The following is a 57,671-nucleotide window of genomic DNA, read 5'->3' on the forward strand; positions in this document are numbered from 1 at the left end:
ATGAGGTGGATTTGAGAATATGTGTATAAATTGTATTAAGAAAAAAGATAGAGCTAGAGAACTCATAAAGAAAAATTCCAATTTATAAGAGATAAGAGATGTTGCCTAAATATGTAAATTTTTTAAAGAATACAACAAAGCTATTCTAAGTTATTGTATAATTATTGTAGTGGTTTAAAGATTTAGATAGTATTTTTAGTTATATGATAAATTGAAGCTAAGGAGTGTGTTAATAATGCGAAATTTTGAGTTTTATGCACCTACTAAAGTGGTTTTTGGAAAGAATGCAGAAGCAAAAATTGGCGCTCTTGTGAAGGCGCAGAACTGTAAAAAGGTATTAGTTCATTTTGGAGGAAGTAGTGCAAAAAAATCTGGTCTGCTAGATAGGATTTTTGATTCTTTAAAAAATGCAGAAGTTGATTATGTAAGTTTAGGAGGTGTAGTTCCAAATCCTAGACTTTCTAAGGTATATGAAGGTATTGAGTTATGTAAAAATGAAGGTGTTGATTTTATACTGGCAGTTGGCGGAGGTAGTGTTATTGATTCTGCTAAGGCAATTGGATACGGTATGGTGAACGATTGTGACGTATGGGACTTGTATGAAGGTAAGGTTAAGCCTATTGGATGTTTACCGATTGGAGCAATTCTCACTATTTCAGCTGCAGGAAGTGAGATGAGTAACTCATCTGTAATAACAAATGAAGAAGGCTGGTTAAAAAGAGCATGCAATACTGAATATGGGCGCTGCAAATTTGCGATTATGAATCCTGAGCTTACCTATACGCTTCCAAAGTATCAGACTGCAAGTGGCTGTACAGATATATTAATGCACACTATGGAACGATATTTTACCACAGTAGAAAGTATGCAGCTTACAGATAGTATTAGCGAAGGACTAATGAGAACTGTAATTTATAACACAAAAATATTAATGAAAGATCCTGAAAATTATAAGGCACGTGCTGAAATTATGTGGGCTGGAAGTCTTTCACACAATGATTTAACTGGATGTGGTTCTATCGGAGATTGGTCATGCCATCAATTAGAACATGAACTTGGTGGAATGTTTGATGTAGCTCATGGTGCAGGATTGGCTGCTGTATGGGGAAGCTGGGCTAGATATGTGTATAAGACAAATATTTCACGCTTTGTACAATTTGCAGTAAATGTAATGGGAATATCTAATGACTTCAGAAATCCCGAAAAAGTTGCAATAGATGGAATAGAAGCAATGGAAAACTTCTATCGTTTCATAGAGATGCCAACATCTATAAGCGAGCTTGGAGTTCAATTAACAGATAAACAAATTGATGAACTAGCTCATAAGTGCAGCTTTGGCAAGACGAGAACTATTGGAGCATTTCAAAAGCTTGATATGGAGGATATGAAAAACATTTATACTATGTCGAGATAACATCATAGTTTTATTTAGGTGATAAAGAATGACTTTTCACAATGTGTATCCGACAATTGTGAAAAGTCATTTTTATGTACAATAGAACTGCTTGACGCTAATTAATAGCTATAGGATTTGCATATCGATTATAAAAAATGATTTTTCTTACAAATAATGACCTACCATATCGTTAGCTTTCTTTTTTATGTTATCTACTATCTCTTTGGGTTCAATTACCTTTGCAAAAGTACCTAATTGAAAAAAGTAATTAGAGACAAATTCTATTTCACTTTCATCAATTAGTGTGTCAATATATCCATTTTCAGCATCAGCGACAACTATATGAGGCTGCAGCCAGGCTTTACTTTGGCACTCTCTAATTCCTTCTCTTGTTAATTCAACGTATAATCGTACAGGTGTTTTAAGTGTATTAAAACTATCGAACCAATCTGTTAAATTCATTTCAAAATCAATGATTCTATTGGAGATTTCTAAAGACAATATCCTATCAACTCTAAATAGCTTAATCTTATTATTTTCAGTATCTAAAGCGGGCATATACCAAAGTCCGTCATATGCATATGTTCCAATGGGCTTAACTTCTCGCGTTTTATCTTTCGATTTTGAACGGTATTTTATTATTAGGATATTATCTCCAATAGAGGCATCAATTATGTCTTTTAAAAATGGAGAAGCAACGGTTCTTTCTGGATTCCAAAAGGATAAAACAGATTCTAAACGTTTTATCTTATTGCTAGCATCCTCAGGAGCAATAGCAAGTAATTTTCTAGATGCAGAATTGATGTTTGCATCAAATGGCAGTGATTTGTAGTATTTTAGAGACTGAAAGGCAAAAAAAATTGCTAATGCTTCATTTTCATCAAATATAACTGGGGGAAGCATTCTATTTTTTAGTACACGATAACCGCCACTTCGCCCTTGCTCTGTATATAAGGGAACTCCTAATTCACTTAGCTCCATTAGATACCTATGTGCAGTTCTAACAGATATATTAAATTCATATGCAACATCTTGGGCAGTAAAATTCCTCTTAGTATTTACATACATAATTAAATCAAATATTTGTTTTGCCTTTGACATAAATCCTCCTAAATACTCGATACATGGAATTATTTTATATAAAAACATAGTTTTAAGTAAAACTGGACAATAATTGTCATGTTAAAAGTATATATTATCTATGATAGTTAGTCAAAGCAATCTCATCAAAGTTTGTAGCATAGAAAGGAGAGTTGTTATGAAGGAGCAAGGCTCACAAAATAATATACAAATCATTGGGGCTAGAGAAAAAAATCTAAAAGCTGTGAATGTGACAGTTCCCAAAGGAAAAATCACTGTTTTTACAGGTGTTTCAGGATCGGGGAAATCAGCACTTGTATTTGATACAATTGCAGCGGAATCCCAGCGTCAATTAAATGAAACTTACTCAAGCTTTATACGCCATCGCCTTCCGCACTATGGTAAACCTAGCGTAGATTCAATTGAAAACTTATCCGTGGCAATTATCATTAATCAAAAGAGAATTGGTGGTAATGCAAGATCAACAGTTGGAACCATTACTGATATATATTCATTGTTAAGGTTATTGTTTGCCCGCCTTGGAAAGCCCTTTGTTGGATATTCAGATATGTTTTCATTTAACAATCCAAAGGGCATGTGTCCCAAATGTGAAGGATTAGGAACAGCAAAAATATTTAATGTTGATAGGCTGATTGATAGGGAAAAGTCATTAAATGAGGGGGCAATTCAGTTCCCAACCTTTAGACCAGGAGAGTTCAGGTGGAAGCGTTATGTTTGTACTGGGCTGTTTGATAATGATAAAAAGTTAAAGGATTATACTGAGGATGAATGGGACACACTTCTTTATAAAACGGGTTTTAAACCTCCAAATCCCACTGAAGGATGGCCTACTACTTCAAAATATGAAGGGATCATTCCAAGAATTGAACGGTCTTTTTTGAGTAAAGAATGCAGGGATGCAGCATTATACAAAGAGGATATTGATTATGTAGTTACAATGGGACTTTGTCCATCATGTGAAGGTGCTAGACTTAATCAAAGGGTACTTGATTGCAAAATAAATGGGAAAAGTATTGGTGACTGTACAAAAATGCAAATTACAGAGCTCATTAACTTTATTCAATTAATCAAAGAACCTGCTTACTACACAGTAGTGGAAGGTATTCTTAGTCGATTAGAACATTTAACTTCCGTTGGATTAGGATACTTAAGTTTGAATCGAGAGACATCTACTCTTTCTGGAGGTGAATCTCAAAGAATAAAGATGGTTCGTCAGCTGGGGAGCAGCTTAACTGACATTACTTACATTTTCGATGAACCAAGCATTGGGCTTCATCCTCATGATGTAAATAAAATTAATAACCTTTTAAAGTTATTAAAAGAGAAGGGAAATACTGTTATAATCGTAGAACATGATCCAGATGTAATTAAAATTGCAGATCATATAATCGATATGGGTCCTAAATCTGGCATCAAAGGTGGAGAAGTAGTGTATGAAGGGAATTTAAATGGGTTATTAAAATCAGGTACATTGACAGGAACTTTGCTAAATCATAAAGTTTATTTAAAAAAAGAACTTAGAGAACCTAAAGGATGGTATTATATAGAGCATGCATCTTTATATAATTTAAAAGACGTCAATGTTAATATTCCTAAAAATGTTATGACTGTAGTTACAGGGGTGGCAGGTTCCGGAAAAAGCACTCTTATAAATAAGGTATTTAGAAAGTATTATCCTGAAGCAATTTTTATAGACCAAGGAGCTATTCAGACTTCTAGTAGATCTAATATTGCTACTTACATGGGAGTTTTTGATTCTATTAGAAATTTATTTGCAAAACAAAACGAAGTTGAAGCTTCTCTTTTTAGCTTTAATTCAAAGGGGGCTTGTCCTGAATGTAAGGGGTTAGGAATAATATATACAGACTTGGCATTTATGGATACAGTAGAAAGTGTTTGTGAAGTATGTGGTGGACAGAGATTTAATGAAGAAGTTATTAAGTTTAAACTACGAGGGAAAAATATTAGTGAAGTTTTACAAATGACTATTGAAGAGGCTTTAGAGTTTTTTTATGAAAAGGAAATAGTCGCTGCCCTAAAGAAATTAATAAATGTAGGGATAGGATATATTACTTTAGGTCAGTCTTTAAATACCTTATCAGGAGGGGAACTTCAAAGGGTTAAGCTTGCAGTGGAATTGGAAAATTCAGGTCAGATATATGTCTTAGATGAGCCTACTACAGGACTGCACATGTCTGACATAAAACAGCTGATAAAAATTATGAATTTTCTTGTGGATCAGGGCAGTACTTTAATTGTGATAGAACATAATCTTGATATAATGAGCCAAGCAGATTGGATTATAGACATTGGCCCTGGGGCAGGTGAAGATGGAGGGAGAATTATATTTGAAGGACAGCCTAGAGATTTGATTAAGCATAAGACTTCTATTACAGGAAAGTATTTAAATCAGTATATATTATCAAAACAATAATTAGGTAAAAAATTTAAATATTAGTTTGTCTATTCTGCAGCAACTTCAATTAAGGTCTAGTAAATTGAGAAATTACATGATAAAAAATAAGAAAGGAGAATCCTAAAATGAAAGGAATTCTCCTTATAAACTTAAATATAAATAAATTAAAAGGTTATTTTTCCATGCTTATCAATATCCAAAGTTACAGATGCTTCTTTAAAATGAATCTCATATACGTCTAACATATCGCCAGCCTGTGCTATTACTACTTCATAATTTGGAAGTTTTTTTATAAATGCTTCTTTTAAGTCGTATATTGTTAAATCACTCTTTTGAACTCTTCCATTGGTAACTCGAATTTGTTCACTGTTTTCAGTTGGAATTGTTGTAAATGCTACATTATTGTTTTGCAAAAACTCCAAAGTTTTAGTGTTTCCTCTAAAAGACGCAAGATAAACAATACCTTGATTTTCAGTATCATAATAAAAATTTACAACTCTAACATTAGGGATATTGTTCACAGAAGTGGCTAAAGCCAAGTTATCAGTAGTTTCCATTATTCTATTAAACTCTTGTAAAAAATCCATTTTCATTCTCCTTTTATAACTTATTTTCAATTATATTTAAACCTCTTCCTCAATACAGATTTATTCTATCACGGAATCTTGACAGCAGTATGTCATGGTTTTATGATAAAATAAATAAATTTAAAATCAAGGGGGTGCTGATAGTTGAAAATAGATAGGTTAATATCCATTATTATGATATTGATTGAACGTAAAAAGGTCAGTGCAACAAGGCTTGCTGAAATGTTTGAAGTGACACCTAGAACTATATATAGAGATATAGAAACAATAAACCAGGCAGGCATCCCAATTATTACTTATCCTGGGGTTAATGGTGGTATTGGAATTATGGAAGAGTATAAAGTAGATAAGAAACTTTTTACAACCTCTGATATTTCAACACTTTTAATGGGTCTTGGAAGCATTTCTACAACATTGTCAAGCGAAGAAATTGTTAATACCCTTGCAAAAGTAAAAGGTCTGATACCAAAGGAGCAAATTAGAGATATTGAATTAAAATCAAGCCAAATTACTATTGATCTTACCTCGTGGATGGGGAATAAAAACCTACAACCCAATCTTGAAAAAATTAAAAGAGGAATGAACGAGAAGAAGATTCTACATTTGAAGTATTCAGACCGCAGCAACAAACAAAGCATTAGAAAAGTTGAACCTTATCGATTGGTGCTAAAAGATACAAATTGGTATTTACAAGGTTACTGTATTTCCAAAGAAGATTTTCGTATTTTTAAATTATCTCGTATTTCAGAACTCGAAGTCCTAGAGGATACATTTATTCCTCGTGAATTCCAAGCAAAACCGTTAGGAGCATGGGATTACATAGAGAAAAATATTATAACGATAAAATTACTAGTTGATGAATCTCTCAGGGAGCAGATGTTAGAGCGTTGTGGAGAAGAGAATATTGAGAACTATGGAGATAATAAGTTAATTGTAAACTTTCCATTTATAGAAGATGAGTTTGGCTATAATATTTTACTTGGGTTTGGGGGCAAATGTGAATGTTTAGAGCCGGTGCATGTGAGAGAGGAAGTTATTCGCCGAATTAAAAATATGCTAAATGTTTATAAGTACTGATTTCATAATTATTATTAAGTAGCATCTTTGTGTTTTAAATAGGATAATTGTCATCAATAATAAAAAGTAATAGGAGGAATTTAATGAAAGTATTAATTCATGATTTGGAGGAGAATAAATTTCATAGCTTATTTCCAATAGTAAATGAAGAAATAAAAATAATATCTAAGAGAAATGAAATAAAAAAATGCATCGGTTGTTTCGGATGCTGGTTAAAGACTCCTGGAGAGTGTATTATCAAAGATGGCTATGGTAATACTGGTAAGCTGCTTTCGGAAAGTGAGGAGCTAATTATTATAAGCAGAATATGTTATGGAGGTTTTAGTCCATTCGTAAAAAATGTACTAGATCGTAATATAGGATATATCAGGCCGTTTTTTACAATTCGAAACAATGAGATGCATCATAAAAGCAGATATAGTAAAAGAATAAAGTTCACAGTCATAGCTTATGGGGAAGAGGCCACTCTCAAAGAGAAAGATACTTTATCAAAGCTTGTTATAGCAAATGGAATTAATTTTAATGTGGTTGAGTCTTCCTGCTGCTTTGTAGATAGCGTTGAAGATATCCCCAAATTAAGGGAGGTCCTTTAATGAAAATATGTATGATAAATGGAAGTCCTAAAACTAAAGATAGCTGCTCTGGTTATTTAATTGATGAAATGATAAAACTTTTAGATAATAAAGTTGAAGTGATGGCTTGTAATGCAAATGATAAAACAGATAATAGTGGATCATTTGAAGATATTTATAGTTGTGATAAAATTCTTTTTGTTTTTCCATTATATGTTGATGCCCTTCCATCACATTTGATTAAATTTTTAGAGTTATTTCAGAAATATATAAAACAGCAGCCGGCTAAAAATATCAGCGTTTATGCCATTTCCAATTGCGGTTTTTTTGAAGGGGAACAAAATAAATATGCTCTTAAGATAATAGAGAACTTTTGTGAACGTGCCGGGCTTAGCTGGGAATTTGGGATAGGAATTGGTGCTGGCCCTTTTATAGGTGAATCTCAGTCTATTCCTTGGCGAGCATTTATTAAAAAGCCTATTTATCATGCTCTCATCTCTTTAAAGAATGCTTTACAAACAGGTAATCATCCAAAGGAAAATATATTTATAACAGCAAAAATGCCAAGGTGCATGTATATCTTCGCAGCACATATGAGTTGGAAAGCCTTAGCTAGGAAAAATAATTTAAAGGCAAGAGATTTATAGAATAAATAAGAGCTTACTAAGTAGATGTACTGATTGACAAGTGCATATGCTTAGTATATAATCAAAATGAACAATGTTCAGGTGGTGATATGAAGACATGAAAAATCATAATGGAAACAATAAGGATAGTATTTTATCAGCAGCTAAGGATATTGCTGCAAGTCAAGGCATTACAAAGATGGATATACGATCTGTGGCAAAACAAAGTGGTATTGCTATAGGAACGGTATATAATTATTTTCCTTCAAAGGGAGATTTACTGGTAGCTGTTATCGAGGATTTTTGGGAGGGAGCCTTTTCAAATGTTGATTGGGAAAGCCTTGCCTATAATGATTTTTATAATAACTTAGAAATAATATATGATTTATTATATGTTTATCTTCATAAGTTCAAGGAAAATTGGTTAGATCAGCTTTCGCTTTTAAAAACACAAGAAAAATTGCTTGGAAAGCAAAGGCAAAATGAATACTTTAAAAAAATATACTCAAGAATTATAACCTTGATGGATATGGATAATAGCTTAAGGGATTACCCTTGGAATGACATTGTTTCAAAGGAAAGAACAGCACAGTTTATATTTGAAAATATGCTTATGATCCTTAGAAAAGATGAAAAGGACATGAAGTTTTTAACTATAATTTTAAAAAGAATATTATGTAATTAAAGGTCATACTTATGTATGATTTTTAATATAAATAAAAATGAACAATGTTCATATTTAAAATAGGAGGATTAATATGCAAGCAATTATGGAAACTTTATTTGATGTAGTTTATTTACTTAGTGTTATTACGCTAGGATTAAAAATGGCAAGAAACAGTGGTGATAATAAAGAGTATAAGCTTTTTGGATGGATGGCAATTTTACTAGGAGCAGGGGATGCGTTTCATTTGATACCTAGATCCTATGCACTGTTAACAACTGGACTTGAGGCAAATGCTGCTGCACTTGGATTTGGCAAATTAGTAACATCTATTACTATGACTATGTTTTATGTGATTTTGTATCACATATGGAGACAGCGTTATAATATTGAAGGATATAAAAAACTTACATTTTCAATTTATGCGTTAGGCGTTGTTAGAATAGCATTATGTTTATTTCCTCAAAATGACTGGCTAAACTATTACGCTCCAGTTTCATGGGGAATATATAGAAATATTCCGTTTGCTATAATGGGAATTATCATAATATGTATTTTTTATTCTGAAGCTAAAAAGCACAATGATAACAATTTTAAATTTATGTGGTTTGCAATTGTACTTTCTTTTGCATTTTATATCCCTGTTGTGATTTGGGCTACTGAAATCAGATGGATTGGAATATTGATGATACCAAAGACCCTGGCCTACGTTTGGATAGTAGTTATGGGTTATAAAAGTAAAAGTGCCACCCACATGGCAAGTGGCAAGTTTAATGTTTAAATATGAAATTCAATAGAAATAAATATGCCGGGCCAGGGGATTAAATAGCACCTGATCCGGCTTTTTCTAATAAATTAACTAACTTCTCCAAATGTGCCATAGAGCATTGTTTGTACCACGAGCAAATACATCGGTTCTGCTTGGGCCCCAAGATACTGCAGCTGGATCAGAAGTTATTCTTCCTCCAAGGTTGCTCCAATTGCTCCAGCGAGAACCATTCCAAGACATTGTCATCAATTGATTGTTTTGGCCTCTAGCAAATACTTCAAGTCTATTGGCTGCTCTTGAGGATACTGCAGGAGCTGAGGTTAAGTTTCCACCAAGGTCCTCCCAATTACTCCATCGGGAACCATCCCACCATTTATGATATAAGCGGTTACGTTCACCGCGGGCAAATACATCAATTCTATTATTTCCCCAGGAAACTGCGCTAGGTGCAGATGTTAATGTTCCGCCAAGGTTTTCCCAATCACTCCAGCGGGTGCCATCCCACCATTTGTGATATAAAGCATTATCTGTACCTCTTACAAAGGTATCAAGCCTGTTAGCTGCCCAAGAAGAAACAGTAGGAGCTGAAGTTAAACCTCCGCCAAGGTCTTCCCATTGACTCCAGCGAGAACCGTCCCACCATATATGCCACATTGCATTATTTGTACCAGCAGCAAATACATCGATTCTATTGTTTCCCCAGGAAACTGCAGCAGGGGCTGAGGTTAAAGTGCCACCAAGACGCTCCCAATCGCTCCAGCGTGAACCATTCCACCATTTATGATATAAAGAATTATCGGTTCCAGCTCCAAAAACATCAAGCCTGTTAGGTGCCCAGGAAGAAACTCCAGGACCGGAATTTAAAACTCCACCAAGATCCTCCCATTGACTCCATCTATCACCGGGAGCAGGTCCAGGGCCAGGCCCAGGTGAAGGAGGTCTGCTAATATTTCTTAAAACAAATTCTATTATATCTCTAATGGTTGAATTTATTATATTGTTAGGGATACCGGCTGAACGAAGATCAGAGAATATCGACTCATTATTTCTTCTGAAGTCATTAAATATAGCATTTCTTCTTGCATTTATGTTTCCGCTATGTCTTCCTGCATTATCTATTGTATAATTTATAACATTTCTAAAGTAATTATCGACTATAGGTTGAAAACTTTTATTAAGTTGAGGCTGCTGAGTATTAAGTAATGATAATATTCTAGTTACTTCCTGCTGAGGAGCTCTAAAGTTATCGAATTCATATTCTTCATAAAAGGAGGGAACGGTTTCAAGTTCATCTTCCTCATAGAAGGGTTCAAAGTTTTCAAATTCATCAAAGTCCTCAACACTTCGCATTTGATTATTTGAAAATGGGCAAATATCTTGATTTATACAATTAGGACAATAAAAAAAACGATTATACATTGGAAACCTCCTTGGATTTTACTAAGGGTTAAATCCTCATCAATTATATTGTATTCGGAAAGATAAAAAAGGTGCCACCCACATGGCAAGTGGCAAGTTTGTTTTAACAAAAAAATAGGAGATGATTAACAACTTTTATACTAAAACAGTTCTCTATCTAATGGAATGTAACAAGGTTATTGTTTAGTACATAAGATATTATGAAAGCTTATATTGAAGAGGAGTTGCCATGTATAATTGTTATTTTAGATCTAATGAGATATATCCAAGAGTTGTTGCTTATGCTACAGGGGACGTAAATGGTGATAGGATACCTGATAATGTATATTTGACTGGTAGAAAAATGCCAGACAGCCCATTTATTCAAAATATTACTCTTATAATACAGGATGGAACAACAGGTAGGGCTAAGGGGATACATCTTAGTGAAAATGCAGGATATAATCCTACGCTATTTTTAGGAGATTTTACTGGAGATGGTGTAGATGATATCTTAGTCAGCATTAATTCAGGTGGAAGTGGCGGAATAATGTATCACTATATTTATTCCTTTGCTAACAATGTAGCAAAATTATTATTTGACTTTAATGCATATAATGAAGAATATAATTATGATATTACTTATAAAGATAACTACAAGGTTGAAGTTATCAGTGAAAATAATAATGAGAAGTACATTATAGATATATCTACCAGGGGAGAAGAGTATTTAAGTGAAATATATGATGAAAACGGAAAGCTAAAGCAGCCAATTAGTGGATTTGTAAATCCATTAAGCGGATTATATCCTGTGGATTTTGATTCAAATGGAGTGTACGAGTTGCTAGCATATCAAAAAATAGCTGGCAGGTATAATGCAGATTCTTTAGGATATGTTTTGAATACATTAAAATGGAAAGATAACAGGTTTGTTTTGGATAACCAAAATGTTGCTATCTTTGGATTACAATCATAGCTATACTTACAATTTAATAAAAAAGACCGTCTGCTAAAAAGGCGGTCTTTTCAAGTGAAGTTTAAAAGTCCTAATTTTAATTTCTACTTATATTCTAAAACTGTAACTCAGCTCAACTGGATTTGGACAAGTCATAGCTTCAGACATTATACACATTCCCGCTGCCCCTGCATTTATAACATCTTTTACTTTATCCTTTGTTATGCCGCCTATAGCAAATACCGGAATTGAAGTACAATCGCATGCTTCTTTTAAAAATGAGAGACCTCTTGGCGGAACTCCTTTTTTACAATTCGTAGAAAAGATATGTCCTGCGATTAAATAGGAAGCTCCTAAATCCTCTGCTTCTTTTGCTTCAAGCAGGGAGTGAACAGATGCACCTATATTAGTAAACTGATGCAGCTCACTTTTATATTTTCTTAAATCTGATATTGATAAATGGATATTAGGAAGCTTTAGTTTTGAAGCTACCTGAATATTTTGGTTGATAATAAGCGGTACTTCATGTATATCACAGATTTCTTTTAGTTTTATAGCTAAGCATTCATATTCTTCTAGGCTTAAATCTTTTTCTCTAAGCATTATTGCATGAGGATTTCCCTTTGCTATGTCATTTATTCTATTCAAAAAATCATCTTTGCAAAGTTTTCGATTGGTTAAACAAATTAGCATTTTGGCCTCCTAAACTCTAACATAATCTGAATAAACAGGCTGCAGTCCTCGGCTTAAAATCATCTGGTGCACTTCATCCACATTTCTAGGGTCAGAAATTTCAAATTGCTCATCACCTTTTTCATCTCCATTATGGCCGCCAACACCAACTTTTACACCTGCTGATATTTTTGTAGCTGCCATTCCGATAACATGGTCACGGAATCCTGCTCTTTCTCTTGTGGAAATTGTGATTCCGGCAAAGGGCATAAGTAATCGATAAGCTAGCATTACTTGTAAAAGTTGTTTTTCATGAACATCGTTAGGATTATTATCTGCATTGTTTATGTAAGGTCTTAAACGAGGAGTGGAGAAGGAGATTTCTGCATGAGGATATTTTTGCTGTATAAAAAATGCATGTAAACCCGCTGCAAAAGCATCCTTTCGAAAGTCGTCTAGCCCAAGCAGCGCTCCAAAAGAAACACCACGCATGCCGCCTAATAAAGCACGTTCTTGTGAATGAAAGCGGTAGGGGAAAATTCTTTTTGGACCGGTTAAATGAACTTGTTCGTATTTATCCGGATTGTAAGTTTCTTGATAAACAGAAACAAAGTCGGCGCCACATTCATGTAAGTAATCATATTCATTTGAGTTTAATGGATATATTTCAATACCAACTGTAGAAAAATATTTTGCAGCTAATTTAACTGCTTCTCCAATATACTCTATTCCAGACATAGGACGAGATTCTCCTGTTAAAAGTAAAATCTCCTTTAAGCCAGTGGATGCAATTTCTTTTAATTCGTCCTCTATTTCATTTAAAGAAAGCTTGCCTCTGTGAATTTTGTTTTTACAATTAAAGCCGCAGTAAACACAATGATTTTCACAATAGTTAGAAATATATAATGGTGTAAACATGCAAACAGAATTGCCAAAATGTTTTCTAGTCTTTGACATTGCCTTCCTTGCCATGTGTTCTAAATAGGGCATAGCAGCAGGGGAAAGTATGGCTGCATAATCATCTAGTGAAAGGTTGTCTTTCATTAATGCATTTCTCACATCACTATCGGTATATTGATGATAATCATACTTATGAACTAATTTTAATACCTTGTCCATGATATCGGAATTGAGAGCTTCCATTCCGTCTAAATATTCCATATGATTTATTCTATTTGATTCCATAATTAATCCTCCAAGAATCCAGTTAATGGACTAGATGCCTCAGCTTTTAAATCCAATACTCTACCAAGGCCTGCAAGATAGGCGCTGCGTCCTGCTTCAATAGCCTGCTTAAATGCTTTTGCCATTGCTGCAATGTCCTTTGCTGTTGCAACTGCAGTATTACACATAACAGCATCTACACCCATTTCCATTGCTTCACAGGCTTGAGATGGACGTCCAATACCAGCATCTACAATAATAGGTAAGTTTATTTCATCTACTAAGATTTGTATAAAATCTTTTGTACAAAGCCCTTTATTACTTCCAATAGGTGCAGCTAATGGCATTACTGCTGAGGCACCAGCATTTACAAGTGATCTTGCCACATTCAAATCCGGATACATATATGGCATAACAATGAAGCCTTCCTTTGCTAGCATTTCTGTAGCCTTAATTGTTTCATAGTTGTCCGGCATTAAATATTTAGAATCATGAATAACTTCTACTTTTACAAAACTGCCGCAGCCAATTTCTCTTGAAAGTCTAGCAATTCTCACTGCTTCCTCTGCAGTTCTTGCTCCAGAAGTGTTTGGAAGTAATGTAATTCCCTTTGGTATGTAATCTAATATGTTTTCTTCTCCACCTACATTTGCACGGCGTAGTGCAAGGGTTACCATTTCTACTTCACCATGCTCAATAGCTGCTTTTGTTAGATCTAATGAAAATTTACCTGAACCTAATATAAATCTTGATTTAAATTCATACCCACCAATTATTAACTTATCACTCATTTTTAACATCCTTTCCTATACAGCTTCTATTCCAAGTAATAATCTTAAAATCATATTTGCTTGATGACCAGCACATATTTGTACTCTTGGTGCCATCAATCCTTGTCCAATTTTTGCTCCGTTTTCTAAATCCCCACATAAATATAAGCGATTCATGGGTTTTACTGTTTTGATTAAATTTGAACTATCATATCCAGCCATACCAGAAGCCGCTACTATTTTAATATCTGTAAGTTCTTCCAATGCTGTATTTACAAGCATAGATTTAGCCTCAGGTTTATCAAAGGCTTCACAAACTATGTCATAGCCGTTAAAAAGCTCACTAACATTATCTTCTGTTACTCTTGTGGTTTGAGTTTCCACATTGATAAAGGGATTAATTTCTTCTATCTGTTTTTTTAGAGCTAATGTTTTCGGTATCCCTAAGTGACCCATGTTATAGCTTTGTCTATTTAAGTTACTTGGCTCCACAACATCAAAATCCACTAGAAGTAACTGGCCAACACCTATTCTTGCAAGCATAACTGCAATGTTAGATCCAAGACCTCCAAGACCCGCTACGGCAACTTTACCTTTTTTAATCTTTTTATGTACATTTGGAGTGTGTCTTGCCATCATCATGCTTTCAAGTTCGTCTTCCTTAGGCATAGTGCCTTTGCGTATTATAGTTAATACATCATTTTCTGATATTTTGCAGTCAGTATCTATTTGAAAGCCGTTTAAAATTACAATGTCAGTTTCATTTCCAATTTGGTTTCGCAGCTCAAATGCTGTGCTGCAGGTTAGCTCCATTTCTTTGCCGTTTACTGTTACTTTCATTTATTAGCCTCCTCCTACAAATCTAACAATCTCTAAAGTATCCTCATCATCAAGCATAACAATTTTATATGCTGATTTCGAAACAATTTCACCATTACGCTCCACTGCAATTTTAGTAATATCGTAATTTTGACCCTTTAAGAAATCAAATAAACTTTGCGCTCCATTTAAGGAAATATCAGTTCCATTTACTCTCATATTTTCACTTCCTTCCCAGAAATGCCCGCAAAAAAAGCACAAAATGGCCTTACACCCTTTCGGTGGTGTACCCCATTTTGTGCTTATTATTCACGAACAATATTATATTGGTGATATTATATCATAGTGCCACCCACGTGGCAAGTGGCAAGTGTAATTGAGATAATATTTTATTAACAATGATTATTTTTGCTTAAAATTAAGATTTTCTTAAGAGGTTTTTAATCTAATTTTAAATTATATACTTCATAATCAGTATGTACAAATAGATAACTAGGAGGATGAATACTGTTTATGAATATACAAAAGAATAAATTAAAGTTCTATTTTTTATTATTAGTAACTCTATGTGGACTAGCGGGAATATTTATTTATGCTAAATCCAGCGGAATCTTAAATCATATGACTTCTATGGAGGATTTAAAAAAGTATATTGAGGGATATGGTAAAAATGCATATATTATATTTTTTATAGTACAATTTGCATCTGTTATTATTGCACCAATACCTAGTAATGTAAGTGCTGTGGTTGGTGGAATGATGTTTGGCATGTGGGGATCATTTTTTATTAGTATGGTAGCCATAATAAGCGGCTCTATAGTGGTATTTATTCTTGCAAGAAAATTTGGAAGGTCTTTTACAAACAAGTTTGTAAGCCATAAGGTTTCAGATAAGTATGAGGAGATTATTTCATCCAAAAGGGGAGAGCTGTTAATTATGCTAATGTTTCTTCTTCCGTTTCTACCAGACGATATTATTGGATTTTTAGTTGGAATTAGCAAGATGAGTTTAAGCAGATACTTCACAATAATGCTTTTAGCAAGACCATGGGAAATACTAGCTGCATCTGCATTGGGATCTTCGAATATAATAGTACCATGGTGGGTATGGGGAATAATTGCACTATGCGTGATTTTTATAGTAAAGAATGGTAATAAGATGGAAGATAAATTAATTAATGCTGTTAAATAATTTATCAAATATACTTTATTTAATAAAACTTTTTTATGTTTTTTTATATTGACTACTTCCTATGCAAGTTTATAATTATTTATTATATAGGCATGTACTATAAGTGTAGTGTATGATTTTGTTGTTTAAATTAGCGGAAATAATTATTATATAAGGAGAAAGTTATATGAAAAAAATATTACTGTTATCTACAGGGGGAACTATTGCTTGTGCAGAAGGCAATGATGGACTTGCACCAGCTCTTACGGGAGAAAGTCTTTTAAGTTACACAAAAGAAGTACAGGATATCTGCCAAATTGATGCTGTACAAATATTAAATATTGACAGTACTAATATGCACCCAGAATATTGGGTAAATATTGTTGAATATATTGAAAAAAGTTATAATAATTATGATGGATTTGTTATAACTCATGGTACGGATACTATGGCATATACCTCTGCAGCACTTTTTTATATGATACAAAATTCTAACAAGCCAATTGTTATTACAGGTGCTCAAAAGCCTATTATATTTAAAGAAACAGATGCAAAAAGAAATTTAATAAATGCCATCCAATTTGCATGTAATGGGGTAGGCGGAGTATTCATCGTCTTTGATGGAAAGGTAATCTGTGGATCTCGTGCGGAAAAATTAAGAACAAAAAGCTATAATGCTTTTGAAAGTATTAACTATCCTTATTTAGCAAGTATTGAAGAAAATAAGATTAAATATAATGACCAAGTTTCCATTTATAAAAAGGAACAGGAGCTTACATTTTATAAATCTCTATGTACTAATATTTTCTTATTAAAGCTAACTCCTGCAACGGATCCTGATATACTTGACTATTTAAGTGATAAGTATTTAGGGATAATTATAGAAAGCTATGGCAGCGGGGGAATTCCTTTTGAGAATAAAAAGAATTTCTTAGCTAAGTTAAAAATGCTGGATGAGGCGGGAAAGATTGTAGTTATAAAAACTCAGGTGCTTTTAGAGGGCACTGATTTGAGCAAATATGAAGTTGGACAAAAGGCCTTAAAGTATGCAGTAATTCCAGGTTATGATATGTCGACAGAGGCAATAGTAACAAAGCTCATGTGGGTACTTGGACAAACCAAAGATAAGGAAAAAGCCAAGCAGCTGTTCTTGACATCTATACGTAATGACTTGATTATTGAAAAATTAGCTTAAAATTTAAATATAAAAATAATATTTATTCAAGGGGGAAAATAAGTTATGAAATTTTGTTGGAGTACATTAATGGTTAAGAATATGGAGGATTCTTTAAAATTTTATCAAGAAATAGTTGGACTTACAGTGGATAAAAGATTTAAAGCTGGTCCAGGAACTGAAATTGCATTTTTAGGGGACGGAGAAACAAAGATTGAGTTAATATATAATGAAAATAATAAAGAAGTTAATGTGGGAAGCGATATTTCATGGGGATTTGAAATAGAATCTGTGGATAAAATGATGGAATTACTTAAGAATAAAGGCATAGAATATAGTGGACCATTTCAACCTAATCCACATGTTAAGTTTTTTTATGTGACAGATCCAAATGGGTTAAAGATTCAGTTTGTAGAAAATATATAGTCTATATAACTAGAGCATTTGGCACCTCCTATGGAAGGTGTCTTTTTGCTTTCAAAAAACAAAAATGGATTTAATGATATTTTTCATTGTTATTAATAAAGGTGGTTAAGATAAATGAAAAATAAGGAAATTTTATCCAGAAGCTTGTTAAAGAAACTTATATTTAAATTATTAAAGACTAAATTAAATAAATTAATTTTATAATTGATTTATCTTAAAATAATCTGGTTTTAAATTAAATATTTTAATTATATTATTGAATTGTTGTAAAAATAGTATTATAATGAAGATACAGAAAAGGAGAGGATGATTATGGCTTATAGGGTAATAAGCAAATGTCCTATATGTAATGGAAAATTAAAAGCTATCAGGCTTAGATGTGATAAATGCGGCACTGTTATTGAAAATGACTTTGAATTTTCTAAGTTCGAGTATTTAGGAGAAGAATATCTTAATTTCATGGAAGTTTTTTTAAAGTGTAGAGGCAATATTAAGGATGTTGAAAAAGAGCTTGGAATATCCTATCCAACTGTAAGAGCTAAGCTAGATGAGGTTGTTTCAGCTCTTGGTTATACGGTAGTAAAAAAGCCTACAGTAGACAACAAGGAAATACTTGATATGCTGGAAAAGGGTGAAATATCAGCTGAGCAGGCTGTAAATATGATGAAGGGTAATTAAAATTTGAAAGGGTGGATTGTAAAATGAAGGAAGAGGTTAAAAGAATTTTAAAAATGGTTGAAGACGGTAAAATCGATTCAGAAAAGGCTACGGAACTTATTGAAGCACTTGATAAGTCTAGTAGTGCACAACAGCTTACTGTATCACAAAATTTAGATAAAATGCTTAAAGTTAGAGTGCTGTCAAGCACCAATGATACAGTAAATGTAAATGTACCAGTTAAGTTTTTAAAAGCTATAGGCAATGCTGTTAATAATATTAAAATACCAGGTGTGTCGGAGCAAGAGGGAATAGATATAAAGATGATTATGGAAGCTATTGATTCAGGTCTTGAAGGAAAGATAGTGGATGTAAAAAGCAGCAATGGGGATATAGTTGAAGTTTCTATAGAATAAAAATTTTATTAGGTCACTGACTTAAATATGAAGTAAACATGCTTCATTTAATTTGCCTATTAAATGAAAGGGAGAATAAGATTGAGAATTTATATAAAGCTTAATACTGGAAGAAGCTTTAAAATACCAGCACCAATAGGACTTATAAAAATGGCTCTTGGCTGTGGCAACTTTGGAATATCAATTGCAAAGCGGTACATTACTGAAGAGCAAAGAAAATATATTGAAAATATCGACCTTAAGGAACTTAAAAAAGGGTTTGATGTGTTAAAAGTTTATAAGGGATTAAAGATGGTAGAAGTAAAAGCTGGAGATGGAACAGAAGTAACTATAATAGTTTAATTATAAGGTAAAATATGCAAGCGTGATTATAGTCAGTAATAATTACCATTAAACAATTTTATAAAAATGTTGACAATAAAAATAAAATAATATATAGTATTCCTATAAGATTACTGTTATATGAAAGAAAATAAAAATGCTATGATAAGAATTAGTAGTATAGACTAAACTTACAGAGAGAAACCCTCTAGGCTGAAAGGGGTTTTGAGTGTAATCTATATGAATGCATCTTTGAGCACTGTCTCGAAAATAAGTAGACGGCAGCGGGTACGCTCGTTAAAGCGTTAAGGTATGTTTGTGCCTAAATTGATGAGAGTCATGAATTTGTTTATATTCGTGATAATTAGAGTGGGACCGTGGAATATAACTTCTACCTCTATGTTTTAGAGGCAGGAGTTTTTTGTTTTCAAAGTATACCAATGTATTTAAATAATTATAACATAGAAAAAATCGAAATAAGGGGGAGTTATTGATTAAATAATTTTTCAAGAAATATAAGATACTATAAATAAAATTAATATCAAGGATATTATAAAAATTGGAGGAAATAAAAATGAAAAAAAGAAATATATTTGTGAGTGCTGTTTTAGCTTTAACTTTAATTATAGGTGTTACAGGATGTTCAACAAAAGATAATAATGCAGGTAAAGAAACTGCACCTAAAAACTTATTAGAAACAATAAAGAATGATGGTAAAATTCGTATAGGTACTGAAGGAACATATGCTCCATTTACTTTCCATGATAGCAATGGAACCTTAACGGGATTTGATGTGGAAATAGCAAATGAAATAGCAAAACGTCTTGGTGTAAAAGCAGAGTTTGTTGAAACAAAATGGGATGGTATGTTTGCAGGCCTTGATGCAAAGAGGTTTGATGCGGTATTAAATGAAGTTTCAATAAATCCTGAGCGTGAGAAAAAGTATGATTTTTCAACTCCATATATAACATCAAGAGCTGTACTTATCGTAAGAAGCGATAACCAAGATATTAAAAAATTCGAAGACTTAAAAGGTAAAAAATCTGCTCAATCTTTAACAAGTAATCTTGGTAAGATTGCAAAAAGTAATGGAGCAGAGCTGGTTCAAATTGATGGTTTTAATCAAGCCATTGACCTTTTAACTTCAAAGAGAGTAGATGCCACTATTAATGATAGCTTATCTTTCTTAGATTTAAAAAAGCAAAAGCCAGATGCACCAATAAAGTCAGTAGCTGATTATAATAATGCTGAGCAAAGTGCTGTATTATTTAGAAAAGGAAATAAGGAATTAGTAGATGCAGTAAATAAAGCACTTGCAGATATGAAGTCAGATGGTACGTACTTAAAAATTTCTCAAAAGTGGTTTGGTACTGATGTATCAAAATAACGAGGTGACAAGATGAATTTTGATGAAAGAGCGACAAGAATAATAGATATACTAATAAGCTCATTTTTACCTATATTAAAGGCGGGATTGGAATTTACAGTCCCCCTTGCCATTATATCCTTTTCTCTTGGATTAGTTCTTGCTTTGCTTACAGCTTTAGCGAGAATATCGAATTTTAAACCATTGGTGTTATTAGCTAAGTTTTATGTTTGGATAGTAAGGGGGACACCACTCCTAGTTCAATTGTTTATCATATTTTATGGGCTTCCAGCGGCAGGTGTAACATTAAACGCGCTGACTGCGGGTATAATTGGTTTTACCTTAAGTGTAGGTGCATATAATTCCGAGGTTATAAGAGCTGCTATTACATCTATACCTCAAGGTCAGTGGGAGGCTGCATACTCCATAGGTATGACATATAAACAAGCACTAAGAAGAGTAATTCTTCCTCAAGCTACTAGAGTTTCCATACCTCCACTAGCTAATTCTTTTATAAGTCTTGTTAAAGATACATCACTTGCTGCAACCATAACCGTTACTGAAATGTTCATGATAGCTCAGAGAATTACAGCTGCAACTTATGAACCTCTTTGGTTATATATTGAAACAGCGGTTATCTATCTTATGTTCAGTAGTGTATTATCAGTGTTTCAGAATAGGTTAGAAAAAAGACTTGAAAGATATACAACTAGGTAAAGGAGGGGTTTTATGATAAACATAAAAAACTTACACAAAAGCTTTGGTAAGAATGAGATTTTAAAGGGTATAGATTTACAGATTAATAAGGGAGAGACAGCGGTTATTATTGGACCATCAGGTTCAGGGAAAACCACTCTATTAAGATGTATAAATTTATTAGAGACTCCAAACGAGGGTTCCATAGCAATTGGGAAAAATGAGGTAATGTTTAGTGGAAATAAAAAGATTTCTACTAGTGAAGTACAAGCGCTAAGAAAACAAACTGGGATGGTATTTCAAGGCTTTTATCTTTTTCCTCATATGACCGTTATAGAAAATATAATGGAGGGACAGGTAACAGTATTGAAGCGTTCAAAGGAAGAGGCTCGTGAAAAAGGTTTTAAGCTTTTACAAAAGGTTGGACTTTTAGAGAAAAAAGATCAGTATCCCTGTGAACTTTCAGGTGGCCAGCAGCAAAGAGTAGCTATTGCCCGTGCCATGGCAATGGAACCTGAAGTTTTGTTATTTGATGAGCCTACTTCTGCATTAGATCCAGAGCTGGCAGCTGAGGTGCTAAAGGTAATGAAAGATCTTTCTAAAGAGGGAATGACTATGGTAGTAGTAACTCATAAAATGAGTTTTGCAAGAGATGCAGCTCATAAGGTTGTATTCATGGAAAATGGGTCAATTGTTGAAGTTGGTACACCAGAGCAGGTTTTTGAAAATACAGGCAATGAGCGCTTGAAGAAGTTTTTGAGTATTATAGATGATTAGGTTGATTAGTGCCACCCACGTGGCAAGTGGCAAGTAGATGACGCTTAATTTATGAACTATGGGGGAAAAATGGACAAATTTAAAAAGATAATAAAGAAAAGATGGGCAATATTTTTTATAATATTATTTGCATTTGTCTACGTGAATAACAGCTCTCTGTTTACAAAACAGCAAACAGGAAAACCAACTATACTTGCACATCGTGGGCTTGCACAAACCTTTAGTATGGAGGGAATAACCAATGAAACCAATACAGCTCAGCGCATTCATAAGCCTGAACATCCTTTTTTAGAAAATACAATCCCTTCTATGGAAGCAGCTTTTAAATATGGAGCTGATATAGTTGAACTTGATATTCAGCCAACCAAGGATGGGAAATTTGCTGTTTTTCATGATTGGACACTAGAATATAGAACCAATGGAAAAGACCTTATAAAAGATTATACAATGGACGAGTTGAGATTACTTGACGTTGGGTATAACTACACTGCAGATGGAGGGAAGACATTTCCTTTTCGAGGTAAAGGAACAGGACTTATGCCTTCATTAGATGATGTTCTTACTAAATTCCCAGAAGGTTCTTTTTTGATTCATATTAAAACTGATAAAACAGAAGATGGGCAGCAGCTTGTTCAATATCTTTCTAAGCTACCCAAAGAAAGTTTAAATAAATTGGCTGTATATGGAGGAGACAAACCTATTGCTTTATTACAGAAAGAGTTACCTAATCTTCGAGTTATGTCAAAGGCAACGCTGAAAAAATCACTGATTTCTTATATTGCCATAGGTTGGACAGGGTATATTCCAAAGGCCTGTAGAAATACTGAATTGCATATACCATTAAAATACGCTTCTATTCTATGGGGGTGGGGAAGCCGATTTCTAAATCGAATGGATAGTGTAAATACTCGTGTAATTGTTGTAGGCGGCAGCGGGGAATTTTCTGAAGGATTTGATACTGCCGAAGACTTGAAAAATCTACCACCTAACTATACTGGAGGTATTTGGACAAATCGTGTTGATAAGATAGGCCCATTATTTTACAAATAAAAATTTCTTATATAAGTTATGGAATGAGTTAACACTTGCCATATAAGCAGGATTTATAGTACAATAAGTATACTAAATTAGTAGTTTATAAAATGGGTTCAATAGATTTTTATCTGTTGATTAAAAGAGAAGCTGGGTGAAAGTCCCACACGGTCTCGCCGCTGTAAGAGAATAGTTTTTTCAATATGCCACTGGGAAACTGGGAAGGCTGAAAAAATGTTGATGCTCGAGTCAGAACACCTGCCTGTTTTATATTGCCAAAAACTCTACGAGTAATAGGGGGAGGAAGATTAAAATGACTTATATGCATTTTGGATAGACAGCCCTTTAACTAAACGTTGAAGGGTTATTTGTTTTATGACTTTACAATAATGAGAAAAGAGGAGAATAATATATGAAAATAGCTATTATAGCATGTGAAAACACAAATGGTACATGCTCAACCATGGGATGTTTTAAGGCTTATAATAATAGAAATAAGGCTTTTAGTATTTATGAAAAGGATGAGAATTTGGAAATGATGGCATTTGCTACATGTGATGCTTGTTCCAAAAATTCTGATGAAAATTTATTAAAGACTGCAAAAAAACTTCAAGAAGCAGGTGTAAAAAGAATTCATTTAGCGGTTTGTATTATTAAAAAGTGCAAGGCTAATAGGGCCCATGAAATAAAACAAATTTTTGAAAATCATAACATAGAAGTAATAGAGGGAACGCATTAGTGCCTAGTGCCACCCACGTGGCAAGTGGCAAGTTGATATTTAAGATATATAAAATTTAATTGTTTTATTAAAGGGAACCTTGTAGGGGTTCCCTTAGCTGTAAAATTTTCAGGTTATTAATGGAAATAAATTATTTTTAATGAAACCTAAATTACATTTATTAAGCTAAATCTCTGTTAAATTAAGATAGTTCAACTTACCACTTGCCATAAAGGTATCAACTAGTATAAAATCAAAATAATAGTGCCGCTAGTGCCACCCACGTGGCAAGTGGCAAGTGAGGATTTACAACTGATAAATTAATGATACCTTGTAGAATTTCTGATTTTATGTATATTTTTTATAAAAGTGTGAATAGTTTAGATAAACCATTTACAGGGGTGAAAGCATATGTCAAGAAAGAATAGAATTATCTATGAGGGAGCAATATATCATATTTATCAACGAGGAAATAATAAAGAATACATATTTCAGGATGATAATGTAAAATCATTTATCTTAAGATGTTTGAAAAAATATAATACCAAGTTTGACTATGAGATTTTAGCTTATGTAATTATGGATAACCATTATCATTTACTTATGAAAACTAATAAATCTCCAATAAATGAAATAATGTTTTATTTGGACAATTTACTAGGAAAATATATAAAAGGTATATTAAATAGGACAGGTCACGCATTTGATAGTAGATATAAGAGTAAGTTAGTTGACAACAATGCTTATTTAGTATGGCTTTTAAGGTATATACATAGAAATCCAATAAAGGCTGATATATGTGATAGTTTAGAGGATTATCCTTGGAGCAGTCATTATTTTTATAAAAACAACATAAATTCAGGTATCAATGCTAATTTTATATTAAGTATCTTAGGGGACAGTAGGGAAAGGGCTTCTAAGCAGTATTTAAAGCTTGTTAATTCACCTGGAGATGAAATTGATGAAGATAAGGATTATGAAATTACAAAGGCAGCATTTAATCTTAAAGAAACGCCATTTTCAAATGAGGGCAAGGATTTTAGTAATTTTGCAAGACTAAATCGTAAACCATTAGATGAAGTAATTTCAAAACTTAATATAAATAAATCTACACTTATGGAGATTAGGAATGGGGCCAGGAAACAATGCCTCACCGCAGCAAAAATAAAAATTATAAGATATGCATTAAGTGAATGTTATTCCTTAAAGGAAATAGCAGAATATTTTAATGCGGCACCATCGACCATAAGTAAGTTAATTTCAAGAAATAAAATAGTGTAACTTGCCACTTGCCATGTGGGTGGCACCTTAGGAGGATCGTAGCAATGGACGATAAAAGCTTACAATTAATTAAGAAAGCTGAGGAAACTCATAATTTAAGCAAAGAAGAGTTGGTTATCTTACTTAAAGATAATAGCATAAATGAGAAACTTTTTAGTGCAGCTGATAGAGTTAGAAAAAAGTATGTAGGGGATGAAGTGCATTTAAGAGGAATAATTGAGTTTTCAAATACATGTAAACGTAATTGCTTATATTGTGGATTAAGGGCAGCTAATAAAAATGTTGAAAGATATAGATTGATGCCTGATGAAATAATAGAATTAGCAAAAAAAGCAGTAGGTTATGGATACAAAAGTATTGTTATGCAATCTGGAGAAGATGATTATTACACAGTAGACATGCTTTCGAATATAATATCTAGCTTAAAGAAAATGGACATAGCAGTTACCTTAAGTTTAGGGGAAAAAACCTTTCAAGAGTATAAGGCTTACAAGGAAGCTGGAGCAGATAGATATTTAATTAGAATAGAAACTACAGATGAAAAGCTATATGAAGAGTTAGACCCAGCTATGAATCATGAAAACAGAAAAAGATGTATTAGAGATTTAAAATCATTAGGATATCAAATAGGAACAGGTAACTTAGTAGGGCTGCCTAACCAAACTATAGAATCTTTAGCAGATGATATATTGTTTTTCAAAGAAATAGATGCAGATATGATAGGACTTGGACCATTTATTCCTAATGAAGATACTCCTTTAAAGGATGCAAAGGGCAGGGAGTTTACAATGAGCTTAAAGGTTATGGCATTAACAAGGCTCTTATTACCAGATATAAACATACCTGCTACAACAGCTATGGAGACTTTAAATAAAAATGGAAGAATAATAGCTCTTCAAAGTGGTGCTAATGTTGTTATGCCTAATATAACTGAAGGAGACTATAGAAAATTATATGCTCTTTATCCAGGTAAGATATGCATAAATGATACACCAGGTCATTGCTTTAATTGTATTTCAGGAAAGATAAGATCTATAGGAAGAACGGTTTCAACATCTAAAGGACATAGCCTTAAATCTTTAAGGAATAAATAAAAGTGCCACCCACATGGCAAGTGGCAAGTTAAAGTAACTTGCCACTTGCCATGTGGGTGGCACTATATTTTAATCCATCTACAGAGCTTATTTTCCAGTATATCAATAATCTTAAATATTAAAAATCCCATTATGCTAAGGGCTAATATTCCGCTAAACATTTCAACATAGTTTACCATTAGCCAGCTATTCATTATAAAATAACCAATACCATAGGTTGTTGCAAAATTTTCACCAAAGAATAGCACAGATATGCTAACACCAACACTAATTCTTAAGGCAGTTATTATTTTAGGAAGCACTGCTGGAATTATTAAATGCCTGTAAGTTTGAACTTTGTTTAATCCAAGGGAGGTTACGGAATAAAAGAGCTCCTTTGGTATTTCTCGAACTCCATCCCTCGCAGCTACAATAATTTGAAAAATAATTATTATAATTATAAGTACAACCTTAGGGGTGTTACCAAGACCAAATAAAATCATCAGTATTGGCAGAAAAGCTATTTTAGGCAGCGGATATAGTATGTATACTATGGGCGTTATAAGTTCATCGGCTTTCTCACTCATGCCAATCCAAAGTCCAATTAAGCTTCCAAATACTAATGAAATTAAAATTGCTGTAGTTACCCTAGCTAGGCTTACTAGTAGATGAAGGCTTAATGTTCCTGGAAAAATCTCAATAAAGTTCAAAATTGTTTTATAGGGAGAAGGTATTGCCGAAGAACTTACAGTTAAATGAAGTATGTACCAAAATAGCACTACTATAAAGATTCCATATAAAGTTTTGTTATATATGAAGGCTTTAAGCTTAGCCATTTAACCACTTCCTTACCTCAAGACATATTTTATAAAATTCCAAGTTGTTTCTTAAATTTTCATCTCCAAAGTATGGATTATCTATTATATGATTGATCTTTCCATCACCCATAACTATAATCCTTTGTCCAAGGAAAACAGCTTCTTCAATATTGTGGGTTACCATTACTAAAGTGAGATGACTTTCCTTATATATATTCAATATAAGATTTTGAATATGCTCCTTTGTTATAGCATCTAGAGCTGAAGATGCCTCATCCATAAGAAGTAAATCAGGTTCTAGGGCTAAGGTTCTTCCAATTGCAACTCTTTGTTTTTGCCCACCGCTAAGCTCGCCGGGAAGCTTTTTTTTATATTCATCCATACTTAAGCTTTTTAATATAGAGGAAACTTTATCGTTAATTTCAGATTTTTTAAAGCCTCTAGATTTTAAAGGAAATGCAATATTATCCCAAACATTTTTCCATGGAAGAAGCCCATAATCCTGAAGAATTAACCCTGTATCTTTTCTTATACCAGTGAGCTCCTGGCCGCCAATAAATATATTACCTGAAGCTGGTTTTATAATTCCAGCTAAGGTATATAAAAGTGTAGTCTTTCCACATCCTGATGGACCAATTACAGCACAAGTAGTATTCTTATCGATATTTAGAGAAAGCTTATCTAAGGCTTTCTCCTCACCATAACACACATCTATGTTTTTTACTTCAATCATTATTTTACGAATTTCCCTTCAACTAAGTCCTCATATTTTAAATCTATTTTCTTCTTTAGTACCTTTTCGTTCCAATTCATAATAGTTTCAAGGTATTCTTTACTAGGTACTCTTGCCTTATTGTATTTTGGTAAAATGATTTTATCTTTAATCTCTGGCTTTAATTTTAACTTTTCTATTAATATTTCTCTTGCTTCAGTATCGCTTTTATTTATTTCTTCAATAGCCTTGTTATAACCTTCATGAAATAGCTTAACTGCTTTCTCGTTTTCCTTTATAGCTTTTCCTGTAAACACCATTATATCTGGTGAAAATTCATCAGTATTTTGTATAAGTTTTTTGCCAAGTCCATTTAATTCTCCTTGAGAAGCCATTGGCTCAGGAATAACAGCCATATCTAAGTTGCCCTTATTAATCATTTCAAGTCTAGCAGGAATTTCATTTATATAAACCTTTTCTACATTGTATTTATCTCCCAGACTTCTATCAGATAAATAGTTGGACACGCTTACTTCCATCATTCCAACCTTAATATCTTTCTTTTCTTCAAATCCTTTTTTTATTAAGAAAGGGAAGGATCCATCTGTGCTTGTTGTAACCTTTATATCAAAACCATTTTGAACGTTATTCACTAAAGCAATAACATCTGTCATGGCTCCATCTAATTCACCACTTTGGAGAGCGCTTTGTCTATTCATTGCATTTGTATAAACTTGCACATCTACATCTAATCCAAGTTCTTTGAAATATCCCTTTTTAGCTGCAAGAAATATAGGTGCTGAGTCTACTGCAGGCATAACTCCAACTTTTAATTTTAAATTTTCCTTTGTAGTATCCTCAGCAGTTTTCTTTGAGCTGCATCCAACTGCAAATGCCATCATAACAGCTAACAGTACTGCTGATAACTTCTTAATATTTTTCACTTTTACATCCCCCATCTGTTTTTGTAGTGCCACCCACATGGCAAGTGGCACTATTTAATTGTATTACTTTGTTGTTGAGTTTTCAACACGCTCATGTATAATTAAGTATGTATTGCTAAGAATATATAAACTTTCAGGAGATGTGATCATGAAATATACAAAGGAATATATTAAAAAACTCATAAAGGACTTATGGATTGCACTAAGACCTTTATCGCTTACACTTGCTGTGGCCTCAACCACTTTAGGTATGTTAATGGCTCATAGGGAAGGAAAGTTATTTACAGGAAACCTTAAATTAGATGTACTTAAGATAGTATTAGTTACTATAGGAGGCATGCTTGTACAGGGATGTGCGAACTTAATAAATGATTTTTATGAAGGGTCTTTTAAATATCATAGGCCAGGAGAAAAGACCTATAAATTTTTAAAGTACGAAAGAACTGCCTTTGACCTTTTAGTATTTGCATTTAGCATGTTATGCTTAGCGGGAACTGGGTTCATAGGACTAATACTCATGTATTTAAGCACTCCAAAACTCATTTATATTGGAATAGCTGGTATTGTAGGTTCTTATGCCTATACTGGAGAACCCTTTGTATATAAGAAAAGGGGACTTGGAGCTATATTGTCCCTTGTACTTATGGGGCCTTTAATGGTATTAGGTTCTTATGTTGTATTTACAAGTGAATATTCTATCACCCCTGTAATAGGTGCACTGCCAGCAGGATTGATGATTCCACTGCTTATGATGTCAAATGAGATAAGAGATTACGAAAGAGATGAAAATCTTGGGATAAGAACACTTACAGTTATACTAGGTATTAAGGCTGGTAAAGCAATTTATGTTTCAATAATAGTTGCAGCATATTTAATGACAACTATATTAGTTATTACAAAGGGCTTACCCGTATTAGCATTACTAGTTTATATAACCTTGCCAATAGCCATTAAGGCTTATAAAACAGTTTCTAGACCAAAAACTAGCGGAATACGTGTAACAAATATTCTACACATAACCTTTAATTTAATAACTATAATTGCATTAATAAAATAGTGCCACCCTCGTGGCAAGTGGCAAGTTACATTAACTTGCCACTTGTCATGTGGGTGGCACTAAAAATTATATATTATTTCTTTACTTCTTGCTTTCCAGTTATGCTGCTCTTGTCATCCATTTTAAATCCAGCTTTAGCTTCTTCGCTCGCGAAGTATACGTTACCTTCAATTTTAGCATCTACTAATTGGAAGTCCTTTGTTTCAACGTATACGTCACCTTTGAAAGTTCCGCTTTGGATTCTAGCCTGTGGGCTCTTTATAGTTAATTTTGGAGCAGTTAAAGTAAATCTAGCAGTTACAACGTGCTTGTCATCTTGAGTGTAAAGAGCTATTTTACGTTGGATAGCATCCTTACCATCTTTATCTTTTTTACCGTTTTTGAATTCGCCTTCAAGTACAAGGTCCTTGTCAATAGTTAAATCATTTAATGTTGCGATAATCCAAGTACCATCTTTGCTTATAGCTTTTTCGAAAGCTTCTGCCTTGTCCACTATTGAAGCAGTTGTTACAGTGTCAACCTTTTCAGCTGGAGCCTTAGTTTCTGTCTTAGTTTCAGGCTTAGTTGCTGTTTGTTCAGCAGGTCTGCTTCCGCATCCAGCTAATAAAGTAAGTGATAGAGCAAGTGTTGATAATAAAACCTTAATTTTCATTTAAGATCCCCCTATGTATAAAAATTTTTGATACAGATTATATTATAATATAAATTATTCTAAAATAGTATATATTTCGATATTATTTCATAAAAAAGTATGAGGAAATTGATGGGAATGGTGGGTAATTAACGGCAAAGGAGTAAAGAACATATAATTCACTGCAATAACTATGCATAAAAGGTGAAAACCCTACGGCAAGCATAGGGTTTAAAGGTAATCTGAATTAATTGATAAATTAAGTTCACTATTATATAAATTATTTCTTTACTTCCTGCTTTCCAGTTACACTGCTCTTGTCATCCATTTTAAATCCAGCTTTAGCTGCATCATTAGTGAAATATATATTTCCATCAACTTTAGCATCAACTAATTGGAAATCTTTAGTTGAAACATAAAGATCCCCTTTAAAAGTTCCATGCTGGATACTAGCATTTGGGCTGTTAATAGTTAACTTTGGAGCGGTTAAAGTAAATCTAGCAGTTACATTACGTTTTTCATCTTGAGTATAAAGAGCTATTTTACGCTGAATTATATCCTTACCATCTTTATCTTTCTTACCATTTTTATATTCACCTTCAAGCACTAAATCTTTATCAGTACTTATATCTTTTACTATAGCAATGATCCAGGTACCATTTGTACCAATTGCCTTTTCAAAAGCTGCGGCATTATCTACTATTGATGCAGTTGTTACACCATCTGGTTTGCTTCCTTGATTTTGATTTTGGTTTTGTGTTGTATTAGGTGTTTGATTAGTATTATTTTGTCGAGCGCATCCAACAGATAAAGTAAGTGATAAAACTAGTACTGATAATAAAACCTTAATTTTCATATAAAATCCTCCTTACTACTGATTATTATTAATACAAATATATTATTTGCTAAATTGACAAAAAAACACGTATTTTTGTATTTTTTAATGAAAAGTTGCGTTATTATAAAAGGAGATAATTAATAACTAACATTAGTTGTTAACTGTCCTCTAAATTGCTGAAATTATAAAATTATGCTTAAAACCATAGAGTGAGAAAACATGCCACTTGCCACGTGGGTGGCACCTTTGTTATTATTAATATAAAAAAAGGGTAAAGGTGAAGAAGTTTTATGAAAAATATTAAAATGTCAAAAATAAAATTGTTTAGCTTGCTTTTGATTACCCTAGGAATATTTATATACATAATTAATGGAAGTTTAAATGTAAGTAATACCAGTAAGCCAAGTCCTGTGGCTAAAAATGGTGTGATAGATTTAAGAAATTGGGATTTTGAAAGTGATGGAATGACCAAGTTAAATGGGGAGTGGGAGTTTTATAAAAGTGAATTTTTAGAACCTGAAGACTTTGATAATACACATTTTAAAAAGACCTATGCTACTATTCCAGGAACCTTGGGGGGAGCTGGATATGGAACTTATAGATTGAAGATTCTTATAGACAGTGATGATTATCTATATTCAGTTAAAATTGACTATATTCAAAACGCATATAAACTTTGGGCAAATAATCATGCAGTAGTATCCGTAGGAGAAGTAGGTAAAAATAAAAATGAAATGAAGCCACAAATGCTGCCCAAAGCAGGTTCTTTTTATACAGAAAATGGAGAAGTATATTTGACCCTTCAAGTTAGTAACTTTTACTCCGAATTTGGGTTCATAGATACTATACTAATGGGGGAAACTTCAAAAATAGATACTTATAAGGAAAAAAAGCAAGCCCTTGATTTATTCCTTTTTGGAAGCAGTGTTTTAGCTGCAATTTATAACTTGGCAGTATTTTCTAAAAGGAAAAGGAATAAAGCGCCTTTATATTTTGCAATAGTTTGTATTTTAATTGCTATTAGAACAATATTTTTAGGAGAGAGATTTGTTATTTCTATATTTCCTAACTTTAGCTATATACAGGCAGTAAGAATAATGATTTGGACATTTTATTTATATATGCCCTTCATTGTATTATTTATTGACAAGAGCTATGGAGGGATACTTTCAAAAAAAGTTGTGAAATTTTCAAATTTTACAGCTCTGTTATATTTTTTTCTAGTACTTATAATTCCAGCAGATCATTATATGCAATTACTAGTTCCTTTTGAAGCATTGGCCTTATCGCTAATAATTTATATGATGTGTAAAATATGTAAAGTATATATTAATGTAGAAACCAATGATTATATTACTGTAATAGGTCTTTTTGCACTATTTATAACAAGAATAAATGATATTTTATATGAGTACAGCATAATTATAACCAATTCATTTGCACCACTAGGAGTGTTTATATTTATAGTGGCTAATTATTATGTTTTAGCAGAAAGGCAAGCTAGAGCTCTTTCAAGATCAGAAGACATAGGTGAAAAGCTAAAATCCTTAAATAATTTAAAAGATGATTTTTTAGCTGTAACATCCCATGAACTTAAAACGCCGCTAAATGGGATAATTGGTTTATCTGAAAGCCTTGCTACGGCAGCTAAAGACCATATGACTGAAGATGAAAAGTATAACTTGTCCTTGATTAAATCAAGTGCAATAAGACTATCTAACTTAGTTAATGATATTATAGTGTTTTCTAAACTTAAAAATAACGAAATAACATTACAAAAGAAGCCAGTAAAAATTAACAAACTACTAGAAATGGTAATAAAATTTTGCGAGCTATCAGCGAATAATAAATCTGTTCAGTTGGTTAATTTGGTAGATGAGGGAGCCCCTTATGTTGATGGAGATGAAGATAGGATACAGCAGATTTTTTATAATTTAATTGGGAATGCAATTAAATTCACACATGAGGGCAAAATAATAGTGTCTTACATCGTAAAAGAAAATTACATAGAAGTATCTATAGAGGATACTGGAATTGGGATACCAAAAGAAAGACTTAATACAATCTTTAATATATATGAACAGGGTGAGGGAATTTCTGAAAAGTATGGGGGTACGGGATTAGGACTTTACATAACGAAGAAATTAATTAAGCTTCATGGTGGAGATATAAAGGTTAAATCTTCTACAGGAAAAGGAACTAAGTTTACATTTAGCTTGCCCCTGAGTTCTGAAGAAGAAGTTAATAATACTAGTGAGCACTCGGAAGATATATTAAAAGAATTAAATTATGAGCCTTTAAATCTTATATCAAATGATAAGTTTAGTGAGTTAAGTGGAAATTTAAGTACTAAGGTTAGTAAAAACTATAAAATACTTATAGTAGATGATGAATATGTGAATCAAAGAGTGCTAGAAGGATATCTTTCACATCCTAATCAGCTTATACTAAAGGCTTCAACAGGAAAACAGGCATTAGAAATTATGGAAAAAAATGAAGACTTAGATTTAGTTATTATTGATATGATGATTCCAGATTTGTTAGGTTATGAGATATGCAATATAATTAGAAAAAAATATTCAATTTTTCAGCTGCCTATACTTATTATGACTGCAGATAATAGACCGGAAAATTTAGTGATATCCTTTGAAAATGGTGCTAATGACTACCTCGGAAAGCCATTTAATAAATATGAGCTGCTATCAAGAGTAAATACTTTGCTAACGTTAAAGGATTCAGTGGAAGAAGCATTAATGCTTGCAAAACAGGTATCAGTAGCTAATGAAAGAATTGAAACGCTTAATTCTGAAAATGATGAAAGTAATAAAAAAGTAGAAGAGCTCATGGAATATGATAAGATAAAAACGGAGTTTTTCGCCAATATGTCTCATGAACTTAAAACTCCGTTAAATGTCATAAGCAGCACGGTACAGCTTCTAAGATCTTTAGATGAATCAAAAAACTTAGCTGATGATAGAATTCAATATTATTTTACAATAATGAATCAAAATTCATTAAGGCTTCTTAGATTGATCAATAATATAATTGATACCACAAAGATAAATGGTGGCTACTTAAATCTTAATTTAACTAATGATAATATAGTATATGTGGTTGAAGAACTGGTTCAATCAGTTGCAGATTTTGTGCAGTCAAAAGGAATAAATATAATCTTTGATACAGAAGTAGAGGAGAAGATTATTGCATTTGATGAAGAAAAGATTGAAAGGATTATATTAAATCTTTTGTCCAATGCAGTGAAGTTTACAGATACAAAAGGAAGTATATTTATTAATATTTATGATAAGGGCGATTTTATAGAAATATCTATAAAAGATACAGGAATAGGTATACCAAAGGATAAGTTAGATTTTATTTTTGAGAGATTTGCTCAAATTGATAAGTCTATAACTAGAAAAAAGGAAGGAAGTGGGATAGGTCTCACTCTTGTAAAGTCCCTTGTTGAAATACAGGGTGGAACTATTAGCGTAAAAAGTGAACTAGGGAAGGGCAGTGAGTTTACTATTACTCTTCCTGTAAAAGTAGTAAATGTTGAAGAAACAGAAAATAATGTAATAAGTGAAGAATCCTCTGAATCAAAATATAAAGAAAAATTGGCAACGGAGTTTTCTGATATATACTAAAATAAAGTGCCACCCACGTGGCAAGTGGCAAGTGTGAAAAATAGGGATGATTAGCAATTATTTATTATTAATAGTTGTTAGCCATCCCTTAAACTTTTATAAGCTTTCTAGTAAAAGCTATTTCTCTAATTCTTGTTTTCCTGTTATTTTGCTTGCATTATCCATTTTAAATGTTGATTTAGCTTCATTATTAGTAAAATATACATTTCCATCAACTTTAGCATCAACTAATTGAAAGTCTTTAGAGGAAACATAGAGATCTCCTTTAAAGGTTCCATGTTGAATACTAGCTTTTGGACTGTTAATAGTAAATTTTGGTGCAGTTAAAGTAAATCTATTAGTTACATTTCGCTTTTCATCTTGAGTGTAAAGGGCAACTTTACGTTGAACAATATCCTTGCCATCTTTATCTTTTTTACCATTTTTAAATTCACCATCAAGTACTAAATCTTTATCAATAGTTAAATCTTTTACTATAGCAATAATCCAAGTGCCTTTGTTGCTAATTGCCTTTTCAAAAGCAGCCGCATTATCTACTACAGATGCAGTTGTTACAACGTCAGTCTTATTTTCTTGGGCCTTGCCTTGGTCTTGAGCTTGAAGAGGAGTTTGATTTTGAGCGCTAGAGTTAGTTTGCTCTTTGGTTGTGCCTGGTACTGGTGTAGGATTGATATTTCTAGCACATCCAAAAGATAGTATGGTGAACATAAATAATATTAATGAAATTAGTTTTAATTTCATATGAAATCCTCCTTGTCTTTAAATAATTATTACATTAAATACAGTATTACCTAAAATATAATAATTAACACATGATTAAGAACAAGAAATGGTTAACAACTATAATTAAAATATAAGATAAATATTTTAGAAGTTTAAGATATAAATAGGGGTTTATTGGCTAAAATAAATAATGACGTATAATTAATATAAAATATAGAGGTTAGGAATATTTTCATATATAATAGAGATATTATAAAATTTTAATATATTATCATACTAAACATTAAAAATACAATGAGAATTCGGGGTGACAATAAAATGAGATTACCAAACCATATTGGAATAATTCCTGATGGTAATAGAAGATGGGCAGTTGCTAACGGAATGTCTAAAGATAAGGGATATGAAATAGGAATTGATCCGGGGCTAGCTAGCTTTAAGTTGTGTCAGGAAGCTGGAATTAAGGAAATCACATACTATGGATTTACCATAGATAATACAAAAAGGCCAAGTGAACAAAAGAAGGCCTTTACAGATGCGTGTATTGAATCCGTAAACCTAATTACCAAGGAAGATGCAGAAATATTAGTGGTTGGAAATGCAGATTCACCAGCTTTCCCAAAGGAGCTAGAAACCTTCACCACTAGAAGAACCTTTGGTAAGGGAGGAATTAGAGTTAATTTCCTAATAAATTATGGCTGGCAATGGGATTTAAATGAGCTAAAGACAGCTGATACATCTAAAAAGAATATTATAAATAATATAAAGTCTCATGATATATCAAGAATAGATCTTATTATACGATGGGGAGGAAGAAGAAGATTAAGCGGACTACTTCCAGTTCAATCTGTATATTCAGACTTTTATGTAATAGATGACTATTGGCCAGATTTCAAGCCTAATCATTTTTCAGAGGCTCTAGAGTGGTATGATAAACAAGACGTAACGCTTGGTGGCTAATATAGAAGGAAAGTGCCACCCACATGGCAAGTGGCAAGTTAGTGTAACTTGCCACTTGCCACGTGGGCAATGTCATCAAGTCATCATGTAAATAACTTACAGATTTGAATTTAAAAGAAAACAGCTATCATAAATATTTATCAAAACTTATGAGGCTGTTTTCTTTTACAAAATTTCATGGTGTACCCATAAGATTTGATAATATTAAATACTTAATCTTGCAATACTTTTTTATTTACTGGTAAACAAAATAACTCTGCAGTCATTCTGACTGAGAGTAATCTAAGTCCTTCACCTTAAAAGCCGTTAGGCTGTCTAAAACTTTTCTCTAACAGATCACAAACATCTCTTTTTACTTAATGCATTTTTATTGGATCTATCCGTTCTTCGCCTAACGAAGTTTCTTTTAGGACGAATGGGAACGACATTACGCGAAATTTCCTTCATAATCTTTTTAAACATTCTTGAGCGTTTCCAAGGATTTTTTTCAAGAAGCATTAAAACTAGGGAGTTCTTCAGCTTACCTATGAGAATATTAGTATTAACTTTATACTCATGCTTTAATTCTTTATCTTTATTTTCCTCATCAATTAATGCGTTAGCATCCATCTTTGCAAGAGAAACCATATTTGATAAATACATAGTGGCATAAAAATCTTGCTCTACAGCAATAGGTGTTTCACCACTAAAGTTTTCTATTTGTAATTTGTTTTTCAACTCATTATATTTTACTTCTATTCCCCAACGTTTGAAGTAAAGCTGTTTAAAATCTTCTGTTTTAAAATCTTCATGAAAGATATTAGTAATTAAGGTCTCCGTTACCCCTGAATCTAACTTAAAATTAAGTACCCTAATTTTAAGTACTTCTTCTTTACAATTATCTTTCACTATCTGATCTTCGTTCTTTGCACAGGCTACCGCCTTTATAAAGCTGCTGGATACTCTCATTAAATACTTTAACCCTTTCTTTTCAATAAAAGAAATAAGATCTCTTGATGGATATCCTCTATCAAATAAAATTAAATCATTAGAAAAACCTATGCCTTCTAACTTATTTATAAGTACCTCTGCTTGTACTCTTTCATTTGCTTTATATTTACTAATTACAGAAGCTATAATCATGTCATTTTCAACATCATATAACCCAGATGCCCTAGCTCGGGCAACTTTCATGCTCTGATTTTCAATATATCCAAATTCAGTTCTTAATCTTTCACTGTTATTAAGTTCTAATATAGTTCCATCAACACTTAACAGTCTGTAGCCTTTGTATCGTTTAAAGTCTGTATCTTTATAAAACCAACTGATTATGCCATCAGACATTTTTATAAATGCAGTTGGAGATATCTTTTGCCTAGCCTCTGAAAATGCTTGTTTTGTGACGGCGGAGCCTGTACTATTTATATTGTTAAAAAACTCATCCAACTCTAGTTGAAGGCTTTTTTTAACAAAGTTCAAGATAAATACTATAATGTTTTTAAAATTCATTTTGTTATTTCCTATCCTTGTAAAGTATGTTTTTTTCGTTCTCATTTGACACATGAATATTATATCATTAATTATGGTTTCTGTTATTTTCATTCCCTCTAGTAAGTAACTTTTTTTACTCATAAAAAACACCCCAATAATTTATAAGATATACCCTTTAAAAAGGCATTCAAATTAATTATCAAGGTATTTATTAAAGTTAGTTATTTTTTCAATATTTTATTTATTGTATTTACAGTTTTTGTATCCTTAGCTTGATGCCACTTGCCACGTGGGTGGCACTATTTTGCATAGATTTATTTAGCAAACAAATAATAAATAAGTGGTTAATGAGGTTACAAACAACTTAAGAGAGGTGAAAAGCATGAGAAACATGAGAAATGATAATCCTAATCATAAGGCTTATTCCATAAGAAAAGTTGAAGATAACTTAAGAAGCATGCCAGAGCATATAACACAAGGTTCAGATGTAGGGAGTGAACCATTTCCTTTTACAGAGGAAGACAATAAAATGAGAGAACAATATCAGTTTGGTGAGGTTATGGGAAGTAACGAGAAACTTTAAAATAGGAACGGTTAACAACTATTTACTAGATTTAATTGTTGTTAACCGTTTTTATAATTTATAATTTATATATAAAAAGAGTGAAATAGGTAAGGAGAAATAAACATGAGCATAAAATATATACATCATGTATGCATTCAAACAGAAAATTACAAGGAATCATTAAAATTTTATACAGAGATACTAGGTTTTGAAATCGTTCAAGAGACCCCAGATTTTCATACTAGGGATTTTAATACTTGGATAAAGCTAGGGTCCTTTATGATTGAGCTTCAAACTGCCAAAAAGGGAGATAAGCTAAACAAATATAATTCTTTAAACGAAGGAATAGTACACATGTGCTTTTTAGTAGATAATGTTCAAGAAGAATATAACAGAATAAAGGCACTTGGATATAATAACTTTAAATTAAAAAATGGCAGTGAGATATACAAAGTTGAAAATGGGTATTTATTTAAGATAAAAGCTCCAGAAGGAACTGAAATAGAAATGAGAGATGAGGAATTATAAAGTGCCACGTGGGTGGCACTTTTTTGATGAATCCCTCATATATTTTAGTGATATGACTAATTGGAGGGATTTAATAAATGTATTACCCCTTTAAATTTAGGGAGGTTTATAAGAATTATATTTGGGGTGGGAGAAATCTGGAGTTCTTGGGAAAGGTTTTACCAGGAGGAAAGGTTTCCGAAAGCTGGGAGGCTTCGTGCCACGAGGATGGACTTAGTGTCATAGATAATGGAGAGTTTAAAGGAAAAACGCTATTTGAGGTTATGAAGGAAAAAGGTGCAGAAATTTTAGGAGAAGATATATATAAAGCATATAAGGATAAATTCCCTATACTTATAAAGTTTATTGATGCTAATGACAAGCTTTCTGTTCAAGTGCACCCTGATGATGAATATGCAAAAAAATACGAGAATAATTCCTTAGGTAAAAATGAAATGTGGTATATAATTGATGCAAAGCCTGGATCAAAGCTAATATGTGGATTAAGGGATAGTGTAGACAAGGAAAGGTTTAAGAAAGCTTGTGATGAAGAAAGGGTAGAGGAGTGCCTAAATTATATAGAAGTAACTAAAGGAGATATAATAAATATACCTTCAGGAACGGTACATGCTATTGGGGAAGGACTTTTAATTGCAGAAATTCAGCAAAGTTCAAATATAACTTACAGAATATATGATTATAATAGAAAAGATATTAATGGAAGTAAAAGAGAGCTTCATCTAAATAAGGCACTAGAAGTTATAAATTTTAGTGAAACAAGTAATGAATCAGGTAATAACCACATCTGTAAAGAAAAATACAAAGGAATAAAACTAACTGAAAATGCCGGCCTATCTGTAATAAATTCTCTTGAAAATAAAGTAAGTGAAGAATTAATCAAAGATGAAAACACTACTATAACATACATGGCCTTAAATAAATACTTTTGTGTAAAGTTCTATGAAACATCCTGTGGATTTAAAGAAAACACAAAAGGAGAAAAGTTTCATATATATACTTTTCTTGAAGGTAACGGTACTATAATTTATAGTGAACCTCAAAAGAAAATATATACACAGGGTCAAAAAACGTTATCCCTTGAAAATAACGAAGATAAGGAAGGGTTAACAACTAATAAAGCTGAAGAAACATTTACTAAGGGGCAAACGGTATTTATACCTGCATCCCTAGGCGAATATGAATTAAAAGGGAGCTTCAAAGCATTAAATATATATTTGGAAAATGAACAAAACTTAAAAATGCAATTGGATTATTTAAGAAAAAGCGGATATAATTTAGATGAAATCATCAAATAAAAATGTAGATAGCAAACAATAAATAATAATTGCTTAGGAGATTCAGTCATTGATGGATTTTAATCTTAGCCATTATTTATACTTAAACAAAAGCGGAGGATATTATGAGTGAGTTTTTTACAAATTCTATGAATATAGCAAAAGAAATATGTAGGTTAAAGATTAAGCATGGAGACAAGGTGGTAGATGCAACTATGGGAAAAGGCAGTGACACCTTGTTTTTAGCAAGTCTTGTAGGAGAAGAAGGGCAGGTATACTCCTTTGACATACAAAGTGAAGCTATACAGGCCACAAAAGAAAAGCTCCAAGATAATAATATAAAGACTAAGGTAAGTTTAATATTAGATGGACACGAAAATATAGATAAATATGTGGAAGGTGGAGTGAAGATAGTTATGTTTAACTTAGGATATCTACCTTCTTTTTCCCATAGCATCACTACAAAGGCACATACCACAATCGAAGCTGTGCAAAAATCCCTGGAGCTTTTATTACCTAAGGGAGTGGTAATACTTGTAATATACCATGGGCATGAAAATGGAAAAGCTGAGAAGGAAGCTCTGGAGAATTATACAAAAACATTAAATCAAAAGGAATATAATGTGGCGCAATTAGAATTTACAAACCAAATAAATTATCCACCACGATTACTTGTTATAGAAAAAAGATAAGAAGTTTTAAGGACAAAAATAAAGAAATAATATTTTGGTTAAAATTCAAGGAGTTTTTTTATTTGTGTAGAATATATCATATAAACATCAATGATTGTCAAAAAATGCAGAAAAATTGTTAATATATAATGTATTACCTATGATAAAGCACTTGGAGGTCATAACATGGCTAAATATAAACTTGAAGAATTAGTGGATATGGAAAAACTTCAAAAGTTGATGGATAAATTTTATAATATTACAGGACTGCCCCATGGGGTGCTAAATTTAGAAGGAAAGTTGCTCATAAATACAAGGTGGCAAATGGCATGTAAAAGATTTCATGGGGAAATACCTGATTCTCAAGGGCACTGCATGACAGGATTTATGAAAAATAGAGAAGTAGAAAGAGGAGAAGATTATATTCTTAATCAGTGTAGAAATGGCCTCATGAACGCACTAATTCCTATTGAAATAGGTGGAGAGGTTATTGCAAACTTTGTTGTCGGTCAATTTTTTATAAAAGAGCCCAATTTAGAGATGTTTAAAAACCAAGCTAAAAGGCTCGGAGTGGATGAAGAGGCCTATTTAGAAAGTATAAAAAGTGTACCTATAGTAGAGAAAGATCGACTTGAGGATATAATTTGTTATTATAAAAGTCTTGCAAAGATATTTGCAGAAATGGGATTAAGTAAGATTAAGGAAATCCAATTGAGAAATCAGGTAGAAGTTTGTAATAGGCAGCTAGAAGAAGAATTAAAACAGCGTAATGTAGAGCTTCATGAAAATAATAATCAACTATTAGAAGAACAAAAAAGAATGAAACAAGTGAAAGAAGCTTTAAGGGAAAGTGAAGAGCAATATAAAAGGCTTGTAGAATTGTTGCCTGTAGGGGTATACATAAGAGATAAGGAAAGATATCTATATTGCAATCAAGCAGGAGCTAAGCTATTGGGGGCCCAGGAATCTCATGAGATAATAGGAAATAAACTTGGTGATTTCTTAAGATTTACAAAACATCAAGAGCAGCAGTTTCAAAAAGATTATGAGGATGTAATACAAAGCAACGAAAAATCCTTTAGTCAATGTAGGTTTCTTAGAGTAAAGGACAAAAAGTATATATACTTAGAAGGTATCGGAACTAAGTGTCCTTACAATGGAAAGGATCATATGCTTATAGTATCTCAGGATATTTCAGATAGAAGGGCAAAGGAAAGGCTTCGTACAACTGTGGCCGAAAAAACTCGCCAGCTAAATGAAGCAGTGGCATACGAAAAGTTAAGAACAGACTTCTTTGCAAATCTATCTCATGAATTAAGAACTCCTTTAAATATAATATTCGCATCTCTTCAAGTAGCCAATATAATATTAGAGAACATGAATATACCTGATAAAAGTGAAAATGTACAAAAACTTTTTAGATATAAAGATTTGATTAAGCAAAATTCTTACAGGCTTATAAGGCTTGTAAATAATTTAATAGACATAACCAAAATTGATGCAGGGTATTTTCAACTTTTCCCTAAGAACTGCAATATAGTAAGTCTCATTGAGGATATAACATTATCTGTAACGGAATATGGGAAAAACAAAGATATAAATATTATATTTGATACCAATGTAGAAGAAAAGATAATGGCTTGTGATGAGGATAAAGTTGAGAGAATAATACTTAATTTACTTTCTAACTCCCTAAAATTTACTCCTAAGGGTGGAGAGATAAAAGTGAATTTTGAAGATCAAGATAAGTATGTACTAATATCCGTAGAGGACAATGGTATAGGAATACCAAATGATAAATTAGAGTCCATATTTGATAGATTTGTACAAGTGGATAAATCCTTATCAAGGAACAATGAAGGCAGTGGCATAGGATTATCTCTTATAAAATCTCTAGTAGAACTTCATGGAGGTAAGATATGGGCTCACAGTAACTGGGGAGATGGTTCTAAATTCTTTATTAAACTTCCTGTAAAAGTACTTTCTCAGGACGAAAATAAAAATATGGATATGCCCTCAGGTACAAATAAGGCAGAAAAGATAAATATAGAGTTTTCGGATATATATTTTAGCTAAGTACATAAAGTGAAAAAGTCAGCCCGAGGGCTGACTTTTTTACTTTTCGCAGCAGTTTTTGTACTTCTTACCACTACCACATGGGCAAGCTTCGTTTCTTCCTATCTTTTCAGGAGTAACTAGTGTTTTAGATGGGCTGTACTTAAGTTTAAGCTCTGCAAGCTTTTCCTTAGGTAAAATTACATTCCATTCAGGAAGACTTGATAACTCTTCCGCTTCCGCTTCTGCTATATTTATGTACAATTTCTCAAAGTCTATATCAAGTGATATTTCTGTATCCTCTTCTATGTCTTCTAAATTTAGAGGAGTTTTTAAAGCCGTATTTAATCCATCAACTACTCCAATGAATAATGCAGGAGATGTATTAAATTCCTTAGATAAATCTACAACTTGTCCACTAAAAATGTTTTTATGATTAATAAGAATCTTTCTAATTATATCTTCTTCAACATTAACGTATTCATCCCAAAAGGCATCTTCCCCCTGAGTTTGAACAAAGTATACAACTAGATCTTTCCACTTACTGTATAACCCCATATTTTATTTCTCCTTTATAATAAATTAGATATGTATCTTTAATTATAATAAAAAACTAATATATTTTCAACTTAAGACAATATATTTCCAAATTTTATATAATAAAAGAAGATAATGGAGACGTTTAACAATTATTTAATCATATTAAATATCTGTGTAATAGAAATAAGAGTCGCTTTCAGGCTGAATTTGGTGAACTCAAAGTACGAATGAAATGTATTGAGGTTGTAACTAAATTGTGACAACCAAATATTAAAATAAAATATGTACATAATTCACATATAGTGCATATATGGTAAAATTTAATAAATACTTAATAATTAGTTAATAAATAATATATGAATAAAGGTTATTATTTAGATAATGATTGCCAAGCCTTCTCAAAAATTAAATAGAGTTGTTAACCGTCCCCAAGTTTTCCAATGTTAGAAATGGTTGACAAGTAATTCCCAATAATTGATAATTAATAATGATTTTAATGATTAATACTTAAAATTTAGCATTAGGGGACGGTGATTCAAAGAATGAAGTTGCGTGAAGGAAATATGCATACTAATAAAGATGCTGATAATACCAAAGGCAATAAAAAGAGAATTTTAGAAATGGATGTATGCAGGGCACTTGCTACTATAGCAGTAATTGTAATTCATACATCAGCTTATACTTTGTCAGGAGTTAAGGATAAGGGCAGCGAACTTTATTATATTACTTTAATAATAAATCAACTTGCTAGGTTTTCTGTACCTGCCTTTGTATTTATATCAGGAGTTGGATTGGCGCTTAGTTATAAAAAAAATACCAATTATTTTAAGTTTGAGTTTAAAAGACTATCATCTGTAATTCCAGAATATTTAATATGGTGTTTTATTTACTTATATATAATAAGCAATAACAAGAACTTTGCTGCATGGCCTTCGCTCATATTAAGTGGAGACAAAGCGTACTATCATTTCTACTTTGTTCCTATGATAGTAAAGCTTTATATATTATTTCCGATACTTTATATTGTGATGAGGAAAAAAATAGGACTTTTAGTTTCCTTTTTAATAACAGCAGGAATTTTAACTACAGGTCACTATTACAATATCCCAAATTTAACTTTAGATTTTTATTCAAAAAGGAATATATTATTTTGGATATTTTATTTTTCACTTGGAATATATACAAGTGGGAGGCTATATACATATATAGGTAAGCTTAAAAGATACAAAAAATTCACAAGTCTATTATTTATAATCTGTACTGCTTTAATAATAATGGAAGCTATACAGGGGCTAGTACAAGGTAAACCAATAGATTATTATACAACTTTTTTAAGACCGTCTATAATAGGATATTCATTAAGTGCCATTACGCTTATTTTTTCACTAAGCCATAGGAATAACTTACCATTTAAGTTTTTAAAGTCTATATCCGATAAGTCTTATGTGATGTATTTGGCACATCCTTCAATACTTTACTATTATATGAATTGGATGAAGGAAGTGGATTTGTCGTTAGGAAGCAACTTCTTTCTCATATCATCCACAGTAATTTGTATTTGTGGCACATTGCTCATAGGTATGATAGTAGAAAGAATTAAGTTGTTAATTACTAGAAGTAACTATTAAATTATTAATTTATCTTAAGTTAGTAACTTTTAACCCTTGGAAATTGCAATATTATAATTGCCAGGCTTCAAAAGTCTACAAAAGTGTCGTATTATATTTACATTTAATGGGGTAATATTGTTTTGCAAAAGGGAAATAGGGATGTTATTTAGAACTTTAGTGATTGGAACTTATGAGTATAAAAATATTTAATATTTAAAATTTCTTAAAAAATAAAGAAGGATTTTTTAACAATATGTAGAATAATATAGGCGATAAGTAAAATTTAATCAGAATTACCTGGAGTGATTTACCATAAATTACAAAATAAAAGGTATAGAAAAAAGGTAAATATTGATGTATAATGGGAAATGAGGTTAATAATAGTAAAAAAGAAAATTTTTTATAAAAAAGTAATATATGACGAACTAATGCACTCAAGATTACGTACATATATTATGAAAAAATAAAAAATTGGTTATCTATTAAAAAAAATGAATGATTAGTGTAGAAATGCAAAATAAACTATGCTATAATAAACCTTAAGTCAATTGGAATAATTAACCTTTATAATTTACAATAGTTACATTAGTTAGTAAAATATTTAAATATATTTTAACATATAAACAATTTTACTTAATTTGAGGAGGTTATCTTTAATGAAAAAGAGAAACAGAGCACTAGCTAGTGCTACAGTACTTAGCTTAGTATTAACTTCAACAGTTACAGCAACAAATGTACAAGCGGCTGCTGAGGTTACAAGAGTACCAGGAGCTAACAGAGAAGCGACAGCAATGGAAGTTGCAAAACAAGCATTTGGAACTGCTGAAACAGTAGTTTTAGTTAATGGATATGGATATGCAGATGCAGTAAGTGCAACACCACTTGCTAAAGCATTAAATGCTCCAATATTATTAACTAACAAAGTTGATGCACCAACAGCTGAATTAACAGCTACATTAGCTACATTAGGAGCTAAGAAAATAGTTATCGTTGGTGGAGAAGGTTCAGTTACTAAAGCAATGGCAGATGCTTTAGATGCTAAATATGAAGTATCAAGAATAGGCGGAGTTTCCAGATACGAAACTAACGCAAATGTAGCTAAAAGAGTTTTAGAATTAACAGGTAAAAAAGCTGCAGTTCTTGTAAATGGACAAGATGGATATGCTGATGCTTTATCAGTAGCATCTATAGCTGCAACTAAAGGAATACCAGTATTATTTGGAAACAAAAATGAAGTTCCAGCAGCAGTTAAGACTGTAGCTGCAGGACTTGACATGGTAGCAGTTGGTGGAGCAGGAGTTTTACCAGCATCTGTTTTAAAATCAGTTGATGCTGAAAGAGTAGCAGAAGGTGTTAACAGATTTGAAACTAACTTAGCAGTATTAGATCACTTTAAAGGTGACTTAAAATTAGAAAATATATATGTAGCAGCAGGTGGAGCAACAGGTACTCAGTTTGCTGACGCACTAGTTGCATCCGCAGCAGCAGCAAAAGTAGCAGCACCAGTTGTATTAACTGGAGCAGGAGCTAACGCTACAGCTGTAGAAAAAGCTAATAACTATATCGAAAAGAATATAACTGATAAAACTAAAGTTACTGTAATTGGTGGAACTGGATCAGTTTCAGAAGCTATATTCAATGACTTAAAAGAAATAGTTGATCCAAATTCAAACCCAGACACTACAAAATTAGCTGTTAAAGAAGCAAAAGCTGCTTCAGTAAATACTTTCAAAGTAACATTTAATAAAGCAGTAACAGATACTAGCAAAGTTGCATTTGAAGTTAAGCAATCAACAAATCCTGTAACTGTATCAGTTAACTGGAATGATGCTAAGACTGAAGCTACATTAGCTAAATCATCAAACTTTGCAATGGGAGATTATACAGTTAATGTAAAAAATGATGGAACAGACCTTGGAACATCAAAGGTAACTGTATCAGAACAAAAAATAGCTAAAATCGAAATAACTTCTACTAAATTAGGGGTTACTAATGTAAATGGAGTTCAAACTGGATATGCTACTTATAAAGTATTTGACCAGTATCAAAATGATATTACAAACTCAGGTTTAGCTAATAATATACAATTCCAGAGCGGTGTTGGTACTATTACACCATCAAAAGGATTACTTAAGATACAACCATCTAATGGTATAAACCTTATGACATTTACTTCAGGAGTAGTAATAACTGCTACTGATACAACTAGCGGAGTTTCAACAACTGCAAACTTAGCTGTAACTTCACAGGTTGGTACATTAAGTGATATAACATTAACAAAATTAACAAATGCTGAAGGTAAAGAGTTAACTGCTGGGGATATTTCAACTGTATTCTATGCTGAATATACAGCTACAGATATCAGTGGAAACCCAACAAGAGATTATACTCTTATGAAACAAGGTTTAATATTACAAAATGATGATTATTTAACAACATCAAGCCCATATGTAAAAGCTCAACTTGTACAGGATCCTGCAGATTCAACAAAAGGAGTAATAGAAGTAAGAGCTACTGAGGATGCAGTTTCAATAGAAATGCCAGTTGTAATTACTGCTATGACTTGGACAGGTAAGACTTCACAAATAAATACTACATTAAAGAAACAAGCAGAAGTTGATACGTTTACATTATTTGCTCCAAGTGAGTCAATAGCTTCTGATGAATCAAAAGAAATTCCATTTATAGCAAAAGATCAAAATGGAAATGAAATCACAAAATACAGTGATTTAAATGATAAGGTTGATCTTCAAGGAGCATATTTTGAAAGACAATCTGATGGAACTGCTAAAGTAAAAAATGACAAAGTTATTAATAATGGAACAAATCCTATACCTCATGTTATATCAGCAGTTACAAAAACAGGTCATTACAGCAGTATAACTGTAAATATTCAAAAACCAGCTATAGCTGATGAATTAAAATTAGATACTGCAATATTGAAGAGCATTATGCAAGCTCAATCAGTAGCTGGAAATGGTGCAACTCAAAGCATTGACTTTGGATGGGATAATGGCGGATTAGCTGTTAAAGATCAATATGGTAGAGATATTGATATGACTACACTTGATAACCACGACTATAAGGTTGTAGCATCATCAACTAATTCAGCAGTTATAAAATTAAACAGTACTGAAGCAACTACAGGACAAACTAATATAGCTATCCAAGCAGTTGGAGTAGGTTCAGCAACAGTTAAATTTGAATTAAAGGATGCTTCAGGTAAGGTTATAGATACAAAATCACAAGTATTTACAGTTTTAGCTGATAAAGATATCAAAGATTACACAATTGATACAGTAGCTAAACCTATATATGTTGTTAATACAAAGGGTAGCAGCGTAACTGATGCAGAAGCTGAATACAAAGCTAATCCAAAAGTTTACGGTACAACATCTACAGGAGCTAAGGTTGTATTAAGAGGTAACGCAGTAGAAGGAGCAACTGTTACTAATGATGACTTTACAGTATTCAGTGGTGCAGAAGGTGGAAATTATAAATCAGTAAAAGTTGTAGCTAACAAGTTAGACGATTTAGCAAAGACTGGTTCAAGCACAACTTTAACAGTAACAATTTTAGGTGCTGATGGACTTATACACACAGTAACTACTGATATTGCTTCCTCAACTGAAAAACCAAAAGCTGTTTCTATGGACGCATATGTAGAAACTTCTGTTCTTGGTATTTCAAGAGATGGAGATGTAGTAACACTAGCACCACAAGGTAGATCTTATGCAGATTTATTAGGAAATAACTTAACAAAATATGATCCAGCAACAGGAGCTAAATCAAAACAAAATGTTTACTTCTGCCCTGTTGATCAGTATGGAAAAGAAGGTTCTGAATTATCAAGAGTAGCAATTGTTGAGGCAGAAACTACACGTGTAGACGGTTCAACATTCGCAGTAGATAAGACTGGTAAGATAACTGGAACTGCAATGAAGGGTGATGAAATCACAATTACTGGTGTAACTTCTAATGGTCTTATAAAGACAATTAAGTTAGTATTTGCTGGTAACCCAACAACAACAACTCCATCAATTCCATCAGCAACAAAGCCAGCAATTACACTTTCAGCTGATAGTGATAAAGTTGTTGTAGAAAAAAATGCCACAGATGCAACAAAATATGATGTAGATTTAACTGCAGTAGCAGGAACAGCAACATTTGATGAGCTTTCAATGGAAGTTCCAACTACTACAGCTCCAGAAACTATAAAAGTTACATTTAAAGGTATTACTAAGACAGTTGCTTTTGATTATGAAAATGGAAAAGTTTCTGTAGATGCAGCTCAATTCCTAGGAGATGATACTTCAGTAGATGCTTTAAAAGCAGTTGTTGGAAACAGTGCAGCTATAAACATTACTTTAGGAAATGCTTTCGGAACTACAACTTATACAGTTAACTTAAAACTTCAATAAGAAGCTGACTTCTAATAGTAAGTCTTAGTTATAACGGTATAAATAAAATTAAAAGAGAGGGGTAACCGCAAGGCTATCCTTCTCTCATGTAAATAAATGAACGGATTAAACAATTTATAATTGTAAACTCAACATATCAAAACTAAGTCACATCAAAGTTTCATAAAATAGTCAGGCCATATACTGGCTGAAAAAGTAAATAATCAAATCATAATTATAGAGTATCTGTCAAAGGGTACTCTACTCTTCTTTTTTGTATTAAATGAAATGTAAATAAAAGAAAGATAAGTTATAGTGTTATTATAGATAAGGATAGAGTGAAGCTTTTAAGGAAAATAATAAGAAGTTTAAAGCTTTAATTAAATTAAAACTTTAAACTTCTGAAAAATGAAAATATGCTCTTTTGTATTAAGTTTATTACTTTGAAGTGACAACTAATATTACGTCTTTATCCATCTTTTGAATTATAATATTTGCTACATGAGCATCCTTTTTAGCTGCAATACTAAAGTGTTTTTTACCATCAGTAATAGTCCAACCATCTTTTTTTAAGGTATCTTCAAAATATTCATAAACTTTAACATCAGTTGTATTTTCGATTTTATATTTTGCATTGGCAAGTGGTGCTTTTTCACTTGCTTGGGTAAACTCCATTAATTTTGCTTCCTTATATGAAGGAAAATGTGTAATTTCTTTTGAGTAGTCTACTTTGGAGACAACAGTAGATTTGGGTTTGGTATCATTAGCAGTATTAGTGTTTTTGCCACTACAGGAAACTAAAGATGTTGATATAATAATTCCTGTAATAATGCAGCAAAACTTCTTCATAAAAATCACCTCATAAATATTTTATTGAACATAAATATCTTACTATATTATAGTGGAAATATCAAGCAATGGCATGTAATGAGAGGATAGGTGCCTTTTATTCTAATAAATTATATGGTATAATAATTTTTATATAACTAAATTTATGGATAAATAAAATTATGTTCGGCAAAGAAAGGAAAATTCACTTATGAGTAATGATAATCAGAAGAGTTTTAAAGACACAATTGTTATAGATGGCAGTATAAGTAATAATTCTAATGGTGCGATCACTATTGGTATAAGCGACTCGAATAACCAAAGTTCAAATGATAATTCCGTTTATAAAATATCAGAAGATGGAAAGGTAATATTTAATGCAATACTTAGTAATTTAGATAATTTAACAGAGAATCAATTAAAAAATGAAAAACCAAGAGAAATATTGATAAATGAATTAATCAATTATGGATTTGAGAAAATACCAGTTGAGTTAAATGAAGTTCAGCTTAGAAATATTTTGGAGTTTTCAATAATTAAGGTGATAAAAAATGTTCAGTACGGACAAATTTATCCTTTTAGTGTTGAAAAAGCTAATAATGGTGATTTGATAATTACACTATTAATGTATAATTCAAGTGCACTTTCATTTGCCATGGATGCGCTTCCAATTACATTAACAGATGCAAATAATAAGATTGTTTTTTCTGATTTGGTTAATTTAAATAAATCAGTTAGTCCTAAAAAGACGGGTATATATTATATTAAGATTAATAAAGATGCTTTAAAAGAAGATAATATTAATTTATTAACGTGGAGTATCGCTTTTGAGGTAGAGTAGCATAAGCGTTAAAGTTTATATATAAATAATTATTAAAAGCTAAAAGGGCTGTAACTTCTAGTATGGATGAAGTTACAGCCCTTATTTATTAAATAGTGTTGATAAGTTTAATAATACTAGTGAATATATGTAAGTTATTATGTTTATTAAAAGAAAATTAATTTGTTAGATAAATTGGGAAATATTGAACTATTATGATATGTATGGTATTATGAATGTTATGAACAAATTATTTTAATGCTTAATTTAGTAAATAGATTCCTTGGATTTTATAAGATAAGGATAATTTATATTAATTAAATTATTGATAGGAAAGGGAAATTATAATGAATAAAAAAAAGTTACTGACTTTACTCATTACCGGGCTAATGATGCTTTCTAGTATTAACGTTATAGCAGCTAATAATAACGATAATACAAATACCTTGGATATTGAAAAGACTGCAATAGAGACAATTAAAAATTCTCAATCAGTTAAAACATTAAACAAAAGAATGGAAAATGCTCAAAAGCAATATTTTGACGTACAATCTGCTGCTCAAATGGCAATAGCTAGAGGTATTAGTTCAGTGCAATTGATAATATATAATCCTATAGATGCACGAAATGCACTTAATCAATTTATAACTAGCCAGCAGACTACTACTAATTCAGTAAGAAATGATGCATATTCAAAATACATAACTCTTTTAAAAGCAAATTATGCAGTGAGTATTCAAAGTGAACTGAACAAAAGCTTAGCAAAGGATAACGAAAATGCTCAGGTGAAGTTGAATAAGGGCTTAATATCTCAAAACGATGCAAGACTTATAGAAATAAATTATTTAAAATCTAAGTATCAGTTGAGTAGTGCTGAAAAAAACCTTGATTCAGCTTATATGATCATTAACTTGGCAATGGGTGAGGATATATCACAGAGGTACACAGCGTTAATTGATGATAATATAGTACCTACTGCAGAAATTAAATCTTTAGATGATTATGTAAAAGCTGCAGTAGCTAATAGGGGAGAAATAGTTAATGCACAGAATATGCTAGACTCAAAGAAAGAAAAATTTACTTATGATAAAGCTACTTATCGTACTGATTATGATAATTATATTGAAAAAACTCAGTATGATATTGATAGAGCTCAAAATGATTTAGAACAAGCTAAAATAGGTGTTGAATTAGAGATTAATAATGGATACAAGAATCTTCAAGAATATATGAAGACCGCAGAAAGTCAGCAAATTAATTATGATCTTGCAAAATCAAACTATGAATCAGCAAAAGTAAGATATGATAATGATATGATTACGTTAAATGAACTCCAAGATGCGCAAATTGCAAAAGCTCAGGCACAGATCAATCTTAAAAATGCACAATTAGATGCATGGCTAGGACAAGCAAAAATGGACAATGCTTGTGGTATTGGGCCTGGATTAAAATAATTTAAGAGGTGAGTATATGAAAAAGAAATTTATTATTTCTATGGCATTGGTAATGACAGCGGCACTTTCATTTCCTATATACGTATCAGCAGATAGTTATAGCAATGGAACTGCATCAAATTCAAAAGCAATAACTACTGCAAATACGGGAGTAAATACTGAAATAAATAAAACCAATACATCTGCATCTGAATCTAATACGCCTTCAAAATTAAACCTTTCATTAGAAGATGCACTAGGACGTGTGGAAAATACATATAACCAAATAGTACTTGATGATAGATATATTGAAGTTTTAGGAAAACAATATGAAAAAGCATTAGCCTATCAAAAGACTATAAAACAAAATATGAGTAACCCTATGGAAGAAGATGACGCAAAGACCTTAAAATTAAATGTACCTGTTGCTCTATATAACTTAAATAACAAAAAACACGAAAGAGAAGTCAATTTAAAAACTGCTAAAGTAACGATAATTTCTGAATATCAAAGTATACTTGCAGCACAGCTTAATATAGATTGTATAAATGAAGAAATGACAAAGCTGCAAAAAGAAATAGATTCAATAAATGCAAGAATTAAGGTAGGGATGGCCACAGACTCTGATGTCAAACAGGCTGAAGCTGCAATGTCAACATATAAGGCAAGAATCAGCTCTGCACAAAGTAATATGAAATCAGCAATGATTTCCTTAAAAAATGATTTAGGAATTAATCTTAACACTGAGATAACATTGACTTCAAAGCCCATTGAGTATGCAAAATTTAATGATGCAGATCTTGATAAAAGGATAAATACAGCAGTAGAAAATAGTTATAAAATAAAGTCACTAAAAGAGCAAATTGAAAATACTCAAATTGAATATGAAATTTATGATAGATATTCAAATGTTAATAAGGATTCAACAGAAATTACTATTGAGGCTCTAAAGAATCAACTAGAGCAGACACCGAATGCCATAAAAGTTCAGATTAAGACTCAATATAATGCTTTAAAGTCTCTAGAAAGTGTTATAAAGGCTGATAAACTAAGCATAGAATCTGCTGAGATAAGTTTAAATATTGCACAAAAAAATTACAAGGTAGGACAAAGTACTTATTTAGATGTGTTAAGTGCAGAACTTCAGCTTTCTAAGGCAAAGAATGCATTACAGCAAGATATAATTTCATATATGACTGCAGCACAAGGGCTTGAAAATAGTTTAGAATTACAATAGGAAATTAGATTACCCTGATAATTAATATGAATACCTTATTTCAAAGTGTATTTTATTAATTATTAGGGTATTTTATTTTGAGGAGGTATTATAAAATAAGTGTATTTATATAAGTAATATATTCAATATTGCCCTTCAGAAATATTAAATAGATTCGTTAATATAATTAAAGAATATTTAAAAATCATGGAGGGATTAGATATGAATAAAAAAATACTTCTAAGCTTAACTACATTTGCAGCATTAACTTTTTCAACAAGTGTTTTTGCAGCGGAAGAGGTTACTCTGAAGGAGGAAGCAGGAATTACGCCGGATAGTATATTTTATCCAATTGATACGTCCTTAGAAGGCTTAGAGGTTAAGTTTTCATTAAGTGATGAGGCAAGGATAGAAGAACTAGCGGCTCAAGCACAAGAAAGACTTGGAGAAAGTGAGATAATGTTTGAAGAAGGTAATACCGAACTCGGTAGTGAAGCTTTGGAAGCATATAATGACAAGATGGGCGAAGCTACTGAGGCTCTTGAGACAGTGCTGGAAACTGCTGAAGCTGAGATTAAAGAGGAATTTGAAAATAGTGAAGTAGTAATAGAAGAATCAGGAGAGATAGCAGAGCCAGAGGAAGAAAACGAACTAGAAAAATTAGAAGAAATAGTACAGGATGCACAGGAAGAGTCTTTAGAGGTTTTAGAAGACCTAGAAGATGAAGCAGGTGAAGATACACAAGAGGTTATTTCTGATGTTGTAGAAATGCAGACAGCAAAAAAGGAAGCTGTTAAAGCTATGGTTGCACAAAGACATAAACTTAATGCATCAAGAAAGGCTATGAATAAAGCTAAGGTTGCTTTAATGAAAGCTAAAAAATCAGCTGATGAGGCAGCTATTGCAGCAGCTCAGACAGCATTAGATGAAAGCAAAGCTATTTATGAAGCAGATAAAGTAGCTATGGTAGAAGTGTTTGAAAAGAAACAAGCTGCCGTAAAGGGTCAGCCTAAAGAAGTGGTAGATGGTAGTGAGGAAGCAGTAGAAGAAACTGATGGAAGTACAGAAGAACAAGATAAAATAGGCGAAGTAACAAACGGAGAGACAGCTGAATTAGATAAGCCGGTAGAAGAAACAGAAGGGACTGCAGTAAAAGCTTCAATAACAAAAGCTGCAGAGCAACAATTACAATCACAAGTAACATCAACTAAAGAGGTAAAAAAGGTTAAAGAACCTGTGAATAAAGTAAAGGAAATAAAAGTTAAAGCTCCAGAAAATAAAAAAGCAAATGTAAATATAGAGGAGAAAAAACAAGACAAGCCTAATAATAATTCTCAAGAAAAGAGAGAAGAAAAATCTAAGCCAGAAGTTACTCAATCACAAGTAGTTGAAAAAGAAGCTGTATCAGAAGAAACTTCAACTAATAAAGGTAATGGAAATAATAAAGACAGTGAGAAAAATCAAAAAGATGAAAAAGATGTAAAAGACGAAAAAAATGAAAAAAGTGAAAAAAGTGAAAAGAAACAAGATAAGCAGGATAAAAAGGAAAGTAAAGAAAAACAAAATAAGAACAAATAAATTAATGGGGCCAGACCCCTGGGTAAAAATCCCAGGGGTCTGGTCCCAAACTACATTTGTAGTATGAAAAATGTAGCAATTATTGATGCTCCAACGGACAACACCATATTTCCCTTAAACCAAGATAAAATTCCTCCAAAGACAAGACCTATAAAGGTTGCCACAAGCATGCTGCCATCTAAATCTATAAGTCCTTTAACAATTATAGTGCTTAAAGCAGTATAAGGAATATAAGTTAAAAACCTTCTAAGCAGAGGATTTAACTCTCTATTTGTTAATGTAATCAAAGGCAGCAGTCTAGGTATGTATGTAACGGCTGCCATACCTAATATAAGAGGTAAATAACTCTTCATATTGTAGCCTCCTTTGTCTCGTCTTCCATTAATCTTTCATGTGATGATAAATCCTCATCTTTACATTGCTCTTCGTCTTTAAAGATCATAACTCCAAGTGCTGAGGCTAGTATTATAGTAGTAATAATGCTCCAAGATTCTGGAACAATATTGAAGTGGGAAACTACTACATATATAATACCTGAGAGAATTGATAAAAATACTACATTTAAAGATTTTTTCATTTCAGGAATGAGTATTGATAAAAACATAGCATACAGTGCTACTCCCAGGCTGCTTTGCACAGTTTCAGGTAAAATAGACCCTACTAAATACCCCAGTACAGTGCCGCCTACCCAAGAAGCATATGCCATACCTTCTAATGCAAGTATAAAAGGTAGAGTAAGCTTCTTATTATTTAAGGATGCTATAGAAAAGGATTCATCTGTAACTCCAAAAGCAATTAAAAATAACCATTTTCTTTTGACACCCTTAAGGCGCATGGACAAAGCAGCGCTCATCATAAAGTGACGTAAATTTAATAAAAATACGGAAAGTATAATGCTTCCTGCGGAAATGCCAGCTTGTATAAGCCCCAATGCTAGAAACTGACTTGACCCAGCAAAGACTACTGAAGAAAATAAAAAGCTGTCTTTAAAAGAGACATTCATGGATTTTGCAAGTAATCCAAATGCCATAGCCACCGGAATGTATCCAATAACAATAGGCAGTCCTGAAATAAATCCCTCCTTTAAATTAGTGGAATGTTCACATTCCAAGTTTTGTACTTCCATTTTGAATAAGCCCCCTGTCTATTATTAATTTTAATTTGGTATGTTAATATTATACAATATCATATAATGATAATAAAGAAAAGGAGTTGCCACAAAGGGGCCAGACCCATGGGTATAAATGGAAAAATCGCAACTGAAGGGCCAGACCCCTGGATAAAAATGGAATGGAAAATGTAAATAATAATTTGTGGTGGTGAAGGTGATGGAAGATGAATCATTATTAAAGTCAATGCGAGAAATTGCAGATGAAAATTTAGGATCTATGATTCAAAGGCTGGAGAGTATAGACTTAAGACTGGCTAATATTGAATTAAGGTTGGATGAAATACAAGAAACACAGGAAGATATTGAATCAAGATTAGATCAGATAGAATCAAGGCTGGATAACATCGAAGAGGAGTTAGACGAGTTAACTTAAAGTCAGAGGTAAGAAATTGCCTCTGATTTTTATTATTAATTTAAATTGCAACCATAAAGTTGGCCGTAAGATTCATCGATAATTTAAGATAGAGCAATTTGGAAAAGTAATCTACGAATTGGGGTGAAAGTATGAAAAGGATTGTTAACAAAAAAAGCTTAAAGTTATTTTATACTATTATAGTGGTATTTTCTATATGTGTTACGATTTTAGCAAACAACACAGTTTTAGCTAAACAAGATAAAATTTTTTCAAATGGTAATATAGATACTGATAAAACTCAGTGGACAGTTAAATTTAAAGGAAAGATTGATAAGAAATCAATAAATAATGATACATTATATGTCATAAAAGAAAGTACTAACGAAAAGATTTCTTGCTCATATTCATTTCCGGATTTAAGTACTATAATTGTTAAACCAAAATCAAAGCTAATTGCTGATGAAGAGTACTCAGTAATTGTTACAAATGAAATTAAGGATAGTAACAAGAGAAGTATTAAGTTTTCAGCTAAGAAATCCTTTAATGTAAAGGAAGCTAAAAAAATAAAGGAAATTGGTACAATTGATATGGTTGATGTAGCGCAGGGCCAGCAACCTGATTTTCCAAAACAAGTAGAAGTAATATATAATGATGGCAGTTTAGGATATGTAGATGTAACTTGGAACTCCGTTAATACAAGCGCTGTTGGAGTGAAAACAGTTACAGGTAAAATTGAA

General features: G+C 32.1%; 56 protein-coding genes, 1 riboswitch and 1 other annotated feature (1 of these 58 only partly in view). Of the genes, 37 read left to right on the forward strand and 19 right to left on the reverse strand.

Going from position 1 to position 57,671, the window contains the following annotated elements:
* Positions 1-235 precede the first annotated feature (235 nt).
* On the forward strand, positions 236-1,414 hold the full coding sequence (locus BSD9I1_RS17975; protein ID WP_186431465.1) for an iron-containing alcohol dehydrogenase: 1,179 nt from the start codon (positions 236-238) through the stop codon (positions 1,412-1,414).
* Between the two features lie 147 nt (positions 1,415-1,561).
* Here the strand turns inward: BSD9I1_RS17975 and BSD9I1_RS17980 are convergent, their stop codons facing one another.
* On the reverse strand, positions 1,562-2,497 hold the full coding sequence (locus tag BSD9I1_RS17980; RefSeq protein WP_186431466.1) for a YafY family protein: 936 nt from the start codon (positions 2,495-2,497) through the stop codon (positions 1,562-1,564).
* A 157-nt stretch (positions 2,498-2,654) separates the two neighbouring features.
* Here BSD9I1_RS17980 and BSD9I1_RS17985 point away from each other — a divergent pair, with 157 nt between their 5' ends.
* On the forward strand, positions 2,655-4,931 hold the full coding sequence (locus tag BSD9I1_RS17985; protein ID WP_186431467.1) for an excinuclease ABC subunit UvrA: 2,277 nt from the start codon (positions 2,655-2,657) through the stop codon (positions 4,929-4,931).
* Between the two features lie 146 nt (positions 4,932-5,077).
* On the opposite strand, the gene BSD9I1_RS17990 is transcribed toward BSD9I1_RS17985, so the two are convergent.
* Positions 5,078-5,500 carry a pyridoxamine 5'-phosphate oxidase family protein gene (locus tag BSD9I1_RS17990; RefSeq protein WP_186431468.1) on the reverse strand — a complete coding sequence of 141 codons (423 nt, stop codon included), beginning with the start codon at positions 5,498-5,500 and terminating at the stop codon, positions 5,078-5,080.
* A 144-nt stretch (positions 5,501-5,644) separates the two neighbouring features.
* Here BSD9I1_RS17990 and BSD9I1_RS17995 point away from each other — a divergent pair, with 144 nt between their 5' ends.
* From BSD9I1_RS17995 to BSD9I1_RS18015, 5 genes are all read left to right on the forward strand, one after another.
* On the forward strand, positions 5,645-6,577 hold the full coding sequence (locus BSD9I1_RS17995; RefSeq protein ID WP_186431469.1) for a YafY family protein: 933 nt from the start codon (positions 5,645-5,647) through the stop codon (positions 6,575-6,577).
* A gap of 83 nt (positions 6,578-6,660) precedes the next feature.
* Entirely contained in the window at positions 6,661-7,170 is a 510-nt protein-coding gene (locus BSD9I1_RS18000; RefSeq protein WP_186431470.1) for a flavodoxin family protein, read from the forward strand.
* Positions 7,170-7,796: a hypothetical protein gene (locus BSD9I1_RS18005; protein ID WP_186431471.1), complete on the forward strand. Its 627-nt coding sequence runs from the start codon at positions 7,170-7,172 to the stop codon at positions 7,794-7,796. Before BSD9I1_RS18000 ends, BSD9I1_RS18005 begins: the two co-directional genes overlap by 1 nt.
* A gap of 97 nt (positions 7,797-7,893) precedes the next feature.
* Positions 7,894-8,460: a TetR/AcrR family transcriptional regulator gene (locus BSD9I1_RS18010; protein ID WP_186431472.1), complete on the forward strand. Its 567-nt coding sequence runs from the start codon at positions 7,894-7,896 to the stop codon at positions 8,458-8,460.
* 73 nt (positions 8,461-8,533) lie between these two features.
* Entirely contained in the window at positions 8,534-9,220 is a 687-nt protein-coding gene (locus BSD9I1_RS18015) for a hypothetical protein (RefSeq protein WP_186431473.1), read from the forward strand.
* A 78-nt stretch (positions 9,221-9,298) separates the two neighbouring features.
* On the opposite strand, the gene BSD9I1_RS18020 is transcribed toward BSD9I1_RS18015, so the two are convergent.
* A complete protein-coding gene (locus BSD9I1_RS18020) occupies positions 9,299-10,627 on the reverse strand; it encodes a DUF346 domain-containing protein (RefSeq protein WP_186431474.1) in 1,329 nt (442 codons plus the stop codon).
* Positions 10,628-10,856: 229 nt separating this feature from the next.
* Between BSD9I1_RS18020 and BSD9I1_RS18025 the strand changes: the two genes are divergently transcribed.
* Entirely contained in the window at positions 10,857-11,582 is a 726-nt protein-coding gene (locus BSD9I1_RS18025; RefSeq protein ID WP_186431475.1) for a VCBS repeat-containing protein, read from the forward strand.
* A gap of 87 nt (positions 11,583-11,669) precedes the next feature.
* Here the strand turns inward: BSD9I1_RS18025 and BSD9I1_RS18030 are convergent, their stop codons facing one another.
* From BSD9I1_RS18030 to thiS, 5 genes are read right to left on the reverse strand one after another with little or no spacing between them, the layout of a single operon-like run.
* Entirely contained in the window at positions 11,670-12,254 is a 585-nt protein-coding gene (locus BSD9I1_RS18030; protein WP_186431476.1) for a thiamine phosphate synthase, read from the reverse strand.
* A 9-nt stretch (positions 12,255-12,263) separates the two neighbouring features.
* Complete coding sequence (thiH, locus tag BSD9I1_RS18035) at positions 12,264-13,418, reverse strand: 2-iminoacetate synthase ThiH (protein ID WP_186431477.1); 1,155 nt, start codon at positions 13,416-13,418, stop codon at positions 12,264-12,266.
* Between the two features lie 2 nt (positions 13,419-13,420).
* Positions 13,421-14,188 (reverse strand): thiazole synthase, encoded by a 768-nt coding sequence (locus BSD9I1_RS18040; RefSeq protein WP_186431478.1) that lies wholly within the window; start codon positions 14,186-14,188, stop codon positions 13,421-13,423.
* A 15-nt stretch (positions 14,189-14,203) separates the two neighbouring features.
* On the reverse strand, positions 14,204-15,007 hold the full coding sequence (gene thiF, locus BSD9I1_RS18045) for a sulfur carrier protein ThiS adenylyltransferase ThiF (protein WP_186431479.1): 804 nt from the start codon (positions 15,005-15,007) through the stop codon (positions 14,204-14,206).
* Positions 15,008-15,010: 3 nt separating this feature from the next.
* Positions 15,011-15,205, reverse strand: a complete 195-nt coding sequence (gene thiS / locus BSD9I1_RS18050) for a sulfur carrier protein ThiS (RefSeq protein WP_186431480.1) — start codon at positions 15,203-15,205, stop codon at positions 15,011-15,013.
* 294 nt (positions 15,206-15,499) lie between these two features.
* Here thiS and BSD9I1_RS18055 point away from each other — a divergent pair, with 294 nt between their 5' ends.
* From BSD9I1_RS18055 to hydE, 13 genes are all read left to right on the forward strand, one after another.
* A complete protein-coding gene (locus tag BSD9I1_RS18055; RefSeq protein ID WP_186431481.1) occupies positions 15,500-16,177 on the forward strand; it encodes a TVP38/TMEM64 family protein in 678 nt (225 codons plus the stop codon).
* Positions 16,178-16,343: 166 nt separating this feature from the next.
* A complete protein-coding gene (locus BSD9I1_RS18060; protein WP_186431482.1) occupies positions 16,344-17,351 on the forward strand; it encodes an asparaginase in 1,008 nt (335 codons plus the stop codon).
* Between the two features lie 45 nt (positions 17,352-17,396).
* The gene (locus BSD9I1_RS18065; RefSeq protein WP_186431483.1) at positions 17,397-17,756 is read left to right on the forward strand and encodes a VOC family protein; all 360 of its coding nucleotides are present in this window, start codon (positions 17,397-17,399) and stop codon (positions 17,754-17,756) included.
* Positions 17,757-18,068: 312 nt separating this feature from the next.
* A complete protein-coding gene (locus BSD9I1_RS18070) occupies positions 18,069-18,434 on the forward strand; it encodes a DUF2089 domain-containing protein (RefSeq protein WP_186431484.1) in 366 nt (121 codons plus the stop codon).
* A 23-nt stretch (positions 18,435-18,457) separates the two neighbouring features.
* Entirely contained in the window at positions 18,458-18,829 is a 372-nt protein-coding gene (locus tag BSD9I1_RS18075) for a hypothetical protein (RefSeq protein WP_186431485.1), read from the forward strand.
* Between the two features lie 81 nt (positions 18,830-18,910).
* Positions 18,911-19,171, forward strand: a complete 261-nt coding sequence (locus BSD9I1_RS18080) for a hypothetical protein (RefSeq protein ID WP_186431486.1) — start codon at positions 18,911-18,913, stop codon at positions 19,169-19,171.
* A gap of 132 nt (positions 19,172-19,303) precedes the next feature.
* Positions 19,304-19,552 (forward strand) — a binding site (T-box leader).
* 172 nt (positions 19,553-19,724) lie between these two features.
* Positions 19,725-20,537, forward strand: a complete 813-nt coding sequence (locus tag BSD9I1_RS18085) for an amino acid ABC transporter substrate-binding protein (RefSeq protein ID WP_186431487.1) — start codon at positions 19,725-19,727, stop codon at positions 20,535-20,537.
* 12 nt (positions 20,538-20,549) lie between these two features.
* Positions 20,550-21,233 carry an amino acid ABC transporter permease gene (locus tag BSD9I1_RS18090; protein ID WP_035306129.1) on the forward strand — a complete coding sequence of 228 codons (684 nt, stop codon included), beginning with the start codon at positions 20,550-20,552 and terminating at the stop codon, positions 21,231-21,233.
* Positions 21,234-21,245: 12 nt separating this feature from the next.
* Positions 21,246-21,989 (forward strand): amino acid ABC transporter ATP-binding protein, encoded by a 744-nt coding sequence (locus BSD9I1_RS18095; RefSeq protein WP_186431488.1) that lies wholly within the window; start codon positions 21,246-21,248, stop codon positions 21,987-21,989.
* 69 nt (positions 21,990-22,058) lie between these two features.
* The gene (locus tag BSD9I1_RS18100) at positions 22,059-23,039 is read left to right on the forward strand and encodes a glycerophosphodiester phosphodiesterase family protein (protein ID WP_186431489.1); all 981 of its coding nucleotides are present in this window, start codon (positions 22,059-22,061) and stop codon (positions 23,037-23,039) included.
* A 77-nt stretch (positions 23,040-23,116) separates the two neighbouring features.
* Positions 23,117-23,302: riboswitch (cobalamin riboswitch) on the forward strand.
* Positions 23,303-23,433: 131 nt separating this feature from the next.
* Positions 23,434-23,760 (forward strand): CGGC domain-containing protein, encoded by a 327-nt coding sequence (locus BSD9I1_RS18105; protein ID WP_186431490.1) that lies wholly within the window; start codon positions 23,434-23,436, stop codon positions 23,758-23,760.
* A 390-nt stretch (positions 23,761-24,150) separates the two neighbouring features.
* Positions 24,151-25,020: a transposase gene (locus tag BSD9I1_RS18110; RefSeq protein WP_186431491.1), complete on the forward strand. Its 870-nt coding sequence runs from the start codon at positions 24,151-24,153 to the stop codon at positions 25,018-25,020.
* Between the two features lie 44 nt (positions 25,021-25,064).
* Positions 25,065-26,114, forward strand: coding sequence for a [FeFe] hydrogenase H-cluster radical SAM maturase HydE (gene hydE / locus BSD9I1_RS18115; RefSeq protein WP_186431492.1), 1,050 nt, complete (start codon positions 25,065-25,067; stop codon positions 26,112-26,114).
* 62 nt (positions 26,115-26,176) lie between these two features.
* Here hydE and BSD9I1_RS18120 read toward each other — a convergent pair whose 3' ends face one another.
* From BSD9I1_RS18120 to BSD9I1_RS18130, 3 genes are read right to left on the reverse strand one after another with little or no spacing between them, the layout of a single operon-like run.
* Positions 26,177-26,929: an ABC transporter permease gene (locus BSD9I1_RS18120; protein WP_186431493.1), complete on the reverse strand. Its 753-nt coding sequence runs from the start codon at positions 26,927-26,929 to the stop codon at positions 26,177-26,179.
* Positions 26,922-27,644, reverse strand: a complete 723-nt coding sequence (locus tag BSD9I1_RS18125; RefSeq protein ID WP_186431494.1) for an ABC transporter ATP-binding protein — start codon at positions 27,642-27,644, stop codon at positions 26,922-26,924. Before BSD9I1_RS18125 ends, BSD9I1_RS18120 begins: the two co-directional genes overlap by 8 nt.
* Positions 27,644-28,567, reverse strand: a complete 924-nt coding sequence (locus tag BSD9I1_RS18130) for an ABC transporter substrate-binding protein (RefSeq protein ID WP_186431495.1) — start codon at positions 28,565-28,567, stop codon at positions 27,644-27,646. The genes BSD9I1_RS18125 and BSD9I1_RS18130 overlap by 1 nt, the downstream gene beginning before the upstream one ends.
* A 148-nt stretch (positions 28,568-28,715) precedes the next feature.
* Here BSD9I1_RS18130 and BSD9I1_RS18135 point away from each other — a divergent pair, with 148 nt between their 5' ends.
* The gene (locus BSD9I1_RS18135) at positions 28,716-29,624 is read left to right on the forward strand and encodes a prenyltransferase (protein WP_186431496.1); all 909 of its coding nucleotides are present in this window, start codon (positions 28,716-28,718) and stop codon (positions 29,622-29,624) included.
* A 73-nt stretch (positions 29,625-29,697) separates the two neighbouring features.
* Here the strand turns inward: BSD9I1_RS18135 and BSD9I1_RS18140 are convergent, their stop codons facing one another.
* Both BSD9I1_RS18140 and BSD9I1_RS18145 read right to left on the reverse strand, forming a co-directional pair.
* The gene (locus BSD9I1_RS18140; protein WP_186431497.1) at positions 29,698-30,276 is read right to left on the reverse strand and encodes a hypothetical protein; all 579 of its coding nucleotides are present in this window, start codon (positions 30,274-30,276) and stop codon (positions 29,698-29,700) included.
* A 259-nt stretch (positions 30,277-30,535) separates the two neighbouring features.
* Positions 30,536-31,111: a hypothetical protein gene (locus tag BSD9I1_RS18145; protein ID WP_186431498.1), complete on the reverse strand. Its 576-nt coding sequence runs from the start codon at positions 31,109-31,111 to the stop codon at positions 30,536-30,538.
* 272 nt (positions 31,112-31,383) lie between these two features.
* On the opposite strand from BSD9I1_RS18145, the gene BSD9I1_RS18150 reads away from it, so the two are divergent.
* Positions 31,384-34,737 (forward strand): ATP-binding protein, encoded by a 3,354-nt coding sequence (locus BSD9I1_RS18150; RefSeq protein WP_186431499.1) that lies wholly within the window; start codon positions 31,384-31,386, stop codon positions 34,735-34,737.
* 117 nt (positions 34,738-34,854) lie between these two features.
* Here BSD9I1_RS18150 and BSD9I1_RS18155 read toward each other — a convergent pair whose 3' ends face one another.
* Positions 34,855-35,478 (reverse strand): hypothetical protein, encoded by a 624-nt coding sequence (locus BSD9I1_RS18155; protein WP_186431500.1) that lies wholly within the window; start codon positions 35,476-35,478, stop codon positions 34,855-34,857.
* 300 nt (positions 35,479-35,778) lie between these two features.
* On the opposite strand from BSD9I1_RS18155, the gene BSD9I1_RS18160 reads away from it, so the two are divergent.
* The gene (locus tag BSD9I1_RS18160) at positions 35,779-36,420 is read left to right on the forward strand and encodes an undecaprenyl diphosphate synthase family protein (protein WP_186431501.1); all 642 of its coding nucleotides are present in this window, start codon (positions 35,779-35,781) and stop codon (positions 36,418-36,420) included.
* Between the two features lie 336 nt (positions 36,421-36,756).
* Here BSD9I1_RS18160 and BSD9I1_RS18165 read toward each other — a convergent pair whose 3' ends face one another.
* A complete protein-coding gene (locus BSD9I1_RS18165; protein ID WP_186431502.1) occupies positions 36,757-38,031 on the reverse strand; it encodes an IS4 family transposase in 1,275 nt (424 codons plus the stop codon).
* Positions 38,032-38,272: 241 nt separating this feature from the next.
* On the opposite strand from BSD9I1_RS18165, the gene BSD9I1_RS18170 reads away from it, so the two are divergent.
* From BSD9I1_RS18170 to BSD9I1_RS18190, 5 genes are all read left to right on the forward strand, one after another.
* Positions 38,273-38,473, forward strand: coding sequence for a hypothetical protein (locus BSD9I1_RS18170; protein WP_186431503.1), 201 nt, complete (start codon positions 38,273-38,275; stop codon positions 38,471-38,473).
* 105 nt (positions 38,474-38,578) lie between these two features.
* The gene (locus BSD9I1_RS18175; protein WP_186431504.1) at positions 38,579-38,983 is read left to right on the forward strand and encodes a VOC family protein; all 405 of its coding nucleotides are present in this window, start codon (positions 38,579-38,581) and stop codon (positions 38,981-38,983) included.
* Between the two features lie 77 nt (positions 38,984-39,060).
* Complete coding sequence (locus BSD9I1_RS18180) at positions 39,061-40,278, forward strand: type I phosphomannose isomerase catalytic subunit (RefSeq protein ID WP_186431505.1); 1,218 nt, start codon at positions 39,061-39,063, stop codon at positions 40,276-40,278.
* 104 nt (positions 40,279-40,382) lie between these two features.
* Positions 40,383-40,949 carry a class I SAM-dependent methyltransferase gene (locus tag BSD9I1_RS18185; RefSeq protein WP_186431506.1) on the forward strand — a complete coding sequence of 189 codons (567 nt, stop codon included), beginning with the start codon at positions 40,383-40,385 and terminating at the stop codon, positions 40,947-40,949.
* A 165-nt stretch (positions 40,950-41,114) separates the two neighbouring features.
* Positions 41,115-43,004, forward strand: coding sequence for a PocR ligand-binding domain-containing protein (locus BSD9I1_RS18190; RefSeq protein WP_186431507.1), 1,890 nt, complete (start codon positions 41,115-41,117; stop codon positions 43,002-43,004).
* Positions 43,005-43,043: 39 nt separating this feature from the next.
* Here the strand turns inward: BSD9I1_RS18190 and BSD9I1_RS18195 are convergent, their stop codons facing one another.
* Entirely contained in the window at positions 43,044-43,541 is a 498-nt protein-coding gene (locus BSD9I1_RS18195) for an SEC-C metal-binding domain-containing protein (protein ID WP_186431508.1), read from the reverse strand.
* Between the two features lie 524 nt (positions 43,542-44,065).
* Here BSD9I1_RS18195 and BSD9I1_RS18200 point away from each other — a divergent pair.
* A complete protein-coding gene (locus tag BSD9I1_RS18200; protein ID WP_186431509.1) occupies positions 44,066-45,151 on the forward strand; it encodes an acyltransferase in 1,086 nt (361 codons plus the stop codon).
* A gap of 638 nt (positions 45,152-45,789) precedes the next feature.
* Positions 45,790-49,554, forward strand: coding sequence for a cell wall-binding repeat-containing protein (locus tag BSD9I1_RS18205; RefSeq protein WP_186431510.1), 3,765 nt, complete (start codon positions 45,790-45,792; stop codon positions 49,552-49,554).
* A 417-nt stretch (positions 49,555-49,971) separates the two neighbouring features.
* On the opposite strand, the gene BSD9I1_RS18210 is transcribed toward BSD9I1_RS18205, so the two are convergent.
* On the reverse strand, positions 49,972-50,382 hold the full coding sequence (locus BSD9I1_RS18210; protein ID WP_186431511.1) for a hypothetical protein: 411 nt from the start codon (positions 50,380-50,382) through the stop codon (positions 49,972-49,974).
* Positions 50,383-50,572: 190 nt separating this feature from the next.
* Here BSD9I1_RS18210 and BSD9I1_RS18215 point away from each other — a divergent pair, with 190 nt between their 5' ends.
* The 4 genes from BSD9I1_RS18215 (at position 50,573) to BSD9I1_RS18230 (ending at position 55,408) form a co-directional block, all read left to right on the forward strand.
* Complete coding sequence (locus BSD9I1_RS18215; protein ID WP_186431512.1) at positions 50,573-51,202, forward strand: SLAP domain-containing protein; 630 nt, start codon at positions 50,573-50,575, stop codon at positions 51,200-51,202.
* Between the two features lie 326 nt (positions 51,203-51,528).
* Positions 51,529-52,635, forward strand: a complete 1,107-nt coding sequence (locus BSD9I1_RS18220; protein WP_186431513.1) for a TolC family protein — start codon at positions 51,529-51,531, stop codon at positions 52,633-52,635.
* A 16-nt stretch (positions 52,636-52,651) separates the two neighbouring features.
* The gene (locus BSD9I1_RS18225) at positions 52,652-53,851 is read left to right on the forward strand and encodes a TolC family protein (protein WP_186431514.1); all 1,200 of its coding nucleotides are present in this window, start codon (positions 52,652-52,654) and stop codon (positions 53,849-53,851) included.
* A 201-nt stretch (positions 53,852-54,052) separates the two neighbouring features.
* The gene (locus BSD9I1_RS18230) at positions 54,053-55,408 is read left to right on the forward strand and encodes a DUF5667 domain-containing protein (RefSeq protein ID WP_186431515.1); all 1,356 of its coding nucleotides are present in this window, start codon (positions 54,053-54,055) and stop codon (positions 55,406-55,408) included.
* A gap of 50 nt (positions 55,409-55,458) precedes the next feature.
* Here the strand turns inward: BSD9I1_RS18230 and BSD9I1_RS18235 are convergent, their stop codons facing one another.
* Both BSD9I1_RS18235 and BSD9I1_RS18240 read right to left on the reverse strand, forming a co-directional pair.
* Positions 55,459-55,761: an AzlD domain-containing protein gene (locus BSD9I1_RS18235; protein ID WP_186431516.1), complete on the reverse strand. Its 303-nt coding sequence runs from the start codon at positions 55,759-55,761 to the stop codon at positions 55,459-55,461.
* Positions 55,758-56,534: an AzlC family ABC transporter permease gene (locus BSD9I1_RS18240; RefSeq protein WP_186431517.1), complete on the reverse strand. Its 777-nt coding sequence runs from the start codon at positions 56,532-56,534 to the stop codon at positions 55,758-55,760. Before BSD9I1_RS18240 ends, BSD9I1_RS18235 begins: the two co-directional genes overlap by 4 nt.
* Before the next feature lie 202 nt (positions 56,535-56,736).
* On the opposite strand from BSD9I1_RS18240, the gene BSD9I1_RS18245 reads away from it, so the two are divergent.
* Both BSD9I1_RS18245 and BSD9I1_RS18250 read left to right on the forward strand, forming a co-directional pair.
* A complete protein-coding gene (locus BSD9I1_RS18245; RefSeq protein ID WP_186431518.1) occupies positions 56,737-56,952 on the forward strand; it encodes a hypothetical protein in 216 nt (71 codons plus the stop codon).
* A gap of 131 nt (positions 56,953-57,083) precedes the next feature.
* Positions 57,084-57,671, forward strand: partial view of an Ig-like domain-containing protein gene (locus tag BSD9I1_RS18250; protein ID WP_186431519.1) — the 5' portion only. Its footprint extends 279 nt past the window's final position; 588 of the gene's 867 nt are visible here — the first part of the coding sequence; the start codon lies at positions 57,084-57,086; the stop codon falls past the right edge of the window.

Source organism: Clostridium sp. BSD9I1 (assembly GCF_900185645.1).
GTDB lineage: Bacteria > Bacillota > Clostridia > Clostridiales > Clostridiaceae > Clostridium_AK.

Bases quoted from the DNA above. Each gene is read 5' to 3' on its own strand.
- BSD9I1_RS18040 (WP_186431478.1), bottom strand. From the start codon at position 14,188: ATGAGTGATAAGTTAATAATTGGTGGGTATGAATTTAAATCAAGATTT.
- BSD9I1_RS18245 (WP_186431518.1), top strand. From the start codon at position 56,737: ATGGAAGATGAATCATTATTAAAGTCAATGCGAGAAATTGCAGATGAA.
- BSD9I1_RS18220 (WP_186431513.1), top strand. From the start codon at position 51,529: ATGAATAAAAAAAAGTTACTGACTTTACTCATTACCGGGCTAATGATG.
- BSD9I1_RS18235 (WP_186431516.1), bottom strand. From the start codon at position 55,761: ATGAAGAGTTATTTACCTCTTATATTAGGTATGGCAGCCGTTACATAC.
- BSD9I1_RS18205 (WP_186431510.1), top strand. From the start codon at position 45,790: ATGAAAAAGAGAAACAGAGCACTAGCTAGTGCTACAGTACTTAGCTTA.
- BSD9I1_RS18190 (WP_186431507.1), top strand. From the start codon at position 41,115: ATGGCTAAATATAAACTTGAAGAATTAGTGGATATGGAAAAACTTCAA.
- BSD9I1_RS18110 (WP_186431491.1), top strand. From the start codon at position 24,151: ATGTCAAGAAAGAATAGAATTATCTATGAGGGAGCAATATATCATATT.
- BSD9I1_RS18135 (WP_186431496.1), top strand. From the start codon at position 28,716: ATGAAATATACAAAGGAATATATTAAAAAACTCATAAAGGACTTATGG.
- BSD9I1_RS18085 (WP_186431487.1), top strand. From the start codon at position 19,725: ATGAAAAAAAGAAATATATTTGTGAGTGCTGTTTTAGCTTTAACTTTA.
- BSD9I1_RS18015 (WP_186431473.1), top strand. From the start codon at position 8,534: ATGCAAGCAATTATGGAAACTTTATTTGATGTAGTTTATTTACTTAGT.
- BSD9I1_RS18090 (WP_035306129.1), top strand. From the start codon at position 20,550: ATGAATTTTGATGAAAGAGCGACAAGAATAATAGATATACTAATAAGC.
- BSD9I1_RS18025 (WP_186431475.1), top strand. From the start codon at position 10,857: ATGTATAATTGTTATTTTAGATCTAATGAGATATATCCAAGAGTTGTT.
- BSD9I1_RS18075 (WP_186431485.1), top strand. From the start codon at position 18,458: ATGAAGGAAGAGGTTAAAAGAATTTTAAAAATGGTTGAAGACGGTAAA.
- thiS (WP_186431480.1), bottom strand. From the start codon at position 15,205: ATGAGAGTAAATGGAACTGATATTTCCTTAAATGGAGCGCAAAGTTTA.
- BSD9I1_RS18140 (WP_186431497.1), bottom strand. From the start codon at position 30,276: ATGAAAATTAAGGTTTTATTATCAACACTTGCTCTATCACTTACTTTA.
- BSD9I1_RS18120 (WP_186431493.1), bottom strand. From the start codon at position 26,929: ATGGCTAAGCTTAAAGCCTTCATATATAACAAAACTTTATATGGAATC.
- BSD9I1_RS18200 (WP_186431509.1), top strand. From the start codon at position 44,066: ATGAAGTTGCGTGAAGGAAATATGCATACTAATAAAGATGCTGATAAT.
- BSD9I1_RS18070 (WP_186431484.1), top strand. From the start codon at position 18,069: ATGGCTTATAGGGTAATAAGCAAATGTCCTATATGTAATGGAAAATTA.
- BSD9I1_RS18010 (WP_186431472.1), top strand. From the start codon at position 7,894: ATGAAAAATCATAATGGAAACAATAAGGATAGTATTTTATCAGCAGCT.
- BSD9I1_RS18095 (WP_186431488.1), top strand. From the start codon at position 21,246: ATGATAAACATAAAAAACTTACACAAAAGCTTTGGTAAGAATGAGATT.
- BSD9I1_RS18180 (WP_186431505.1), top strand. From the start codon at position 39,061: ATGTATTACCCCTTTAAATTTAGGGAGGTTTATAAGAATTATATTTGG.
- BSD9I1_RS17990 (WP_186431468.1), bottom strand. From the start codon at position 5,500: ATGGATTTTTTACAAGAGTTTAATAGAATAATGGAAACTACTGATAAC.
- BSD9I1_RS18240 (WP_186431517.1), bottom strand. From the start codon at position 56,534: ATGGAAGTACAAAACTTGGAATGTGAACATTCCACTAATTTAAAGGAG.
- BSD9I1_RS18065 (WP_186431483.1), top strand. From the start codon at position 17,397: ATGAAATTTTGTTGGAGTACATTAATGGTTAAGAATATGGAGGATTCT.
- BSD9I1_RS18030 (WP_186431476.1), bottom strand. From the start codon at position 12,254: ATGCTAATTTGTTTAACCAATCGAAAACTTTGCAAAGATGATTTTTTG.
- BSD9I1_RS18215 (WP_186431512.1), top strand. From the start codon at position 50,573: ATGAGTAATGATAATCAGAAGAGTTTTAAAGACACAATTGTTATAGAT.
- BSD9I1_RS18060 (WP_186431482.1), top strand. From the start codon at position 16,344: ATGAAAAAAATATTACTGTTATCTACAGGGGGAACTATTGCTTGTGCA.
- BSD9I1_RS18005 (WP_186431471.1), top strand. From the start codon at position 7,170: ATGAAAATATGTATGATAAATGGAAGTCCTAAAACTAAAGATAGCTGC.
- BSD9I1_RS17975 (WP_186431465.1), top strand. From the start codon at position 236: ATGCGAAATTTTGAGTTTTATGCACCTACTAAAGTGGTTTTTGGAAAG.
- hydE (WP_186431492.1), top strand. From the start codon at position 25,065: ATGGACGATAAAAGCTTACAATTAATTAAGAAAGCTGAGGAAACTCAT.
- BSD9I1_RS18160 (WP_186431501.1), top strand. From the start codon at position 35,779: ATGAGATTACCAAACCATATTGGAATAATTCCTGATGGTAATAGAAGA.
- BSD9I1_RS18100 (WP_186431489.1), top strand. From the start codon at position 22,059: ATGGACAAATTTAAAAAGATAATAAAGAAAAGATGGGCAATATTTTTT.
- BSD9I1_RS18145 (WP_186431498.1), bottom strand. From the start codon at position 31,111: ATGAAAATTAAGGTTTTATTATCAGTACTAGTTTTATCACTTACTTTA.
- BSD9I1_RS18000 (WP_186431470.1), top strand. From the start codon at position 6,661: ATGAAAGTATTAATTCATGATTTGGAGGAGAATAAATTTCATAGCTTA.
- BSD9I1_RS17980 (WP_186431466.1), bottom strand. From the start codon at position 2,497: ATGTCAAAGGCAAAACAAATATTTGATTTAATTATGTATGTAAATACT.
- BSD9I1_RS18195 (WP_186431508.1), bottom strand. From the start codon at position 43,541: ATGGGGTTATACAGTAAGTGGAAAGATCTAGTTGTATACTTTGTTCAA.
- BSD9I1_RS18175 (WP_186431504.1), top strand. From the start codon at position 38,579: ATGAGCATAAAATATATACATCATGTATGCATTCAAACAGAAAATTAC.
- BSD9I1_RS18125 (WP_186431494.1), bottom strand. From the start codon at position 27,644: ATGATTGAAGTAAAAAACATAGATGTGTGTTATGGTGAGGAGAAAGCC.
- BSD9I1_RS18185 (WP_186431506.1), top strand. From the start codon at position 40,383: ATGAGTGAGTTTTTTACAAATTCTATGAATATAGCAAAAGAAATATGT.
- BSD9I1_RS18055 (WP_186431481.1), top strand. From the start codon at position 15,500: ATGAATATACAAAAGAATAAATTAAAGTTCTATTTTTTATTATTAGTA.
- BSD9I1_RS18020 (WP_186431474.1), bottom strand. From the start codon at position 10,627: ATGTATAATCGTTTTTTTTATTGTCCTAATTGTATAAATCAAGATATT.
- BSD9I1_RS18225 (WP_186431514.1), top strand. From the start codon at position 52,652: ATGAAAAAGAAATTTATTATTTCTATGGCATTGGTAATGACAGCGGCA.
- thiH (WP_186431477.1), bottom strand. From the start codon at position 13,418: ATGGAATCAAATAGAATAAATCATATGGAATATTTAGACGGAATGGAA.
- BSD9I1_RS18105 (WP_186431490.1), top strand. From the start codon at position 23,434: ATGAAAATAGCTATTATAGCATGTGAAAACACAAATGGTACATGCTCA.
- BSD9I1_RS18210 (WP_186431511.1), bottom strand. From the start codon at position 50,382: ATGAAGAAGTTTTGCTGCATTATTACAGGAATTATTATATCAACATCT.
- BSD9I1_RS18150 (WP_186431499.1), top strand. From the start codon at position 31,384: ATGAAAAATATTAAAATGTCAAAAATAAAATTGTTTAGCTTGCTTTTG.
- BSD9I1_RS18230 (WP_186431515.1), top strand. From the start codon at position 54,053: ATGAATAAAAAAATACTTCTAAGCTTAACTACATTTGCAGCATTAACT.
- BSD9I1_RS18170 (WP_186431503.1), top strand. From the start codon at position 38,273: ATGAGAAACATGAGAAATGATAATCCTAATCATAAGGCTTATTCCATA.
- thiF (WP_186431479.1), bottom strand. From the start codon at position 15,007: ATGAAAGTAACAGTAAACGGCAAAGAAATGGAGCTAACCTGCAGCACA.
- BSD9I1_RS18165 (WP_186431502.1), bottom strand. From the start codon at position 38,031: ATGAGTAAAAAAAGTTACTTACTAGAGGGAATGAAAATAACAGAAACC.
- BSD9I1_RS18155 (WP_186431500.1), bottom strand. From the start codon at position 35,478: ATGAAATTAAAACTAATTTCATTAATATTATTTATGTTCACCATACTA.
- BSD9I1_RS17985 (WP_186431467.1), top strand. From the start codon at position 2,655: ATGAAGGAGCAAGGCTCACAAAATAATATACAAATCATTGGGGCTAGA.